This window comes from Nocardioides daeguensis, assembly GCF_019192965.1.
GTDB lineage: Bacteria > Actinomycetota > Actinomycetes > Propionibacteriales > Nocardioidaceae > Nocardioides > Nocardioides daeguensis.
In genome coordinates this window covers 112509-168356 of the sequence record NZ_JAHTKU010000001.1, presented here as the reverse complement: position 1 = coordinate 168356, position 55848 = coordinate 112509, and the positions used below count along the sequence as shown (strand labels likewise).

55 protein-coding genes (2 of these 55 running past the window's edge) are annotated in these 55848 nt (G+C 72.7%); 30 read left to right on the top strand and 25 right to left on the bottom strand.

Annotation, left to right across the window (positions count from 1 at the left end; all coding sequences use genetic code 11):
* From KU893_RS00825 to speB, 3 genes are all read left to right on the top strand, one after another.
* Positions 1–555 carry the 3' portion of a GlxA family transcriptional regulator gene (locus KU893_RS00825; protein ID WP_218232403.1) on the top strand. Its footprint begins 387 nt before the window's first position, so only the last 555 of its 942 coding nucleotides appear in the window; the start codon falls outside the window, past its left edge; its stop codon occupies positions 553–555.
* An 11-nt stretch (positions 556–566) separates the two neighbouring features.
* The gene (locus KU893_RS00820) at positions 567–1919 is read left to right on the top strand and encodes a helix-turn-helix domain-containing protein (RefSeq protein WP_218232402.1); all 1353 of its coding nucleotides are present in this window, start codon (positions 567–569) and stop codon (positions 1917–1919) included.
* 118 nt (positions 1920–2037) lie between these two features.
* The gene (speB, locus tag KU893_RS00815) at positions 2038–2976 is read left to right on the top strand and encodes an agmatinase (protein ID WP_218232401.1); all 939 of its coding nucleotides are present in this window, start codon (positions 2038–2040) and stop codon (positions 2974–2976) included.
* On the opposite strand, the gene KU893_RS00810 is transcribed toward speB, so the two are convergent.
* Both KU893_RS00810 and serA read right to left on the bottom strand, forming a co-directional pair.
* Positions 2973–3368, bottom strand: a complete 396-nt coding sequence (locus KU893_RS00810; RefSeq protein WP_218232400.1) for a hypothetical protein — start codon at positions 3366–3368, stop codon at positions 2973–2975. The genes speB and KU893_RS00810 overlap by 4 nt on opposite strands.
* A gap of 223 nt (positions 3369–3591) precedes the next feature.
* Positions 3592–4785: a phosphoglycerate dehydrogenase gene (serA, locus tag KU893_RS00805; RefSeq protein WP_218232399.1), complete on the bottom strand. Its 1194-nt coding sequence runs from the start codon at positions 4783–4785 to the stop codon at positions 3592–3594.
* Between the two features lie 155 nt (positions 4786–4940).
* Between serA and KU893_RS00800 the strand changes: the two genes are divergently transcribed.
* Complete coding sequence (locus KU893_RS00800; RefSeq protein ID WP_218232398.1) at positions 4941–6320, top strand: pyridine nucleotide-disulfide oxidoreductase; 1380 nt, start codon at positions 4941–4943, stop codon at positions 6318–6320.
* A gap of 28 nt (positions 6321–6348) precedes the next feature.
* Here KU893_RS00800 and KU893_RS00795 read toward each other — a convergent pair whose 3' ends face one another.
* The 4 genes from KU893_RS00795 to gabT all read right to left on the bottom strand — a co-directional run bounded on the left by KU893_RS00795 (position 6349) and on the right by gabT (position 11209).
* Positions 6349–7062: a Mut7-C RNAse domain-containing protein gene (locus tag KU893_RS00795; protein ID WP_218232397.1), complete on the bottom strand. Its 714-nt coding sequence runs from the start codon at positions 7060–7062 to the stop codon at positions 6349–6351.
* Between the two features lie 93 nt (positions 7063–7155).
* Positions 7156–8541 carry an NAD-dependent succinate-semialdehyde dehydrogenase gene (locus KU893_RS00790; RefSeq protein ID WP_218232396.1) on the bottom strand — a complete coding sequence of 462 codons (1386 nt, stop codon included), beginning with the start codon at positions 8539–8541 and terminating at the stop codon, positions 7156–7158.
* 26 nt (positions 8542–8567) lie between these two features.
* Positions 8568–9842 carry a Glu/Leu/Phe/Val family dehydrogenase gene (locus tag KU893_RS00785; RefSeq protein WP_218232395.1) on the bottom strand — a complete coding sequence of 425 codons (1275 nt, stop codon included), beginning with the start codon at positions 9840–9842 and terminating at the stop codon, positions 8568–8570.
* On the bottom strand, positions 9842–11209 hold the full coding sequence (gene gabT, locus KU893_RS00780) for a 4-aminobutyrate--2-oxoglutarate transaminase (RefSeq protein ID WP_218232394.1): 1368 nt from the start codon (positions 11207–11209) through the stop codon (positions 9842–9844). Before gabT ends, KU893_RS00785 begins: the two co-directional genes overlap by 1 nt.
* A 98-nt stretch (positions 11210–11307) precedes the next feature.
* Here gabT and KU893_RS00775 point away from each other — a divergent pair, with 98 nt between their 5' ends.
* Complete coding sequence (locus KU893_RS00775; protein ID WP_218232393.1) at positions 11308–12798, top strand: PucR family transcriptional regulator; 1491 nt, start codon at positions 11308–11310, stop codon at positions 12796–12798.
* Positions 12799–12813: 15 nt separating this feature from the next.
* On the opposite strand, the gene KU893_RS00770 is transcribed toward KU893_RS00775, so the two are convergent.
* Positions 12814–13593 (bottom strand): hypothetical protein, encoded by a 780-nt coding sequence (locus KU893_RS00770; protein ID WP_218232392.1) that lies wholly within the window; start codon positions 13591–13593, stop codon positions 12814–12816.
* Between the two features lie 157 nt (positions 13594–13750).
* Here KU893_RS00770 and KU893_RS00765 point away from each other — a divergent pair, with 157 nt between their 5' ends.
* Positions 13751–15127: a GDSL-type esterase/lipase family protein gene (locus KU893_RS00765; RefSeq protein WP_218232391.1), complete on the top strand. Its 1377-nt coding sequence runs from the start codon at positions 13751–13753 to the stop codon at positions 15125–15127.
* Here KU893_RS00765 and KU893_RS00760 read toward each other — a convergent pair.
* Positions 15087–16334, bottom strand: coding sequence for a class I adenylate-forming enzyme family protein (locus KU893_RS00760; protein ID WP_257441114.1), 1248 nt, complete (start codon positions 16332–16334; stop codon positions 15087–15089). The two genes, KU893_RS00765 and KU893_RS00760, sit on opposite strands and share 41 nt — an antisense overlap.
* 22 nt (positions 16335–16356) lie before the next feature.
* Between KU893_RS00760 and coaE the strand changes: the two genes are divergently transcribed.
* A complete protein-coding gene (coaE, locus tag KU893_RS00755) occupies positions 16357–16944 on the top strand; it encodes a dephospho-CoA kinase (RefSeq protein ID WP_218232389.1) in 588 nt (195 codons plus the stop codon).
* 99 nt (positions 16945–17043) lie between these two features.
* On the opposite strand, the gene KU893_RS00750 is transcribed toward coaE, so the two are convergent.
* The 3 genes from KU893_RS00750 to KU893_RS00740 form a co-directional block, all read right to left on the bottom strand.
* Positions 17044–18006 carry a sigma-70 family RNA polymerase sigma factor gene (locus KU893_RS00750; RefSeq protein ID WP_372449652.1) on the bottom strand — a complete coding sequence of 321 codons (963 nt, stop codon included), beginning with the start codon at positions 18004–18006 and terminating at the stop codon, positions 17044–17046.
* Positions 18007–18177: 171 nt separating this feature from the next.
* A complete protein-coding gene (locus tag KU893_RS00745; protein WP_218232388.1) occupies positions 18178–20331 on the bottom strand; it encodes a S9 family peptidase in 2154 nt (717 codons plus the stop codon).
* 10 nt (positions 20332–20341) lie between these two features.
* Entirely contained in the window at positions 20342–21700 is a 1359-nt protein-coding gene (locus tag KU893_RS00740) for a DNA polymerase IV (protein ID WP_218232387.1), read from the bottom strand.
* A gap of 133 nt (positions 21701–21833) precedes the next feature.
* Between KU893_RS00740 and KU893_RS00735 the strand changes: the two genes are divergently transcribed.
* Both KU893_RS00735 and KU893_RS00730 read left to right on the top strand, forming a co-directional pair.
* On the top strand, positions 21834–22856 hold the full coding sequence (locus KU893_RS00735; protein WP_218232386.1) for a DUF4192 domain-containing protein: 1023 nt from the start codon (positions 21834–21836) through the stop codon (positions 22854–22856).
* A gap of 9 nt (positions 22857–22865) precedes the next feature.
* A complete protein-coding gene (locus KU893_RS00730; RefSeq protein WP_218232385.1) occupies positions 22866–24338 on the top strand; it encodes a glutamate-cysteine ligase family protein in 1473 nt (490 codons plus the stop codon).
* On the opposite strand, the gene KU893_RS00725 is transcribed toward KU893_RS00730, so the two are convergent.
* On the bottom strand, positions 24335–24763 hold the full coding sequence (locus KU893_RS00725; protein WP_218232384.1) for a hypothetical protein: 429 nt from the start codon (positions 24761–24763) through the stop codon (positions 24335–24337). The genes KU893_RS00730 and KU893_RS00725 overlap by 4 nt on opposite strands.
* A gap of 78 nt (positions 24764–24841) precedes the next feature.
* Here KU893_RS00725 and KU893_RS00720 point away from each other — a divergent pair, with 78 nt between their 5' ends.
* A complete protein-coding gene (locus KU893_RS00720; RefSeq protein WP_218232383.1) occupies positions 24842–25666 on the top strand; it encodes a sulfurtransferase in 825 nt (274 codons plus the stop codon).
* Here KU893_RS00720 and KU893_RS00715 read toward each other — a convergent pair.
* From KU893_RS00715 to KU893_RS00695, 5 genes are all read right to left on the bottom strand, one after another.
* Positions 25647–27692: an SDR family oxidoreductase gene (locus tag KU893_RS00715; RefSeq protein ID WP_218232382.1), complete on the bottom strand. Its 2046-nt coding sequence runs from the start codon at positions 27690–27692 to the stop codon at positions 25647–25649. The two genes, KU893_RS00720 and KU893_RS00715, sit on opposite strands and share 20 nt — an antisense overlap.
* Before the next feature lie 79 nt (positions 27693–27771).
* A complete protein-coding gene (sepH, locus tag KU893_RS00710) occupies positions 27772–28797 on the bottom strand; it encodes a septation protein SepH (RefSeq protein ID WP_218232381.1) in 1026 nt (341 codons plus the stop codon).
* A 74-nt stretch (positions 28798–28871) separates the two neighbouring features.
* Positions 28872–29270 (bottom strand): YchJ family protein, encoded by a 399-nt coding sequence (locus KU893_RS00705; RefSeq protein WP_257441119.1) that lies wholly within the window; start codon positions 29268–29270, stop codon positions 28872–28874.
* Complete coding sequence (locus KU893_RS00700) at positions 29263–30588, bottom strand: D-arabinono-1,4-lactone oxidase (RefSeq protein ID WP_218232380.1); 1326 nt, start codon at positions 30586–30588, stop codon at positions 29263–29265. The genes KU893_RS00705 and KU893_RS00700 overlap by 8 nt, the downstream gene beginning before the upstream one ends.
* A complete protein-coding gene (locus KU893_RS00695) occupies positions 30551–31783 on the bottom strand; it encodes an MFS transporter (RefSeq protein WP_218232379.1) in 1233 nt (410 codons plus the stop codon). The genes KU893_RS00700 and KU893_RS00695 overlap by 38 nt, the downstream gene beginning before the upstream one ends.
* 32 nt (positions 31784–31815) lie before the next feature.
* On the opposite strand from KU893_RS00695, the gene KU893_RS00690 reads away from it, so the two are divergent.
* The 3 genes from KU893_RS00690 (at position 31816) to KU893_RS00680 (ending at position 34121) form a co-directional block, all read left to right on the top strand.
* Positions 31816–32895, top strand: a complete 1080-nt coding sequence (locus tag KU893_RS00690; RefSeq protein WP_257441122.1) for a ferrochelatase — start codon at positions 31816–31818, stop codon at positions 32893–32895.
* Positions 32892–33695 (top strand): inositol monophosphatase family protein, encoded by an 804-nt coding sequence (locus KU893_RS00685; protein ID WP_218232378.1) that lies wholly within the window; start codon positions 32892–32894, stop codon positions 33693–33695. Before KU893_RS00690 ends, KU893_RS00685 begins: the two co-directional genes overlap by 4 nt.
* A gap of 135 nt (positions 33696–33830) precedes the next feature.
* Positions 33831–34121, top strand: coding sequence for a DUF4193 domain-containing protein (locus KU893_RS00680; RefSeq protein WP_218232377.1), 291 nt, complete (start codon positions 33831–33833; stop codon positions 34119–34121).
* A gap of 139 nt (positions 34122–34260) precedes the next feature.
* Here KU893_RS00680 and KU893_RS00675 read toward each other — a convergent pair whose 3' ends face one another.
* Both KU893_RS00675 and KU893_RS00670 read right to left on the bottom strand, forming a co-directional pair.
* Positions 34261–34551: a DUF4235 domain-containing protein gene (locus KU893_RS00675; protein ID WP_218232376.1), complete on the bottom strand. Its 291-nt coding sequence runs from the start codon at positions 34549–34551 to the stop codon at positions 34261–34263.
* 26 nt (positions 34552–34577) lie between these two features.
* Positions 34578–35054, bottom strand: coding sequence for a DUF3093 domain-containing protein (locus KU893_RS00670; RefSeq protein WP_218232375.1), 477 nt, complete (start codon positions 35052–35054; stop codon positions 34578–34580).
* Between the two features lie 127 nt (positions 35055–35181).
* Between KU893_RS00670 and dut the strand changes: the two genes are divergently transcribed.
* From dut to KU893_RS00650, 4 genes are read left to right on the top strand one after another with little or no spacing between them, the layout of a single operon-like run.
* Entirely contained in the window at positions 35182–35583 is a 402-nt protein-coding gene (dut, locus tag KU893_RS00665; protein ID WP_246591462.1) for a dUTP diphosphatase, read from the top strand.
* A gap of 13 nt (positions 35584–35596) precedes the next feature.
* The gene (locus tag KU893_RS00660; protein WP_218232373.1) at positions 35597–36271 is read left to right on the top strand and encodes a DUF3710 domain-containing protein; all 675 of its coding nucleotides are present in this window, start codon (positions 35597–35599) and stop codon (positions 36269–36271) included.
* An 8-nt stretch (positions 36272–36279) separates the two neighbouring features.
* Positions 36280–36639: an OB-fold nucleic acid binding domain-containing protein gene (locus KU893_RS00655; RefSeq protein WP_218232372.1), complete on the top strand. Its 360-nt coding sequence runs from the start codon at positions 36280–36282 to the stop codon at positions 36637–36639.
* Entirely contained in the window at positions 36636–37364 is a 729-nt protein-coding gene (locus tag KU893_RS00650; RefSeq protein WP_257440723.1) for a DUF3159 domain-containing protein, read from the top strand. Before KU893_RS00655 ends, KU893_RS00650 begins: the two co-directional genes overlap by 4 nt.
* Positions 37365–37368: 4 nt before the next feature.
* Here KU893_RS00650 and KU893_RS00645 read toward each other — a convergent pair whose 3' ends face one another.
* Together KU893_RS00645 and KU893_RS00640 are read right to left on the bottom strand one after the other, a co-directional pair.
* Complete coding sequence (locus KU893_RS00645) at positions 37369–38043, bottom strand: potassium channel family protein (RefSeq protein WP_218232371.1); 675 nt, start codon at positions 38041–38043, stop codon at positions 37369–37371.
* 14 nt (positions 38044–38057) lie between these two features.
* Entirely contained in the window at positions 38058–38723 is a 666-nt protein-coding gene (locus tag KU893_RS00640; protein ID WP_218232370.1) for a potassium channel family protein, read from the bottom strand.
* 159 nt (positions 38724–38882) lie between these two features.
* On the opposite strand from KU893_RS00640, the gene KU893_RS00635 reads away from it, so the two are divergent.
* The 5 genes from KU893_RS00635 to KU893_RS00615 all read left to right on the top strand — a co-directional run bounded on the left by KU893_RS00635 (position 38883) and on the right by KU893_RS00615 (position 44104).
* Positions 38883–40922, top strand: a complete 2040-nt coding sequence (locus KU893_RS00635; protein WP_218232369.1) for an APC family permease — start codon at positions 38883–38885, stop codon at positions 40920–40922.
* Positions 40923–40990: 68 nt separating this feature from the next.
* Positions 40991–42043, top strand: coding sequence for a class I SAM-dependent RNA methyltransferase (locus tag KU893_RS00630; RefSeq protein ID WP_218232467.1), 1053 nt, complete (start codon positions 40991–40993; stop codon positions 42041–42043).
* Between the two features lie 218 nt (positions 42044–42261).
* Positions 42262–42981: a helix-turn-helix domain-containing protein gene (locus tag KU893_RS00625; RefSeq protein WP_218232368.1), complete on the top strand. Its 720-nt coding sequence runs from the start codon at positions 42262–42264 to the stop codon at positions 42979–42981.
* Positions 42978–43127: a hypothetical protein gene (locus KU893_RS00620; RefSeq protein ID WP_218232367.1), complete on the top strand. Its 150-nt coding sequence runs from the start codon at positions 42978–42980 to the stop codon at positions 43125–43127. Before KU893_RS00625 ends, KU893_RS00620 begins: the two co-directional genes overlap by 4 nt.
* A 2-nt stretch (positions 43128–43129) precedes the next feature.
* A complete protein-coding gene (locus tag KU893_RS00615) occupies positions 43130–44104 on the top strand; it encodes an ERCC4 domain-containing protein (RefSeq protein WP_218232366.1) in 975 nt (324 codons plus the stop codon).
* A 97-nt stretch (positions 44105–44201) separates the two neighbouring features.
* Here KU893_RS00615 and KU893_RS00610 read toward each other — a convergent pair whose 3' ends face one another.
* The 4 genes from KU893_RS00610 to KU893_RS00595 all read right to left on the bottom strand — a co-directional run bounded on the left by KU893_RS00610 (position 44202) and on the right by KU893_RS00595 (position 48076).
* The gene (locus KU893_RS00610) at positions 44202–45455 is read right to left on the bottom strand and encodes a cytochrome P450 (RefSeq protein ID WP_218232365.1); all 1254 of its coding nucleotides are present in this window, start codon (positions 45453–45455) and stop codon (positions 44202–44204) included.
* A 59-nt stretch (positions 45456–45514) separates the two neighbouring features.
* The gene (locus KU893_RS00605; protein ID WP_218232364.1) at positions 45515–46348 is read right to left on the bottom strand and encodes an SDR family oxidoreductase; all 834 of its coding nucleotides are present in this window, start codon (positions 46346–46348) and stop codon (positions 45515–45517) included.
* Positions 46349–46450: 102 nt separating this feature from the next.
* On the bottom strand, positions 46451–47416 hold the full coding sequence (locus KU893_RS00600; protein WP_218232363.1) for a PDR/VanB family oxidoreductase: 966 nt from the start codon (positions 47414–47416) through the stop codon (positions 46451–46453).
* A gap of 108 nt (positions 47417–47524) precedes the next feature.
* Positions 47525–48076 carry a TetR/AcrR family transcriptional regulator gene (locus KU893_RS00595; RefSeq protein ID WP_218232362.1) on the bottom strand — a complete coding sequence of 184 codons (552 nt, stop codon included), beginning with the start codon at positions 48074–48076 and terminating at the stop codon, positions 47525–47527.
* 280 nt (positions 48077–48356) lie between these two features.
* On the opposite strand from KU893_RS00595, the gene KU893_RS00590 reads away from it, so the two are divergent.
* The 8 genes from KU893_RS00590 to KU893_RS00555 form a co-directional block, all read left to right on the top strand.
* Positions 48357–48761 carry an SCP2 sterol-binding domain-containing protein gene (locus KU893_RS00590; protein WP_218232361.1) on the top strand — a complete coding sequence of 135 codons (405 nt, stop codon included), beginning with the start codon at positions 48357–48359 and terminating at the stop codon, positions 48759–48761.
* A gap of 99 nt (positions 48762–48860) precedes the next feature.
* Complete coding sequence (locus tag KU893_RS00585) at positions 48861–50405, top strand: acyl-CoA synthetase (RefSeq protein ID WP_218232360.1); 1545 nt, start codon at positions 48861–48863, stop codon at positions 50403–50405.
* 47 nt (positions 50406–50452) lie between these two features.
* The gene (locus KU893_RS00580; protein WP_218232359.1) at positions 50453–51808 is read left to right on the top strand and encodes an aldehyde dehydrogenase family protein; all 1356 of its coding nucleotides are present in this window, start codon (positions 50453–50455) and stop codon (positions 51806–51808) included.
* A 13-nt stretch (positions 51809–51821) separates the two neighbouring features.
* Entirely contained in the window at positions 51822–52718 is an 897-nt protein-coding gene (locus tag KU893_RS00575; RefSeq protein ID WP_246591396.1) for an MlaE family ABC transporter permease, read from the top strand.
* Between the two features lies 1 nt (position 52719).
* A complete protein-coding gene (locus KU893_RS00570; protein WP_218232358.1) occupies positions 52720–53535 on the top strand; it encodes an MlaE family ABC transporter permease in 816 nt (271 codons plus the stop codon).
* A gap of 41 nt (positions 53536–53576) precedes the next feature.
* Entirely contained in the window at positions 53577–54743 is a 1167-nt protein-coding gene (locus KU893_RS00565; RefSeq protein WP_218232357.1) for an MCE family protein, read from the top strand.
* Positions 54740–55777, top strand: a complete 1038-nt coding sequence (locus KU893_RS00560; RefSeq protein WP_218232356.1) for an MCE family protein — start codon at positions 54740–54742, stop codon at positions 55775–55777. The genes KU893_RS00565 and KU893_RS00560 overlap by 4 nt, the downstream gene beginning before the upstream one ends.
* Positions 55774–55848: the 5' end (the start) of an MCE family protein gene (locus KU893_RS00555; protein WP_218232355.1), read on the top strand. The gene runs 906 nt beyond the window's last position; the window shows 75 of its 981 coding nt (coding positions 1–75); the start codon lies at positions 55774–55776; its stop codon lies off the right edge, out of view. Before KU893_RS00560 ends, KU893_RS00555 begins: the two co-directional genes overlap by 4 nt.

The window sequence follows — 55848 nt, the reverse complement described above, 5'->3', positions numbered from 1 at the left end:
CGGCTGCAGCGGGAGTACCCGCTCGCCAAGGTCGTTCCCGAGGTGCTCTACGTCGACGCCGGCCAGGTCGTCACCGGCGCCGGCAGCGCGGCCGGCCTCGACGCGGCCCTGCACATCTGGCGCCAGGAGTACGGCGCCGCCGTGGCCAACACCATCGCGCGCCGGGCGGTCGTGCCGCCGTACCGCGACGGGGGACAGGCGCAGTACATCGCCCGCGCCGTGCCCGACTGCGACGCCGACACGCTGCGCCCCCTGCTCACCTGGATCCTGGAGAACCTCGCCGAGGACCACTCCGTGGAGGCGCTCGCCAAGCGCGCACTGATGTCGCCGCGCACTTTCGCCCGCCGGTTCCGCGACGAGACCGGGACCACGCCGCACCACTGGGTCACCCGGCAGCGGGTCAACGCCGCCGAGGAGCTGCTCGAGCGCACGGAGCAGCCAATCGAGTGGATCGCCGGCGAGGTCGGGTTCGGCAACGCCGCGACCCTGCGCCACCACTTCGTCCGGGTGCGCGGGGTCAGCCCGCAGAGCTACCGCCGCCAGTTCGCCTGCTGAGCGGGGACGACGTGCTGCTCCACGACCTGCTCGACGAGCCTGCCCTCGGACTCGAGGTGCTGGTCCGCGGCGCGCCCGACCGCCCGGTGCGCTGGGTGCACAGCATCGAGGTCGCCGACCCGGGGGAGTTCCTGCGCGGCGGCGAGGTCGTGCTGACCACCGGTGCCTGGCAGCGCGTCGGCCAGAACCCCGCGGCCTGGGTCGAGGAGGTCGCGGCGGCCGGCGCGATCGCGATCGGCTTCGGCCGGCTGGTCGACGGCGACGAGCCGCCCGCCGACCTCGTCACGGCCGCCGCCGAGCACGCGCTGACCTGTTTCGTGGTCCCCGTCTCCGTGCCCTTCGTCGCGCTCGCGGAGGCCTTCGTCGCCGCCAAGCGGGTCGAGTGGGAGGCGCCGCTGCGCCGTCAGCTCGAGCACCACGGCGCCATCGTGGCCGCCCTGCGGGCCGAGCGGGGCGTCGACTCGGTGCTGCGGGTGCTGCGCCGGCGACTCGGTCTCGAGGTCGCCGTCGTCGCCGGGACGACGACCCACGGTCCGGTCCCCGAGAACGGCTGCCCGGTCACCCTGATCGGCGAGGGCCTCGCCGACGCCTCCCTGGTCCTGCCGCGTCCGCTCGCCGAGCTCGACGTCGACGTGCAGGCCGCGGTCTCCAGCGCGATGCCCTTCCTCGCGCTCGAGCTCGAGCGGGAACGCGCCCTGCGCGCCACCGAGCAGCGCTACGCCCGGGAGGTCGTCGAGTGGATCGCCACCGGCGTGCCGGCCGCGGCGGTGACCGCGCGCCTCGAGCTGCTCGGCGTCCCCGTCGACCGCACGCTGCGCTGCCTGGTGGTCCGCGGCGCGGCTCCCGAGGCGGTCGCGGCCGGGCTGGCGCCGTACCTGGTCGTGGAGCGGGCCGACGACGTGGTCTGCCTCGTGGCGGAGGACGTCGCCCGGGTCCCGGTCACGGGGTACGTCGGCGTCGGGCAGGCTGCCGAGGTCGCCGAGCTGCGGGTGAGCCTGCTGCAGGCCAGGCACGCCGCCGACGCGCTGGTCGCCCGCGGCGTCGAGGGCTGGCTGACCCACGAGGAGCTCGCCAGCCCGGCGGTGCTGCTCGCCGCCCAGGACCCGGCGGTGCTGCAGGCGCTCGCGCGCACCGTGCTCGGCGGCGTGCTCGACAGTGACCGGGACCGGGGGACCGAGCTGGTCGCGAGCCTGCGCGCGTTCCTCGACGGGGGCGGGCGCTGGCAGGAGACGGCCGACGCGCTGCACGTGCACATCAACACGCTGCGACATCGGATGAAGCGGGTCGAGGAGCTGACCGGCCGCTCCCTGGCCTCGACCGCCGACCGCGTCGACCTGTTCCTCGCGCTGCGCGCCCTGCCCTGACCTGGAGGATCCTCCCATCCCCCTCGTCGAGGTTGGAGGATCCGCCCCTCGCTTTCGGGCGGGGCGTCCCTCAGTCTGGGCAGAGTCGGATTCCCCCCACCCGCCCGGGAGGCGCAGCATGACCGTCGGACCCGTCGACGCAACCCAGGTCCCGCGCTACGCGGGCGACACCACCTTCGCCCGCCTGCCGCGGCTGAGCGACGTCGAGGACGCCGACACGCTGGTGTGGGGCGTGCCCTTCGACGGCGGCGTCTCCTACCGGCCCGGCGCCCGCTTCGGCCCGAACCACATCCGCCAGTCCTCGCGCCTGCTGCGCCCGTACAACCCGGCCAACGACACCGAGCCGTTCAACCGTGCCCAGGTCGCCGACGCCGGTGACCTCGGTGTCAACCCGTTCTCCCTCGACGAGGCCATCGCCTCCATCGAGGCGGGCGCCCGCGAGCTGTCCGGCACCTCCCGGACGCTGCTCACCATCGGCGGCGACCACACCGTCGCGCTGCCGCTGCTGCGGGTCCAGGCGGAGCGGCACGGGCCGATCGCGGTCCTCCACTTCGACGCGCACCTCGACACCTGGGACACCTACTTCGGTGCGCCGTACACCCACGGGACGCCGTTCCGCCGCGCGTCCGAGGAGGGCCTGGTCGACTTCACCCACGCGATGCACGTGGGCATCCGCGGGCCGCTCTACAGCAAGCTCGACCTCGACGAGTCCGAGGCCCTCGGCTTCTCCGCCGTCCACGCCCGCGACTTCGTGCGCTCGCCCATCGACGACATCGTCAACCGGATGCGTGAGCGCCTCGGCGACCGCCCCGTCTACGTGTCCTTGGACATCGACGTCCTCGACCCGGCCTTCGCGCCCGGCACCGGCACCCCCGAGGCCGGCGGTCTCTCGAGCGCCCAGCTGCTCGAGGTGCTCCGCGGTCTCGAGGGTCTCAACGTCGTCGGCGCCGACATCGTTGAGGTCTCGCCGGCCTACGACCACGCCGAGATCACCGGCATCGCCGCCGCGCACGTGGCGTACGAGCTGTTGTCGGTGCTGCCGGGCAAGCCCGCCTAGTCAGCCTCGTCGCCACGAACGTCGGGCGGCATCCGGTCCGAGACCGGGATCCCGACCGGCGACGTGCGTCGTGCGCGCATCCGGCGCTGGGCGTCGAGCTCAGCAGGCAGGTCGCTGGTGCTGTTGGCGTCCGCGCCGATCAGCCAGACCAGACCGCGCCCCTCGTCGAGCACCAGGGCGATCGCGTACGTCCTGCTCCCCGACGCCCGGTCCTGCGCCCAGTCGACCACCTGGAGCAGGTCGGCGCCCGTGACGTCGTAGGTGGCGGTCGCGGCCGGGGTGGCGACGTCCTCGGTCGACCCGGCGTCTTGGAGGTAGACCCGGAACACCGGGCTGTCGTACTCCCAGCCAGTGGTGCGCTCGTCCACCTCGGTGATCTGCGGGTCTGCCATCGGACCAGTGTCGCGGCCAGGCTGTGGAGCACGCACGGCATTGGTGTCGGCCCCCTCGATGTCTTGTCGGCATGGTCACCGATCGGGCGGAGGCGGGACTGGAGGGTCTGCCGGCAGCGGGGGTTCTCGACGTCGTCGAGGCCGCCCATGCGCCGAGTGGCAGGCGATGAAGCTCGTGCTCGACCTGGTCGCCTGATCGGCGACCAGGCCGAGCCTCAGCGGTTCACCAGGTGCGGGCCCACACGGCGTACTCGGCGGCCCGGAGCCGGTCGAGCGCGGCCGTGGAGAGCGGCTCGGCGGCGTCGATGACGACGTAGCCGAGGCCGTCCTTGGTGGAGAGCAGCTGGAGGACGACGTTGTCGCCGGCCTCGGCGAAGGTGGCGTTGAGGTCCGCCAGGACGCCGGGGACGTTGTGGTGGAGCAGGCCGAGGCGGTGGCCCGCCGGCAGCTCCGGGGGCTGGACGACGGGCAGGTTGACCGAGAGCGCCGTGCTTCCCTCGAGCGCGAACCGGGCGAGCTTCTCGGCCACGAACCAGCCGATCTCCTCCTGCGCCTCCTGGGTGGAGCCTCCGATGTGGGGGGTCAGGATGACGTTGTCGAGGCCGCGGAGCACCGAGTCGAAGGGGTCGCCCTGCGCCTTGGGCTCGGCGGGGAAGACGTCGACGGCGGCGCCGGCGATGTGGCCGGAGACCAGGTGGTCGCGCAGGGCCTCGTAGTCGACGACCATGCCGCGCGAGGCGTTGATGAACAGCGCCCGCCGCTTCATCTGCGCGAACTCGGCGGCACCGAAGAAGCCCGCGTTCCCGGGGCGTCCGTCGACGTGGAGGCTGACCACGTCGGAGACCTCGAGCAGCTCGCGCAGCGTGCGCAGGCGGCGGGCGGTGCCGTGGGCCGGGCGGTCCGCGGTGTCGTAGAAGACGACGTTGAAGCCGAGGGCCTCGGCGACGGTCGAGAGCTGGGTGCCGATGTTGCCGTACCCGACGATCCCGAGGGTGCGGCCCCGCACCTCGTGGCTGCCCTTGGCCGACTTGTCCCACACGCCCTCGTGCATGCGCTGGGTCTTCTCGGGCAGGCGCCGGGCCAGCGCGATGATCTCGGCGATGACCAGCTCGACGACGCTGCGGGTGTTGGAGTACGGCGCGTTGAAGACGGCGACGCCCTTGGCGGCAGCGGTCTTGAGGTCGACCTGGTTGGTGCCGATGCAGAAGCAGCCGACGGCGACGAGGTCGGACGCGGCGTCGAGGACCTTCGCGGTCACGTTCGTGTTGGACCGGACACCGAGCAGGTGGACGCCCGGCAGCGCCTCGATCAGCTCGTCCTCGGACAGGGAGCCCGAACGCAGCTCCACCTCGTAGCCCCGGGCCTCCAGGGTCTCGACGGCGGCCGGGTGGATGTTCTCGAGCAGCAGAGCCTTCACAGCAGAACCTTACGGCTCCTGGGCGGGCCTTCCCGCACCGGCGGCCAGGCGTGGACACGCCCGGGCGACGCGACCGCGCACGGATGTCTGGAGCGGTCTCGATCTGCTCGTCGGCTCCCGTTACGAAATGCCGCCGGACGTGCTTTCGTTGATCCATGACGCGCACCGTCAAGGTCGACTACCTGGTGGTCGGGGCCGGCGCGATGGGGATGGCGTTCACCGACGCCCTCATCGACCACGCCGACGTGCGGGTGGGCCTGGTCGAGCGCCGTCACGGCGTCAGCGGGCACTGGCTCGAGGCGTACCCGTTCGTGCGTCTGCACCAGGCCTCCGCGTTCTACGGCGTCGCCTCGACCCTCCTCGGTGGCGGTCAGCTCCAGCGGCACGGGCCCGAGGTGGGCCTGCAGGAGCGGGCCACGCAGGCGGAGGTCTGCGCCTACTACGCCCGGGTCCTCGACCGGATGGTCGAGTCCGGCCGGGTCGAGCTCTTCGCGAACAGCCAGTACGTCGGCGAGCGCACGGTGGTCTCGCTGATCTCGGGGGAGCGGTTCGCCGTGCCGGAGCGGTGCCGTGTCGTCGACGCGCGCTACCTCGCGCCCAGCATCCCGGCGGAGAAGCCGCCCCCGTTCGAGGTCTCCGACGGCGTCCGGGTGCTGCCCGTCAACGCCCTCGCCCGTCTGGAGGAGCCGCCGAGCCAGTACGTCGTCGTCGGGTCGGGCAAGACCGCCACCGATGCCTGCATCTGGCTGCTCTCGCGAGGCGTGGATCCCGACGCGATCTGCTGGGTGCGGCCCCGCGATCCCTGGATGATGAACCGGGCGGTGGTCCAGCCGAAGCCCGAGGTCTTCGTGGCCATGGCTGCCGACGTGATGCAGACGGCCGCGCGCGCGTCCTCGGTCGAGGAGCTGTTCCTCGGCCTCGAGGACGCCGGTGTGATGCTGCGCATCGACCGCACCGTGCTGCCGACGATGGCCAAGGCGCCCACCCTCGCCACCTGGGAGCTCGACCAGCTGCGCACCCTCGAGAACGTCGTGCGCCGCGGCCACGTCGCGTCGGTGCGGCCGGGCGTGCTCACGTTCGCCGACGCGACGGTGGGTGTCGCGCCGGACGCCGTCGTCGTGCACTGCGCGGCGGACGGCCTGAAGTACCCGCCGCAGGTGTCGGTCTGGCAGCCAGGGACGATCACCCTGCAGGCGATCCGGGCCGGCTTCCCCTGCTTCGGCGCGGCGTTGACCGGGTACGTCGAGGCCACCCGCCACGACGACGCCGAGAAGAACCGGCTGTGTCCGCCCACGCCCTACGGCAACTCGATGGTGGAGTGGGCCCGGATGAACGTCCTGGGCACCCGCGCCGCGATGACGTTCTCGGCCGAGCCCGACATCAAGGAGTGGGCCGACCGGGCCGCGATCAACCCCGCCCGGATCCCGCCCGGGCACCCCGGCTCCGCCGAGCTGGACGCCGGTCTCGAACGGCTGGCGGCGTCCACCCGGGCCGGCGTGGCGAGGCTCGCGGAGCTGACCGGGGCCTCCGGCTGACTCCGGCGTGCGCCCGAAGCAGGGCCGATCAGGAGCTGGCCGCGTCGACGATGGCCTGGAGACGGCGCAGGTGGGCGCCGGGCCAGTAGATCTTGCCGCACGCCGTGCAGCGGCGGAACGTCGAGTAGCAACGTCGGGTCCCTGGCGGGATCTGTGCCTCCACCTCGCTCTTCGGTGCGTCGCGGAGCTCGCCGTTGCAGGCCGGGCACCTCGTCCACGGGCGCAGCGGAGGCGCGAACCGCGCGAGGAACTCGCGTAGCTGGTCGTCCGGCTCCTGGTGGTTGACGTGGGCACCCCACCGCAGGGCGCGACGGTGGAGCAGGCCGCGGTCCCGGGTGAGCAGGACCCGTTGCTCGCTCGAGGACCTCGCGAGCAGCTCGTCGTCCGAGGCGTCGGTCTCGTAGGCCGTGTCGAGGCCGAGCACGCGGAGCCGTCGCGCCAGGGTGCCCAGGTGGACGTCGAGCACGAACCGGGGTGGTGAGGTCGGCGTGGTCTGCGGCCAGGTCGGCTCGACCACCTCGATCCGGTCGCCGGGCTGCGGCCGGTAGTGCAGGTCGACCGGCTCGCCGCCCACGAACAGTCCGCCGACCTCCGTCTTCGGTACGCCCGCGGCGGCCAGGAGATGTCCGAGTGTCGACGTGCGGTCGGCAGGAAAGGTCGGACCCGCGCCGCGCTTCCCGGCGGGGAGGAAGGAGCGCAGCCCCGGAGGCAGGGCCAGGCTCACCCAGCGATCCGACTCCATGGCCCCATGGTGCCGCGGACGAAGGACATGCGGGACCGCCCCTCGCCATCGGCACGGTGAGGGGCGGTCCCGGAGCTGAACCTCGTGACTGACTCAGCTCCAGTCGACGCTGTAGTAGCGCGTCTCCTGGTACTCGCGGATGCCCTCGTGGGCGCCCTCGCGGCCGATGCCGCTCTGCTTGACCCCGCCGAACGGCGCGGAGGGGTCGGAGACGATGCCGCGGTTGATGCCGACCATGCCGGCGTCGATCCGCTCGGCGAGGCGCAGCGCGTCCTGGAGGCGGCCGGCGTACACGTACGCCGCGAGGCCGAACTCGGTGTCGTTGACCGACGCCAGCATCTGCGCCTCGTCGGTCCAGGTCACGACCGGGGCGACCGGGCCGAAGATCTCCTCGGAGAGGATCGGCGCGTCGGCCGGGACGTCGACCAGGATGGTCGGCGGGAAGAACCAGCCCTCGGCGGGGACGTCGCCCTGCACCGCCACCTTCGCGCCGTCGGCGACGGCGGCGTCGACCAGCTTGGCGATGCCGGTGAGGGCCTTCTCGCTGATGACGGGGCCGATCTGGTTGGTCGCGTCGGCGGACGGACCGACCTTCAGCGCGGCGACGGCGGCGCCGAACTTCTCGACGAACTCGGCCGCGACGTCGGCGTGCACGTAGAACCGGTTGGCGGCGGTGCAGGCCTGGCCGCCACCGCGGAACTTCGCGATCATGGCGCCGGCGACGGCGGCGTCGATGTCGGCGTCGGCGGTGATGACGAACGGCGCGTTGCCGCCGAGCTCCATGCTGGAGTTGAGGACCCGGTCGGCGGCCTGGCGCAGCAGGGTGCGGCCGACGCCGGTGGAGCCGGTGAAGCTGACCTTGCGGACGCGGGGGTCCTCGAGCCAGGTCGTCACGACGGCGGCGGCCTCGGTGGTGGGGACCACGTTGACGACGCCCTCGGGAACGCCGGCCTCGAGCAGGATCTTCGCCACCGCCAGGGCGGTCAGCGGGGTCTCCGCGGCCGGCTTGAGGACGACGGTGCAGCCAGCGGCCAGGGCCGGCGCGATCTTGCGGGTCGCCATCGCGGCCGGGAAGTTCCACGGCGTGACCAGCGCGGCCACCCCGACGGGGGCGTAGGTGACCAGGGTCTTGGCGTTGCCGGCCGGCGCGTCGCCGTACGTCCCCTCGCCGCGGACGGCCTCCTCGCTGAACCAGCGGAAGAACTCGGCGGCGTAGTTGACCTCGGCGCGGGCGTCGGCGACGGACTTGCCGTTCTCCGAGGCGATCAGCCCGGTCAGCAGGTCGGCGTCGCGGATCATCAGGTCGTAGCAGCGACGCAGGATCTCGGCGCGGGCCCGGGCGGGCGTCGCGGCCCAGGCCGGGAACGCGGCGGAGGCGGCGTCGACGGCGGCGGTCGCGTCGGCGACGGTGCCGTTGGCGACGGTGTCGATGACCGCGCCGGTGGCGGGGTCGTGGACCTCGAAGGTGGTCTCGCTCATCGTTGTTCTCCGTCTCAGTTCAAGGATCACGGGTAGAGGCCGCGCAGCTGGTGCGCCTGGGCCACGCGCTCGACGGCGAGGCAGGTCGCCGCGGTGCGCAGGGGGACGTCGAGCCGGGTGGCGGCGGCGTTGACCGAGTCCCACGCGCCGAGCATCCGCTCGGCGAGGCGGGCCTCGACCTCGTTCTCGCTCCACCAGTAGGCCTGGTTGGCCTGCACCCACTCGAAGTAGGACACGATCACGCCGCCGGCGTTGGCCAGGATGTCCGGTACGACGAGCCTGTCGGCCTCGTGCAGGATCCGGTCGGCCTCGGGCGTCGTGGGGCCGTTGGCGCCCTCCACGATGACGGTGGCCCGGACCCGGCCGGCGTTGTCGCCACGCAGCACGCCCTCGACGGCGGCGGGGACGAGCAGGTCGACCTCGGCCTCGAGCACGTCGTCGTTGGTGACCGGGTCGGCACCGGCGAAGCCGACCACCGATCCCGTGGTGTCGACGTGCTTCTCCAGGGCGACGACGTCGAGACCGGCCGATGCGAACACCGCGCCGTACTGGTCGGACACCGCGAGCACCCGGGTGCCGGCCTCGGCGAGGAAGCGGGCGGCGTACCGGCCCACCTTGCCGAAGCCCTGGACCGCCGCGGTCGCGCCGTCCGGTTCGATGCCGCGCGAGCGCAGCGCCGCGAGGGCGACGTGGACGACGCCGCGCGAGGTGGCCGTGGCCCGGCCCCGGGAGCCGCCGAGGCTGATCGGCTTGCCGGTGGTGACGCCGAGGACGGTGTGGCCCTGCTGGACGGAGTAGGTGTCCATCAGCCAGGCCATGGTCTTCTCGTCGGTGCCGATGTCGGGCGCCGGGATGTCGCGCCCGGGCCCGATCAGCGGGCTGATCTCGCTGGTGTAGCGGCGGGTCACGCGCTCCAGCTCGGCCGACGAGTAGTTGCGCGGGTCGATCCGGACGCCACCCTTCGCGCCGCCGTACGGCACGTCGAGCAGGGCGCACTTCCAGGTCATCCACATCGCCAGGGCGCGGACCTCGTCGAGGTCGACGTCGGGGGAGTAGCGCAGGCCGCCCTTGGCCGGGCCGCGGGAGAAGTTGTGCTGGACCCGGTGGCCGACGAAGAGCTCGGTGGTGCCGTTGTCACGGCGCAGCGGGATGCTGACGGTCACCTCGCGGCGCGGCGTGGCGAGCATCTGGTGCAGGCCCTCGTCGTAGCCGAGCAGCGTGATGGCCTCCCGCAGCTGGGTGCGGGCGTCCGCCAGCGGCCCGGTACCGGTGAGGGTCTCGGGCTCGCGGAGCGCGGTCATCAGTTCTCCTGGCCGACTTCGGCGAAGGCCTCGGCGAGCAGGTCGAGGGCCTCGTCGAGGAGGTGGTCGGGCATCGACAGCGGCGGCAGGAAGCGCAGCACGTTGCCGTAGGTGCCGCAGGTCAGCACGACCATGCCCTTGGCCTGGGCGGCGGCGGCGACCTTCTTGGTGAGGTCGGCGTCGGGCTCGGTGGTGCCGGGCTTGACCAGCTCGATGGCGATCATCGCGCCGCGGCCGCGGACCTCGCCGATGCGCGGGTCGTTCTCCTGCAGCGCGGCGAGCCGGTCGGTCATGGTCTTGCCGATGGTGCGGGCGCGGTCGACCAGCCCCTCGGCCTCGAGCGTCTCGAACACGGCGAGCGCGGCGGCGCAGGCGAGCGGGTTGCCGCCGTACGTGCCACCGAGGCCGCCGGCGTGCGCGGCGTCCATGATCTCCGCGCGACCGGTGACGGCCGCCAGCGGCAGGCCGCCGGCGATGCCCTTGGCGGTCACGATGAGGTCGGGGACGACGTCCTCGTGCTCGCAGGCGAACAGCTGGCCGGTGCGGGCGAAGCCGGTCTGTACCTCGTCGGCGACGAAGACGACGCCGTTCTCGCGGCACCAGGCCACCAGGGTCGGGAGGAAGCCCTCGGCCGGGACGATGAAGCCGCCCTCGCCCTGGATGGGCTCGATCACGATCGCGGCCAGGTTGTTGGCGCCGACCTGCTTCTCGATGACGTCGATCGTCTTGCGGGCCGCCGCGACACCGTCGAGGCCGCCGTCGCGGAACGGGTAGGACATCGGGGCGCGGTAGACCTCGGAGGCGAACGGGCCGAAGCCGCTCTTGTACGGCATGCTCTTCGCCGTCATCGCCATGGTGAGGTTGGTGCGGCCGTGGTAGGCGTGGTCGAAGACGACGACGGCCTGCTTGCCGGTGGCCGAGCGTGCGATCTTCACGGCGTTCTCGACGGCCTCGGCGCCGGCGTTGAACAGGGCGGAGCGCTTCTCGTGGGTGCCGGGGGTGAGCTCGTTGAGCTTCTCGGCGACGGCCACGTAGCCCTCGTAGGGGGTGACCATGAAGCAGGTGTGGGTGAACTCGGCGACCTGGCGGGTGACGGCCTCGACGACGCGCGGGGCGCTGTTGCCGACGGTGGTCACGGCGATGCCGGAGCCGAGGTCGATGAGCTGGTTGCCGTCGGCGTCGACGAGGATGCCGCCGCCGGCGGCGACGACCTGGACGGGCAGGCCGACGGCGACGCCGGACGCCACCGCCTTCGCCTTGCGGGCCGCGAGCTCCTGGGAGCGGGGGCCGGGGATCGCGGTGACGAGGCGTCGCTCCTGGGTGATGCCAGGGCCGCCGGAGGTGTGCCCGGAGGTGTGGTCGGTCATGGGACGACGGTAGGTCCGCCGGGCAGCCGGCCACCACGCCAATCCCGCACAATCTGTATTGATCGGTTGTGCAAGAATTCCACTATGGAGGTGGCGGCGTGGTGACGGTGGCCGACCTGGTGGCGATGCCCGGGCTCGGCCTGCGTCCGGCGGAGGGCGCACCCGCCCTCGACGGGTCCGTGCTGCGCTGGGTCGCCACCAGCGAGCTGGCCGACCCCACGCCGTACCTCGAGGGCGGGGAGCTGCTCCTCACCACCGGTCTCGGTACCCGCGGCTGGAGCCAGGAGTGGACGGCGTACGTCGACCGGCTGGCCACGGCGGGTGCGGCCGCCCTCGGGCTGGGGACCGGGCTCACCCACGACCGGCTGCCGCCGGCCCTGGTCGCGGCCTGCCGGGAGCGGGGCCTGGTGCTGCTGGAGGTGCCGCGGGCCACGCCCTTCGTGGCGGTGTCCCGGGCCGCGGCCGAGCTGCTGCAGGACCAGGAGGCCGCGACGACGCGGCTCGCCCTCGACCTCCAGCGCCGGCTCACCCGGGCTGCGCTCGGTCTCGACCTGCGCCCGCTCGTCGAGCGGCTGGCCCAGCTCCTCGACGCGACGGTCGCGCTGGTGCACCGCGACGGCGAGCCCGCGGAGGGCCCGATCGGCGCCCACCCGGAGACGTTGGACCTCGACCTGGTCCGGACCGAGGTGGCGGGGATCAAGGGCCAGGGCCTGGGCGCGGTGTCGACGACCACCCGGGACGGCGACACCACCGTGGTGCGCCCGATCGGCCTGGCCGGCCGGCCCGAGCTCTACCTGGCCGTGTCCGTGCCGGGGACCCTCGGGGACCCGCAGCGCTCGGCGGTGAGCACGGCCGCGGTGCTGCTGAGCCTCGCCGTGGAGCGCCGGGCCGAGCGCCGGGCGGCCGAGCGTCGGCTGCGGGGGCGTGCCCTCGAGCTGCTCTGCGCCGGCGACCTGCGCTCCGCCGAGGTGCTCCTCGCCGCGGCCGAGGGCGGTCGAGCGGTGCCCGAGCGGCTGCGCGTGATCCGGATGAGCGGGCCGCAGGAGGCCCTCGACGACGTGCTCGGACTGCTCGAGGACGCCGCCGACGGCGTCCTGGCCGGCACGGTCGACGGCGAGCTGGTCGCGGTCGCCCCGCCGGCGCGGGTCGTCGGCGTGCTCGCGGCGCTCGCCGACGTCCTGGCGTCCGCTGGGGTGCGCGCGGGCGTCGGCCGGGCGGTCGCGGCCCCCGACGCCCGACGCGGGGCAGAGACAGCCGGCCACGCCCTGGAGCGCACCACCGCGACGAGCCCGGTCCGGCGCTGGGAGGAGGTCGCCGACGCGGGGCCGTTGGCGCTGGTGCCGGAGGCGCTGGGCCGGGAGTACGCCGCCAGCCTCCTCGCCCCGCTCGATGCCGAGCAGCGATCCACGCTGGCCGCGTTCCTGCGCCACCACGGCTCCCGCGGCGCCGTCGCCGACGACCTCGGTGTGCACCGCAACACCGTCCGCAACCGGCTCGCCGAGATCGAGCGGCTGACCGGGCTCGACCTCGACGACCCCGCGGCCCGGGTGGGTGCCTGGCTGGCTCTCGAGATCGCCGCCGAGGGCTGAGCGGCCGGCTCGTCCTCAGCAGGCGATGACGGCGTCGTCCTCGTAGGCGCCGTCGCGCGCCCACACGATGTAGTACTGGTCGAAGACGTCCTGCTGGATGTAGAACGACGCGTCGCCGAGGACGCCGGTGAGGATCTCCTGGCCGTTCCCGATCGGGGCGTAGTCGGCCACCTCGATGGCGTGGTCGTAGTACCAGAAGATGTCGAACATCTTGGTGCCCGGCTCGGTGGCGTAGCAGCCCACCTCCTCGTCGTCGGAGATGCGCAGGATCCGGCACAGCACCGCCTGTGGAGGCGTCCGCGGCCAGCCGGTCGGGCGGACGCGGTGCTCCCGCTCCGGGACGGGGTAGGTGCTGCCGTACTGCGCCACGCAGCGGCGGTCGACCTCGTCCTGGTTCGGCACCGGCTGCTCGTTCGTCGGGTTGGTCCGCGGCCGTACGGCGACGGTGCGCGTCGCGGAGACGTGCCGGCCGGACTTGGCGCGCAGGCGCAGCGAGCCGCCCGTGGCGCCGGCCGGAACCAGGAAGCCGGCGCCGCCGTCGTTGAGCGGGCGGACCAGCAGGGTGCGCCAGCGCTGGCCGCGGCGCACCTGCAGGGCGACCTTGCCGCGCAGGCCGCGCGCCCTCACGCGCACCTCGACGCTGGTGCCGGCGGTGACCGACCCGGGTGCCTTGAGGACCAGCGCCGGCCGAGCGGCACGACGTGCGGCCGACTCGGCGTCCGGCGTCGCGACCAGGCCCAGGGCGCAGGCGACGAGGAGGACGAAGGCCAGGGGGAGGGCGCGCGGGATCGGCATGCCCGTCAGCCTGCGGCGCCCGGCGGCCCGGCCGCCAGGGACAGATGTCCCGAGATCCTCAGACGCGCGCCCCAGGTCCGGCACAGCTCGCCTCGAACCGGCAGCGGAGGGGGCCGAGCTGTCGTAGCCTCCTTCCGGGAGGGACATGCGTCGGTGCGTGCGGGCAGTGCTGTGCACTGCACTCGTGGTGGCGGCCCTGGCGGCCGCGCCGACGCCCGCGCCCGCCCTCGACCCGGTCCGGATCCTGCTGGTCGGCGACTCGGTCACCCAGGGCTCCTCAGGGGACTGGACCTGGCGCTACCGCCTCTGGCGCCACTTCGCCGACGCCGGCGTGCCGGTCGACTTCGTGGGGCCGCGCGACGACCTGTGGAGGCTGCCGGAGGGGGGCGGCGGGGAAGCGACGTACGCCGACCCGGACTTCGACCGCGACCACGCCGCCCGGTGGGGGATGTGGGCCCTGTTCCCCGACGTGCCGTTCGACGCGCTCGTCGCCACCTACCAGCCTGACGTGGTCGTCGAGGCGCTCGGCGTCAACGACCTGCTGTACGGCGTCGACGCCGCCGAGGTGTCGGCCGCGATCGCGGCACGGGTGCTCGAGGCGCGCGCCGCACGACCCGACGTCGCCGTCGTGCTCACCGAGCCGAGCCAGCACTGGTTCCCGGGTGTGCTCGAGCTCAACACGCGGCTGGCCGACATCGCGAGCGACCTCACCACCGCGACGTCTCCCGTGGTCGTGGCCCGTGCGGCCGACGGGTACGACGCCGAGGAGGACACCTGGGACGGCTCGCACCCCAACGCCCGGGGCGAGGTGCGCATCGCCGCCGCCGTCGCCGACGCCCTGCACGCCCTCGGGGTCGGGCCGGCAGCCGCGCGGCCGCTCGTCGTGCCGCCCGTCGGTCCGCAGGTGCCGGCCACCGTGACCGCCACCGCGGGGGACCAGCAGGCCACGGTGAGCTGGACCGGTGGGCCGGGGGCGAGCGCCCAGGTGCTGTGGGGGCGCGACGTCACGCTCGACCAGCCGTGGACGTCGCTCCCGCTGCCCGTCGCCGCGACCGGGACCTGGACCGGCCGCTCGCTCGTCAACGGCCACCTCTACGCCTATCGCCTCCAGCCGATGAAGGGCGACGACCTGCCTGACGGGGAGGTCTACTCGGCGCCGGCGTGGGTCGTCCCGTCCGAACCCCCGTCCGACCCGCCTGACCCGCCTGGGCCGCCCGACCCGCCCGCGCCCCAGCCGGGTGTCGTCACCTCGCCGCCCGACCGGCCGACGCGCCTGCGTGCCTTCGTGGTCGGGGGCCGGTGCGTGGGACTGCGCTGGCGAGCGGTCACCGGGGCGACGTCGTACGTCGTCGAGGTGCGCACCCGCAGCGGATGGTCGCGGCCGGTGCCGACCACGACCACCCGCTGGCAGTCCCCGCGCCTGCGGGCCGCCCGGACCTGGCGGTTCCGGGTCCGCGCGGTGCGCGACGGCACCTCGGGTGCCCCCGCGACGCTCAGCGTCCGGCGAGCTCGGTCCGCAGGACCTTGCCGGTGAGGGTGCGGGGCAGCTCGCGCAGGAACCGGTAGTCCTTGGGCCGCTTCGGCGGCGCCAGCTGCTCCCGGGCGAAGGCGCGCAGGACGTCCGCGGAGGGACCGTCCGCGGACACCACGACCGCGGCGCACACCCGTTGTCCCCAGTCCGGGTCGTCCACGCCGTAGACCGCCACGTCGACGACGCCGGGGCAGGTGCCGAGGACCTGCTCCACCTCGGTGGGGTAGACGTTGACGCCCCCGCTGATGATCAGGTCCTCGCGGCGCCCGTCGAGGTAGAGGTACCCGTCGGCGTCCAGCCGGCCCAGGTCGCCGACGGAGAACGCCGGCCCGGCCGGCGTGGTGCGCCAGGCGGCGGCGGTCTTCTCCGGGGCGCCGAAGTAGGTGAAGCGGGCGAACTCCGGCACGGTGCACCAGATGGTCCCGTCGGGGTCCGTGGACAGGGTGCGGCCCGGTCGGGCGCGGCCGACGGTGCCGGGGTGTTCGAGCCACTCCTCGCTGCGGCAGGCGGTGAACTGGCCCTCGGTCGAGCCGTAGAACTCCCACGTGGAGCCCGGCGGGAAGGCCGCGACCAGGCGGTGCTTGACCTCGGTCGGGCAGGGTGCGCCGGCGTGGGCGACCAGCCGGAAGCACGACAGGTCGGGCGTCCCGTGCTCGTCCCAGTGGGCGAAGAGCCGCTGCAGGTGGGTCGGGACGCAGAACATCGTGGTCGGCCGCTCGGCCTCGATCGCCGCCGTCACCGCCGCCGGGTCGAACGGTCCGGGGACCACGATCCGGCCGCCGGCCAGGATCGTGCCCATCGCGAAGCGCAGCGGCGCGGAGTGGTACAGCGGGCTGAGCACGAGGTTGACGTCGTCGGGCGAGAAGCCCCACAGTGCGCGTTCCTCGGCGACCAGTGCGGCGGCGTCCTCCGGGGCCAGCAGCCCGGACCAGACGCCCTTCGGCACCCCCGTCGTCCCGCTCGTGCAGTGCATCGGCCGCCCCAGCGGCAGACCTGCCGTCGGCAGCTGCTCCGTGAGGGCCGCCAGCTCCTCCGGCGTGCGTACGACGGCCGTCGGCTCCAGCCCCGCGAGGATCCGCTCCTGCTCGGCGGGGGTGAGCCGCGGGTCGAGCGGGATCGGGAAGACCCCCACGGTGAGCATCCGCAGCACCGCGTCGACGTAGGCGTGGGAACCGGGAACCAGCAGCGCCACCCGGTCGAGTTCCTTCACGACCTCACAGTAGGGTCCCCGTGTGCGCGTCGGACTGACCGGGGGGATCGCCTCGGGGAAGAGCACCGTCTCGTCGATCCTGCGGGAGCTGGGCGCCGTCGTCATCGACGCCGACCAGATCGCGCGCGAGGTCGTCGCGAAGGGGACACCGGGCCTTGCGGCGGTCGTCGAGGCCTTCGGGCCCCAGATGCTGACGCCCGAGGGTGAGCTGGACCGCCCCAAGATGGGTGCCCTGGTGTTCGGCGACGAGGCCAAGCGCCGCACCCTCGAGGGGATCGTGCACCCGCTGGTCTTCGAGCGGTACGCCGAGCTCGAGGCCGCCGCGCCCGCCGACGCGATCGTCGTCCACGACATCCCGCTGCTCGTCGAGTCCGGCCGCGCCGAGGAGTTCGACGCCGTCATCGTCGTCGACGCCCCCGAGCAGGTGCAGCTCGAGCGGATGGTGCGCGACCGCGGCTGGACCGAGGAGGACGGCCGTGCCCGGATAGCCGCCCAGGCGACCCGCGAGCAGCGGCGCGCGGTGGCGACCTACCTCATCGAGAACACCGGGACGCGCGAAGACCTCCGTCAGCAGGTGACGGAGGTCTTCGAGGATCTCATCGGTGGTTGAGGTGCGAGCGCCAGCGAGCCCCTCGCCGGTGGTTGAGGTGCGAGCGCCAGCGAGCCCCTCGCCGGTGGTTGAGGTGCGAGCGCCAGCGAGCCTCGAAACCTAGGCCGCCATGTCCGGGTCGCCGAGGCGGCGCAGCTTCTGCAGCGCCTCGCGCTCGAGCTGGCGCACCCGCTCGGCCGAGATGCCGTGCTTGACGCCGATGTCGGCGAGCTTGTGCTGGCGGCCGTCGACCAGGCCGTAGCGCTCGCGGATGATGTCTGCGGCGCGCGCGTCGAGCTGGTCGACCAGGGTGTTGAGCCGCTCGCGGGCCTCGACGTCGAGGACGGTCAGGTCCGGGCCGGGCGCGGTCTCCTGCGCCATCAGGTCGCCGAGCGAGGTGTCGCCGTCCTCGTCGACCGGGGTGTCGAGGCTGACGTGCTCGCGGCCCCACGCCATCAGGTCGAGGACCCGCTCGACCTCGAGGCCGAGCTCGGCGGCGATCTCCGCCGGCTCCGGGTCTCGGCCCAGCTGGCGCTCGAGGGTACGGCGGGCGCCGCCGACCTGGTTGAGCTCCTCGACCACGTGCACGGGCAGCCGGACCACGCGGGCCTGCTGCGCGATGCCGCGGGTGATGGCCTGGCGGACCCACCAGGTGGCGTAGGTGGAGAACTTGTAGCCCTTGGCGTAGTCGAACTTCTCGACCGCGCGGATCAGGCCGGTGTTGCCCTCCTGGATCAGGTCGAGCATCGGCATCTGGGCGCGGCCGTACTTGCGGGCGATGGACACCACCAGGCGCAGGTTGGCGTTGATGAACTCCGTGACGGCCTGGCGGCCCTCCTCGGCGATCCACTCCAGCTCGGCCTCGGTGGCCTGCTTGGGGGCACCGCCCTTGCGGCGGCCGACCCGGCCCTCGGCGAGCAGGTGCTCGGCGTACAGGCCGGCCTCGATCGCCTTGGCGAGCTCGACCTCCCGTGCCGCGTCGAGCAGGGGGGTGCGCGCGATCTCGTCGAGGTACAGCCCGACGCTGTCGCGTCCCTCGATCTCGCGTCCGGTGTTGCGCGTCCTCGTCATCGTCGCTGCCATGGCGTCCCTCCTTGCCCGTGCGGCTGGAGCCCATCCGCACCTGTGGTTCTCAACACCGGAGAGGTACCCGGGATTCCCGGGGCCTTCCGGTGTTGCTCTCACCGGCTTTGACGTCCGGGAAACCCCGGAAGTTGCGCCTGAGGACGAATCTCAGGGACTTCTCAACTTCGCTCAGGAACGGAGGGTGGCCTCGGCCAGGCCGAGGCGGTCCAGGATCCACGCGAGCGAGAACGCCCGGTCCTCCCAGGCGCGGTAGCGACCGGACACGCCGCCGTGTCCGGCCGCCATCTCGGTGCGCAGCAGGACGTCGGCGCGCGGGGCGCGCTCGCGCAGCCGCGCGACCCACTTCGCCGGCTCGACGTAGAGCACCCGGGTGTCGTTGAGCGAGGTCTCGGCCAGGATCGGCGGGTAGGGCAGGTCGGCGACGTTCTCGTACGGCGCGTAGCCGGCGATCCGCTCGTAGGCGACCGGGTCGTCGGTCGGGTTGCCCCACTCGTCGTACTCGGGGACGGTCAGGGGCAGCGTCGCGTCGAGCATCGTGGTCAGGGTGTCCACGAAGGGGACGCCCGCCACGAAGCCGCCGAACGCCTCGGGCGCCTGGTTGGCGACCGCGCCGATGAGCAGGCCGCCCGCGCTCGCGCCCTCGGCGACGATCCGGTCCGCGGTGGTCCAGCCGGCCTCGACGAGGTGGCGGGCCGCGGCGATGAAGTCGTCGAAGGTGTGCTGCTTGTGCTCGAGCTTGCCGTCGTCGTACCAGTGCCGGCCCATCTCGCCGCCGCCACGCACGTGGGCGATCGCGAACGCCGCGCCGCGGTCGAGCAGGGAGAGCCGGCTGACCGCGAAGTACGGGTCGATCGAGGCCTCGTAGGCGCCGTATCCGTAGAGGTGGACGGGGACCCGGTCGGTCCCGTCGGCGCCACGCACGCCCTTGCGCACGACCAGCGAGATCGGCACCTGCACGCCGTCGACGGAGCTCGCCCACAGGCGGTGCTCCTCGTAGTCGTCGGGGTCGTAGCCGCCGAGGACGGGCGCCTGCTTGCGCAGCACCAGCTCGCCGGTGCGCAGGTCGTGGTCGTAGACGGCCGAGGGGCGGGCCAGGCTGGTCATGCCGACCCGGATGGTCGGCTGCTCGAAGGCCGGGTTGCTGCCCGCCCCGACGGTCGCCAGCTCGCCGGGGAACTCCACGAACCGGTCGCCGGTGACCGGGTTCTCGGGGTCCTCGCCGAGGTCGAGGACCCGGACCTGGCTGCTGCCGCCGCTGCGCTGCTGGACGACGAGGTGACCGGCGAACGCGTCGACGTCCTCCAGCCGGACCGCGAGGTCGTGGGGGAGCAGCGGCTTCCAGTCCGCCGGCTTCGTGGGTACGGCGGGCGCGTGACCCAGCTCGAACTCCGGGCCGGTCGCGTTGTGCAGCACGAGGAACCGGTCCTCGCCGCCGACCACCGCGTGCTCGAGGGAGTACTCGACGCCGTCGGTGCGCTCGGCGAAGCAGACCGGCCGCGCGTGCGGGTCGGAGGCGTCGAGGACGTGGAACTCCGAGGTCGTCTTCGAGCTGGCCGCGATCATCACGTAGCGCCGGCTGCGGGTGCGTCCGACGCCGACGAAGTAGCGGCCGTCGGGCTCGTGGAACACCAGCTCGTCGTCGGCCTGCGCGGTGCCGAGGCGGTGTCGCCACACCTTGTCGGGACGCCACGCCTCGTCCACGGTCGTGTAGTAGAAGTGGTCGGGCGAGCCGCCCCAGGTCACGCCGCCGAGCACGTCGGTGAGCACGTCGTCGTGCACCTGCCGGGTGGCCAGGTCGAGCACGCGCACGGTGTAGCGCTCGTCGCCCACCACGTCGACGGCGTACGCCAGCAGCCGGTCGTCGGGGCTGACGGCCGAGCCGCCGAGGCTGAAGAAGTCGTGGCCGTCCGCCAGCGCGTCGAGGTCGAGCAGCACCTCCTCGCCGGGGAGCGCCGGCTGGTCCGGGCTCGCGTCGGCGGCGGGCTGCGGGGGAGTCCAGTCGTCCGGGTCACTCACCGGGACGCGGCAGCTGGCGCCGTACTGGCGGCCCTCGAAGGAGCGCCCGTAGTACCAGTACCCGCGCACCCGGGTCGGGACCGACAGATCGGTCTCGAGGGTGCGGGCCTTGATCTCGTCGAAGATCCGGCCGCGCAGGTCGGCGAGGTGCGCGGTGCGCTCCTGCGTGTAGGCGTTCTCGGCCTCGAGGTGTGCGATGACCGCCGGGTCGTCCTTGTCGCGCAGCCACTCGTACTCGTCGGTGCGGGTGTGACCGTGGTGCGTCGTGGTGACGGGGTGGCGCGCAGCGCTCGGTGGGACGGGCATGCCCGGAACGCTACTGCGCCTCCGGTTGCTCCTCCTCGGGCGGGCGCCAGCGCTCCAGATCGGGGTCGTCGGCGCGGAAGGAGCGGACCGGGCCGGGCGGTGTGTCGGCGGTCTCGAAGCGCACCGTCACCACGCCCCGGCCCGAGCCCCAGACCCAGCCGCGGCCGTGCTCGGCGTGCACCACGTCCATGCCGGGCGCCCAGGTGGCGCTGCGCCAGCGCGCGCCGGCCTGGTCCGGCTCCGCCCGCTGGTCGACCGGGGTCTCCTGGGCGGCCTCCTCGGCCGGTTCGTCGCCGGCCGCGGCGAACAGGTCCTCCTGGATCCAGTCGGCGAGGCCCGAGACGCCGACGCCGAGCAGGCGGACGCCGCCCGAGGTGTCGAGGTCCTCGAGCAGGGTCCGGGCCAGCCGGGCGATCGTGGCCGGGTCGTCGGTGGGGGCGGGCAGCGTCGAGGACCGGCTCAGCGTGGTGAAGTCGTAGAGCCGGACCTTGATCGACACGGTGCGCCCGGACAGGCCGTTCCCCTTCAGTCGCCGGGCGACCTCACCGGCCTGCCGGGTGACGATGGCGCTCATCTGCTGGCGGTCGGTCAGGTCGGTCTCGTAGGTGCCCTCGACGCTGACCGACTTGGTCTCGCGGTCGGGGACCACCGGCCGGTCGTCCTCGGCTCGCGCGAGGTGGAACAGGCTGTGCCCCTGCGCCTTGCCGACCAGGCGGACCAGCTCCTCCTGGCTGATCCGCTCCAGCTCGGCGACGGTGTGCACTCCCGCTCGGCGCAGGCGTTCGACGGTCGCCGGCCCGACGCCGGGGATCACCGAGACGTGCAGGGGCCGGAGCAGGGCCAGCTCGGTGCCGGGCTCGACGACCACCAGCCCGTCCGGCTTGCGCAGGTCGCTGGCGATCTTGGCGAGGAACTTCGACGACGCGACGCCCACCGAGGCGGTGAGCCCGCCGGTCACCTCGTGCACCCGCGCCCGCAGCTCCTCGGCCAGGGCGGTCACCGTCGGCACCTCGAGGTCGGGCAGCCCGGCCTCGGCCAGGTCGACGAAGGCCTCGTCGAGGGACAGCGGCTCCACGAGCGGCGAGCAGTCGCGCAGCACCGCCATCACCGCGGCGCTGGCCGAGCGGTAGGCCTCGAACCGGCCGGAGAGGTAGGCCGCATGCGGGCACCGGGCGCGCGCCTCGCGGGTGGACATGGCCGAGCGGACGCCGTACGCGCGGGCCTCGTAGGACGCCGTCGACACGACACCGCGCCCGCCGGTTCCGCCCACCACGACCGGCTTCCCGCGCAGGGAGGGCTTGTCGCGCTGCTCCACGGCGGCGAAGAACGCGTCGAGGTCCAGGTGGAGGACCGAGGCGTGGGCGCGCACGGCGGTCACGTTAGTGCTCAGGGGCGACAGCCCGATCCCTCGGCTCTCCACAGGCAGGCCCGCGCGGGTCGTTCTCCCCAGCCCTGCGCGGCCCTCGGGGCTCGTGTCGCAGCTCCCGGCGACCGTCGTCGTCATGACCACCACACCTCGTCCCACGCTCTCCCTCACCGTCCGCGGCCCCGACGACCTGCTCGCCGCCGCCCCGGTCCTGCTCGGCTTCTGGCCGGAGGAGTCGGTCGTGCTGATGACCTCCGGCGCGCGGCACCCCTTCCACGCCCGCATGGACCTCCCCTCGCCTGGCGCCCCGTCGTCCTTCGGGTGCCGCGAGGTCGCCGAGGCCCTCCTGGAGCCCGCCGTGCACTACGGCGTCAGCCATGTCGCGCTGCTCTACTACGCCGACGACCCGGCTGCGGCCGACGAGGTGCACCGGTCCCTGCGCCGCGCGTGCCGGCGCCGCGGGCTGGTGGTCGTCAGGGCGCTGCACGCCGACCGGACCCACTACCGCGAGCTCGACCACCCCGATCCGTCCGGCCGGCGCCGACGATGGCGCTACGACGTCAGCGCCCACCCGTTCGTCGTCGAGGCGCTGGTCTCCGGACGGCTGGCGCACCGATCGCGTGCCGACCTGGTGGCCTCCCTCGACCCGGACCCGGCGGCCGTCGGCGCGGTCGGCGCCGCCCTCGTGGCCGGCCGGTTCGCCGACGCGGGCGTGCCGGTGGACGGCCGGGCGATCCGCGCGGCGGGCGACTGGGTGCACCGGGTGGTCCGCGACCTGACGGCGGTCGACGCGCTGCCCGGCGACGCCGACCTGGCTCGCCTGCTCTGGGTGATGCAGGCCGGCCGCGTCCGCGACGCCGCGTGGTCGGCGATCGTGCACCGCACCGCAGCGGCCCACGTCCGGCTGTGGACCGACGCCGTCCGCCGGGCCCCGGACGCCCTGGTCGCCGCTCCGGCCGCCCTGCTCGGCTGGGCCGCCTGGCAGGCCGGGGACGGTGCGCTGGCCTGGGTCGCCGTCGACCGCTGCACCCGCGCCGAGCCGGGCTACCGGATGGCCGCGCAGCTCGGCTCGATCCTACAGGCCGCCGTGCCGCCGCAGAGCTGGCAAGGCGGATTCGCGTGGGACGAGGGGCTCCCGGAGGCGCCGGTGATCTCTTAGCCTCGATGCATGGGAGACGACGTCGCGGCCCAGGAGTTCACCCCCGCCGACCGGACCCGGTACCGGGAGAAGGTCCGGCGCTGCCTCGACGTCTTCGAACGGATGCTGCGCGAGTCGGCCTTCGAGACCGACGACCCGTGGACCGGCATCGAGGTCGAGCTCAACCTGGTCGACGCGGCCGGGGACCCGGCGCTGCGCAACGCCGAGGTACTGGCGGCGATCGAGGACCCCGACTTCCAGACCGAGCTCGGCCAGTTCAACATCGAGCTCAACCTGGCGCCCGGGCCGCTACGGGGCGGCGGGCTGGAGGGCTACGAGAAGCAGCTGCGGGCCAGCCTCAACAACGCCGAGCAGCGCGCCTCCGCGGTCGGTGCCCACCTGGTGATGATCGGGATCCTCCCGACGCTCGCGCCCGAGCACCTGCGGGCCGAGGTGATCAGCGCCAACCCGCGCTACCGCCTGCTCAGCGAGCAGATCCTGCGCGCCCGCGGCGAGGACATCCTGATCGACATCCGGGGCGCCGAGCGGCTCCACGCCACCGTCGACACGATCATGCCGGAGGCGGCGTGCACCAGCACGCAGTTCCACGTGCAGGTCAGCCCGGACCAGTTCGCGTCGTACTGGAACGCGTCGCAGGCGATCGCCGGCATCCAGCTGGCGGTCGGCGCGAACTCGCCGTACCTGCTCGGCAAGCAGCTGTGGTCGGAGACCCGGATCCCGCTGTTCGAGCAGGCCACCGACACCCGCGGCGAGGAGCTGAAGGCGCAGGGCGTGCGGCCCCGCGTGTGGTTCGGTGAGCGCTGGATCACCTCGGTGTTCGACCTGTTCGAGGAGAACGTCCGCTACTTCCCGCCGTTGCTGCCGGTGGTCCACGAGGAGGACCCGCTCACCGTGCTGGAGGCGGGTGGGACGCCGAACCTGTCCGAGCTGCGGCTCCACAACGGCACGATCTACCGCTGGAACCGGCCGGTGTACGACATCGCGACGGGCCTGCCCCACCTGCGGGTCGAGAACCGGCTCCTCGCGGCCGGCCCGACCGTGGTCGACACGGTGGCCAACGCGGCGTTCTACTTCGGCCTGGTCCGGGCGCTGGCCGACAACGACCGGCCGCTGTGGTCGCAGATGTCGTTCAGCGCGGCGGAGGAGAACTTCCGGACCGCCGCTCGTCACGGGATCGAGGCCGAGGTCTACTGGCCCCACCTCGGCCGGGTGCGGGCCACCGAGCTGGTGGTGCGCCGGCTGCTGCCCCTCGCCCACGAGGGCCTGGCCGCGTGGGGGGTGCCCGCGGACGAGGCGCACCGCTACCTCGACGTCATCGAGCAGCGCTGCCTGGCCGGCACCAACGCCGCGGACTGGTTCACCCGGCGGGTGCAGCAGCGCGCCGACGCCGACCGGTACGACGCCCTGCGGGCCGTGCTGGCCGAGTACCGCCACCGGATGCACGACAACGAGCCGGTGCACACCTGGGGGCTGGGAGCCTAGGAGGCCGTGTTCTCGGGACGCCTCAGCCGGGTCCACCGCCGGCCCACGCCTGAGCGCGGGTCGCGCCACGACCGGCGGGTGACCACGACCAGGTCGAGCCGAACGCCGAGCTCCGGGCCGGCGCACCCGACGGCCGCCGCCCAGGCGAGGTCCTCGGCGTCGTGTCCCTCGGGCGTGCGGGTCAGCCAGACGAGCGGGACGACGTCGCGCGCAAGGTGGTCGCGGCACATCGCCTCGAGCACCTCGGTGCGCAGCGCGAGGTCGAGCGACTCGCCGGCGACGATCTCGAACGAGCGGATGTCGGCGCCGGGGATGCCGACGTGCAGCGCGGGCGGCAGCTGGCAGCGACCCTCGGCCGCGGCGTGCTCGCGCACGGCGCGCAGCAGGACGCGCTCGAGCAGCGTCGGGACCGGCTCCTGGATCATGCGGGGAGCCTGCCCGATCCGGGAGCGGCGCGGGAGCGTCCTCCACAGGCCCGAGCGGGTGCCTCCTAGGCTCGCACCATGAGGTCCGGTCTGATCAGCGTCGACGAGCTCCGCACCCGCCTGGGAGAGATGAGCCTGCTCGACGTCCGCTACCGCACGGGCGCGCCCGCCGGGCCGGAGGAGTACGCCGTGGGGCACATTCCCGGGGCGGCGTACGTCGACCTGGACGCCGAGCTCGCCGGCGAGCCGGGGGAGCGCGGTCGCCATCCGCTGCCGGAGGTCGCGGTGTTCGAGGCCGCGATGCGCCGGGCCGGGGTGCGCGCCGACCGGCCGGTCGTGGTCTACGACGACTGGTCGGGGCACGCGGCGGCTCGGTGCTGGTGGCTGCTGCGCTACCACGGTCACACCGACGTCCGGGTGCTCGACGGCGGCTGGACCGCGTGGCGCGAGGCGGGCGGGGCTGCCGAGACGGGGGTGGGCGCTGCCAGGGACGAGCCGGGCGACTTCACCGCGGTCCCGGGCGCGCTGCCGGTCGTCGACGTGAGGACCCTGCAGGACGCCGGCGTCGTCGTGGACGCGCGGGCGGCGGAGCGGTACCGCGGCGAGGCCGAGCCGATCGACCCGGTGGCCGGCCACGTGCCCGGTGCGGTCAACGTGCCGACCAGCCGCAACCTCGACGAGAGCGGCCGGTTCCGCGACCCGGAGAGCCTGGCCGCCACGTACGCCGAGGTCGGCGCGGTCGCGGGCACCGACGTCGCCGTCTACTGCGGGTCCGGCGTGACCGCGGCCCACGACGTGCTCGCGCTGGAGCTCGCCGGGGTGAGCGCCGCTCTCTACCCGGGCAGCTGGAGCGAGTGGGTGGCCGACCCCTCGCGTCCGGTCGCTACCAGTGCACGCCCCTGAAGAGCTGGGCCATCAGCATCTGCTCGGTCTCGCGGTGGTCGGTGGCGGGCGCCTCCTCGGCGGCGGCAGCCGCCTGTGAGGCGGGCTGGTGGCCCTTGGCCGCGGCGGAGTCCGGGAACACCTGGTAGGCCAGGTTGAGCACCCGGAAGGCGGTCCGCGGCGCGATCGTGTGGGCCAGCTCGCCGGCGGTGCCGAGCGCGGTGTTGATCTCGTGGGGCTTGTCGACCAGCGCCTTGAGCACCACGTCCGCGGCCTGGGCGGGGGAGATCGTGGGGAACTTGTCGTAGATCTTGGTCGGCGCGATCATCGGCGTGCGCACCAGCGGCATGTGCACGTTGGTGAAGGTGATCCCGTGCCCGACGACCTCCGAGGACACGACGTTGCTCCAGGCGTCGAGCGCGGCCTTGGAGGCGACGTACGCCGAGAAGCGCGGCGGGTTGGTCTGCACGCCGATCGAGGAGATGTTGACGATGTGCCCGGAGCGCTGGTCGTGCAGCTGGGGCATCAGCCCCATCACGAGCCGGATCGCGCCGAAGTAGTTGAGCTGCATGGTGCGCTCGAAGTCGTGGAAGCGGTCCTGCGAGAGCTTGAGCGAGCGCCGGATCGAGCGGCCGGCGTTGTTGACGACGTAGTCGACGCTCGGCAGCTCGGCGGTGAGCTGCTCGCACAGCCGGTCGATGGCCTCGAGGTCGGACAGGTCGCAGGGGAACACCTCGGCGCGCCCGCCGCGCTGCTCGATGGTCGCCTTGGTGGCCTCCAGCTTCTCCTTGCCGCGCGCGACGAGCACCGGGACGCCGCCGGCCTGGGCGACCTTGAGCGCCACGACCTGGCCGATCCCGGAGGAGGCGCCGGTGATGACGACGTACTTGTCCTTCAGCGCGGCGACGGCCTTCGGGTCGCGGCCGGTGGCGTCGTCGAGGTTCTCCTCCCAGTAGCCCCACAGGTTGCGGGCGTAGGACTCGAGCGGCGGCACGCTGAGGCCGGACCCGGCCAGCGCCTTCTCGGTGATCCGCGCGTCGAAGACCGACGGGAACGAGGTGTGCGCGAGCGCCTCGGCGGGCAGCCCGAGCCGGCCCAGCGTCTGGTCGAGCAGCAGCTGTGCCGGGCCGGTGCGCACGACCGCGGTCATCAGGCTCAGGGGCCGCAGCCGGGCCGGGACCAGGCCCAACGGGCCGGCCGTGGTGATGCCGCGCCCGACCGGGGTGGCGAACCGGGGTGCGCCGGCGGCGGCGCAGAAGGCGTTGATCATGTCGACCACCGGCTGGGGCTCGGGGTTGACCAGGTGGAACGCCTCGCCGTCGCGGCCCGGCAGGTGGGCGAGGTGGTCCATCGCCTTGGCGACGTAGTCGACCGGAACCAGGTTGGTGTCGCCGAGGTCGACGCCGACCAGCGGCAACCAGGCGGGGAGGTTGTCGCGCAGCCGCTTGAGCAGCGGGAACAGGTAGTAGGGGCCGTCGATCTTGTCCATCGCGCCGGTCTCGGAGTGGCCCACCACGATCGCCGGGCGGTAGACGCGCCACGGCACCCGGGCCTCGTCGCGCACCAGCTTCTCCGACTCGTACTTCGTGCGGTGGTACGGCGAGGGCAGCGGCTGGCCCTCCTCGAACATGGTCTCGTCGAACCGGCCGTGGTAGTCGCCGGCCGTGGCGACCGAGGACACCTGGTGGAAGCAGCCGGCCTCCAGCGCCTCGGCGAGGGCGAGCGCGTGGCGGGTGCCCTCGATGTTCATCGCGTCGTTGGTCGCGTCGTCCGCGGTGATGTCGTAGATCGCGGCGAGGTGGAAGAAGTGGTCGATCGTGCCGCGGTGCTCGCTGACCCACGTCTCGTCCACCCCGAGACCGGGCTGGCCCAGGTCGCCGACGACGGGCTGCACCCGCTCGGAGCCCCACTGCCGGACCAGCGCCTCCATCCGGCCGAGCGACGAGGCACGGCACAGGACGTGGATCGGACCTTCGCGGTGGTCGATCAGCTCATCGAGGAGGAAGCGTCCGATGAACCCCGTGGCGCCGGTGACGAAGTAGGCCATGCGCGCACGCTACGCGTTTTTGCACAGCCGCGGCACTGCCGGCTACCGAGAGGTAGGAGGAGGGGTGGACCTCACGGCCTCACTGGTCGCCGCCGCCGAACATGATCTCGTCCCAGCTGGGCACCGAGGCGCGGCCGCGCTTCTTCTGCACCGGACGGCGGTGCTTGGCGCGCTCGGCCTCGGTCTCGGCTGCCGGCTCGGCATCGCGCTCGGCATCGCGCTCGGCATCGCGCTCGGCGGCCGGCTCCTCGGCGGTGGCGCGGATCGGCTCGTCGACCCGCGGCGCGAGCGGCTCGGCCGCCTCGCCGGTGACGAGGTCGAGCGCCTGGTCGGCCGAGTCGCCCAGCGGCAGGGTCGGCGGCGTCGGCAGGGTCGGCTCGGTGTCGTCGCTGCCGAGCGGCAGCTCCTCGGGCACGGCGGCCAGCCGGCGCTCGCGGGCCTGCTGGAGGTCGTCGCGCGCCGGGGGAGCGGCGGGCGCGAGCACCTCGCCGATCAGCCAGCGGGCGTCGTCGTTGTCGGAGAGGACGTAGTTGCCCGGGGCGTCGTAGGTGAACCGGGCGACGCCGCCGCGCTCGGCGGTCTCGAAGGTGCCGGTGAGTACCCACCGGCCGGTGTCGCGCCGGTAGGCGTCCCAGGCCACGGCCTCGGGGTCTGCGCCCCGGCCGCGCAGGTGCGCGGCGACCGCGTCGCCGAGCACCCGGCTCTGGGCCGGGCCGGACTGACCCTCGCCAGGGGTACGCCGGACCGAGGCCCGCTGCGCCCGCCCGGCGATGTGCTCGCGCTCGGCGAGCACGGGCGCGACGTAGGGCATGATCGCCTCGACCGAGGTGCCGGCGGCCTCCGCCACCGTCTCGGCGGACTCGCCGGACCGGATCCGGGTCTGGATCTCGCGGGGCCGGATGCTGCTGCTCATCGGTGTCTCCAATCGACGCGGTGAGTCGCCGCGCACGGCTGCGCGCAGGTCGGGGGTGATGTCGAGCGTGAACTCACCGCCCTGGTCGTCCACGAGCAACACTCGCCGCCGGTCGGTCCCGACGGTCTGGCCAGCGGCGAGGGTCAGGCGCACGGGGCGCTCGGTGCCGCCCTGGTCCGCCGTGTCGCTCATGCTGCCCTCAGGTCGTTGCTGCTGCTGGTGGTGGTGCTGGTGCTGCTGGTGGGTGCTCAGGCTATCGGTCGAGCCTACGCCCTCCACCGGGCCCGCCCGCGGACGTAGAGCCAGGTGTCGCCCTGCCGTCGGAACCGGCTGATCTCGTGCAGCGAGCCGGGCTGCCCGTCGCGGGTGAAGTGGGCGACGAACTCGACCATCCCGCGCCGGTCCCCGGGGCCGCCGGCCTGGGCGGCGAGCACCTCGAGACCGGTCCACTCCACCCGCTCGTCGAGCTGCAGCGACGGCGGCTGCGTGGCGGGGTGCCAGGTGTGCAGCAGGTACGACGCGAGCCCCTTCACGAACGCGGAGTACCGCGAGCGCATCAGCGCCTCCGCGGTCGGCGCCGAACCGGGGTCGCGGTGCAGGGGGCGGCAGCAGTCGTCGTAGGTCTGCCCCGAGCCGCAGGGGCAGGCGGGGCGCGGCTCAGCCACCGAGCACCCGGTGGAGGTAGGCGTTGGTGAAGACCCGGTCGGGGTCGAGCCGGTCGCGCAGCGCGAGGAAGTCGGGCAGCCGTGGGTAGAGCCCGGCGACCTGGTCGGCGTCGAGGGTGTGCAACTTGCCCCAGTGCGGCCGGCCGCCGTGCGCGCGCAGGACCGGCTCCAGCACCGCGAAGTACGCGCGGTGGTCGGCGCGCCGGTGGGTGTGGAAGGCGAGGTAGAAGGACTCGCGACCGTAGGACGTCGAGAGCGGGACGTCGTCGGCGGGCGCGACCCGGATCTCGACCGGGAAGGACACCCGGAGCCCGGAGCGCTCGAACGCGGCGCGGCACTCCCGCAGCACGTCGAGGCCGGCGTCGCGGGGGACGGCGTACTCCATCTCCCGGAACACGACCCGACGCTCGGTGGTGAAGACCCGGTGCGCGATGTCGGTGTAGGTGCGCCCGCCGAGCAGGCGCGAGGCGAACCGGTTGGCGGCCGGGATGACGCCCGGCGCGACGTTGAGGGCGGCGGTCTGGGCGCCGAACACGGTGTTGGACAGCAGGTCGTCGTCGAGCCACCTGCGCCAGCGGGGGAGCGGCTCGACGGCGCTGAGGTCGGTGCCCATCCGGGTGTTGCGCTTGGTGAGCATCCGGTCGGAGTGGGGGAACCAGTACATGTCGACGTGGTCGTGGGCCGCGGTCAGGTCGTCGAAGGCGGCCAGGGCGTCGTTCCACGACATCGGCTGCTCCTCGGCGCGGAGCAGGAACAGCGGCTCCACCGCGAAGGTGATCGTGGTCAGCACGCCGAGCGCGCCGAGGCCGACGCGGGCGAGGTCCAGCACGTCGGGGTTCTCGGTGGCGGTGGCGCGCAGCACCTCGCCGGTGCCGGTGACCAGCTCGAGGCCGACGACCTGGGCGGCGAGGCCGGCCGCGCGGCCGCCGGTGCCGTGGGTGCCGGTCGAGATCGCTCCGGCGAGGGTCTGCTCGGCGATGTCGCCCATGTTGTGCAGGCTCAGGCCGAGGCGGGCGAGCTCGGCGTTGAAGACCTTGAGCTGTGTCCCGGCCAGCGCCGTGACGGTCAGGGCGTCCCGGTCGACGCCGACGATGCCGCGCATCCGCTCCGGGCGCAGGTGGACGTGCTGCGGGGTCGCGATGCCGGTGAAGCTGTGGCCGGTGCCCGCGCTCTTCACCGTCCGACCGGCGCTCCGGGCCCGGCGGACGACCTCGGCGACCTCGGTGGCGTCGGCCGGCTGGACGACCTCGAGGCCGGCGGCGGACTCGAGGCCGGACCAGTTACGCCAGGTCGTCGGCGCTGGCGGGGAAGTGCTCATGGGGAGGCACGCTATCCGGCGCCGGCGCCACTCGGATCAGCAGCGCGCCGACGAGGACGAGGACACCGCCCACCAGGCAGACGAGGTACGCCGGCGAGGCGCCCGCCTCGTCGATGACGAGGCCGGCGACGGCGGCTCCGGGAGCCAGGCCCACGGCCAGCCCGGTCTGCAGGAACGCCATGCCCTCGGTCAGGCGTGCGGGTGGGAGGACCTGCTCGGCCAGGGACATTGTGGCGATGAGGGTCGGTGAGATGGCCAGGCCGCTGAGCAGCAGCACGGGCGCCATCACGGGCAGGTTGGGCACGAACGCCAGCGGCGCCGTCGCCGCGACCATCCCGACCGCCCCGATCCGCAGCCGCGCCAGCGGCCCGCGCTGCCAGGTCACGGCCCCGGACACCACGCCGGAGAGCAGGCTGCCGAGGGCCCACAGGGCGAGCAGCACGCCGGAGAGGGACTGGTGGCCCCGCTCGTCGGCGAACGCGACGGTCACGACCTCCGCCGCGCCGAACACGAGTCCCAGCGCGATGCCGACGAGGGTGAGCGGCGCGATTGCGCCCCACGGCATCGCCGGGCGGGCGGCGTGCGCGTCGACGCGCGGGTGGGCGGGCGGCTCGGTCCCGCGCTGGACCGCGAACGCGAACGTGCCGGCGACACCGACGACCAGCGCCGTCCCCAGGCCGGCGGCCGGGTGCACCGCCGTCGCGAGCAGGGTGACGGCGACCGGTCCGGCGATGAACACGGCCTCGTCGCCCACGGCCTCGAAGGAGAACGCCGTGTGCAGCAGGGCCGGGCGCTCGGCCAGCGTGTGCGACCACCGGGCCCGCACGCAGGTGCCGACCGACGGCAGCGAGGCGCCCGCCAGCACCGCGAACGCGTACGTCGACCAGGTCGGCCAGTCCCAGGACAGCGAGCCCATCGCCAGGGCCAGCCCGATGCCCCACAGGGTGATGACGACCGGCAGCACCCGGCCCTGGCCGAGGCGGTCGATCAGCCGGCCCTGCGGGATCGCGAACATCGCGTTGGCGATGACCGCGACGGCGGACACCGAGCCGGCGAAGGCGTACGAACCGGTCTCGTGCTCGGCGAGCAGGACGATGCCGAGCCCGACCATCGAGATGGGCAGGCGGGCGACCAGTCCGGTCAGGCTGAAGCGGGTCGTCGCGGGCGTGAAGATCTGGCGATAGGTCTGCAACATTGCCCGTCCATGGTCCTCCCTACGATGGGTGCGTGCCCAATCCCCAGCAGGCCGGCCCGGACCCTCTGCCCGCCGACCGGTCCACCGATCCCTACGACGCGCTCCTGCTGCTCTCCTTCGGCGGCCCGGAGAGGCCCGAGGACGTCGTGCCGTTCCTGGAGAACGTCACGCGCGGCCGGGGCATCCCGCGAGAACGGCTCGAGGCGGTGGGGCAGCACTACTTCCTGTTCGGCGGCCGCTCGCCGATCAACGACCAGAACAAGGCGCTGATCGCCGCGGTCGAGGAGGACCTCGCCGCGCACGGCATCGACCTCCCCGTCTACTGGGGCAACCGCAACTGGGACCCCTACCTCGCCGACACGGTCGAGCAGATGGCCCGCGACGGCGTGCGCCGGGTGCTCTGCCTGGCCACCTCGGCGTACTCGTCGTGGTCGGGCTGCCGCCAGTACCGCGACAACCTCGAGGCCGCCCTCGCCGCCGTGCCCGCCGACCTGGTGGCACCCCGGATCGACAAGATCGGCGCGTACTGCGACCACCCGGGCTTCGTCGCCGCCAACGCCGACGGCGTCGTCGCTGCGCTCGACGCCCTGCCTGTCGAGGTGCGCGACGACGCCCGGCTGGTGTTCGTCACCCACTCGATCCCGATCTCGATGAGCGACGCGAGCGGGCCCCAGGGCGGCGCGTACGTCGCCCAGCACCTCGACGTCGCCGCGGCGGTCGCGGCGCAGGTCGCCGCCGTCACCGGCGTCGAGCGACCCCACGAGCTCGTCTACTGCTCGCGCTCCGGCGCCCCGCACATCCCGTGGCTCGAGCCCGACGTCAACGACCGGCTCGAGGAGCTGGCGGCCGAGGGCGCGGCGGCCGTCGTCCTGTCCCCGATCGGCTTCGTGTCCGACCACATGGAGGTCGTCTACGACCTCGACACCGAGGCGCTGGCGACGGCCGAGCGGCTGGGCCTCCCGGCCCGGCGTGCCGCGTCCGCGGGCACACACCCCGCGTTCGTGGCGGCGATCCGGGAGCTGGTCCTCGACCGCGCGTCCCGCGAGCGCACCCTCGCCCCGGCGGCCCGGGACCACTGCCCGCTCGGCTGCTGCACGGGCAGCCGCGGGTGAACGAGCCTGCGGCGCTGCGCGCCCTGGCCGAGGACGTGGCCCGGGCCGCGGCCGTCCTGGTGCGCGAGTACGCCGCCAAGGGCGTGTCCGTCGCCGCCACCAAGTCCAGCGACATCGACGTCGTCACGGCCGCGGACCGGGCCAGCGAGGAGCTGATCCGCCGACTGGTCCTCACCGCCCGACCCGATGACGCCTTCCTCGGAGAGGAGGGCGACGACATCGCCGGCACGACCGGGGTGCGCTGGGTCGTGGACCCGATCGACGGCACCGTGAACTTCCTGTACGGCATCGCGGAGTACGCCGTCTCGATCGCCGCCGAGGTCGACGGCGAGATCGTCGCGGGGGTGGTGATGGACGTCGCCAAGGGCGTTCTCTATGCCGCCCACGCCGGCGGCGTCCCGACCCGCGACGGCGTGCCGCTGGCCGTACGCGGGCCGGCGCCGCTCGCGCACCGCCTGATCGCCACCGGCTTCAACTACACCCGCCCGGTGCGGGAGGTGCAGGCCGCGGCGGCCGCCCGGCTGCTGCCGCACATCCGCGACATCCGGCGTACCGGGTCGTGCGCGCTCGACCTGTGTCGGGTGGCCGAGGGCGCCCTCGACGGCTACGTCGAGGAGGGCGTCCACCTGTGGGACCACGCGGCCGGCGGGTTCATCGCCCGGCTCGCCGGAGCCCGCCTCCTGGTGACCGTCGGGGCCGGTGGCCGGGAGGCCGTCGTGTGTGCCCCGGACCACGGCTTCGACGAGCTCCTGGCAGCGGTGCGCACCGCAGGATTCCTCGCCGTGGACGCAGGGGAATAGGACCGGCTCCTCCTCTGTTCTGGGGACTCGCACTGACCCGGGTGTCGCGAAGGGCCTCCGATGGTGCACAATCTGCCGCGCCCACCCGCACGCTTCAGCGGGTGGCGGCCAGCTGAGGGGAGAGAGCAACCAGTCATGGCGACTGACTACGACGCACCGCGCAAGAACGAGGACGAGCAGTCCGAGGAGAGCATCGAAGAGCTCAAGGCGCGCCGCCACGACAAGAACTCGGGCAAGGTCGACGAGGACGAGACCGAGGCGGCCGAGTCGTTCGAGCTGCCCGGTGCCGACCTGTCCCACGAGGAGCTCGCCGTCGAGGTGAAGCCCAAGCAGGATGACGAGTTCACCTGCATGAGCTGCTTCCTGGTCCACCACCGCAGCCAGCTCGCGGATCCCGCGAAGATGATCTGCAAGGACTGCATCTGACACATGACGAAGCGGGCGGGGGGGGGGGGCCCCCCCCGCCCCGGGGGCCATCTGATTGTTATTATTTCCCCACCCCCCCCGGGGGGGGGGCCGCCCCCCCCCCCCCGCCCGCTTCGTCATGTCACCCGGTCGTCGTCCCTCAGGCGTTGCCGTGGCGCAGCCCCGGGGGCAGGTGCCCGGTCGAGCGCAGGTAGTAGTTGGCCGCCCGGCGCTGGGCCAGCATCTTGGCGAGGGCGACGAAGGTGCCGCTCGCGGCGGCCCACGCCACGGCCTCCCAGACGTCGACGTCGGGATCGGCGGGGTTCTCCGGCGGCTGCTTGCCGGTGGCGGCCCGCCAGCCGGTGTCCAGCCCCTTCTTCGCCACGGCCGCGGCGCCGAGCGCCGCGACGAGGGAGAACGCCGACCAGACCTTGGAGCTGTCCTTTGCCATGGGGCCGAGCCTAGTGGTCGGCTGCGTCACCGGGGCGCGGCAGGTGTGCGGGTGTTGAGCGCGGTCGCGAGCGCGCGCGGGTGGCGCGAGCTGATCAGCCAGTACGGAACCGGGTCGGCCGGGTCGGTGATCTCCACCTTGACCGACTGGCGCAGGTAGGGACGCAGCAGGAGGTACGCGCGCGCGTCGGCCTCGGGACCCGACACCCGCCGGGTGGCCTCCGCGTCGAGCGCCTCGGCCGTGCCGACGTACGCCATCTCGATCCGGGCCCGGCCGGCACGGAACCAGCCGTCGGACACCACGACCCGGGCACCGCCGTAGGACCGCAGCCAGGCGGCCATGCCGGCCAGCACCAGCCCGGTCACGACCCACGCGAGCCACGCGGCGTGGCCGATCAGCGCGACGATCAGGGTCAGCCAGAGGGTCGCGACGAGCATCGTGCCCTGGGCCCACCAGCGCAGCGGGACCCGCAGTCGCTCCTGGTACCTCGCACTCTCGCTCACGGGGAGGATGATCCCATCCGGGTGGTCGGCCCTCGTCGCGAGGGGTCGCTAGGGTCTCCCCGTGCCCGACCACGCCACCCCCCACGACCTGGTGATCGCCGTCCAGCAGCTCGACCCCGGCCTGCCGCTGCCGGCGTACGCCCACCCGGGGGACGCGGGGGCCGACCTGGTGGCTGGTGTCGACGTGGAGCTGGCGCCCGGCGAGCGTGCGCTGATCCCGACCGGGATCGCCATCGCGCTGCCGCCGGGGTACGTCGCGCTGATCCACCCGCGCTCGGGCCTGGCCGCGAAGCACGGCCTCTCCATCGTCAACACCCCGGGAACCGTGGACGCGGGCTACCGTGGAGAGATCAAGGTGCTGCTGATCAACCACGACCCGGTGGAGGCGATCACGCTGCGCAGGGGGGACCGCGTCGCCCAGCTGGTCGTCCAGCGGGTGGAGCGGGCCCGGTTCGAGCCGGTGACCGCCCTTCCGGACAGCGTGCGTGGCAGTGGCGGCTACGGTTCGACCGGAGGATTCCAGGCGTGACGAGGAGGACACAGTGAGGCTTCGGCGCAAGGCTGCCGACCCGACGGTCGAGGACGCGGGGGACGAGGCCACCGGCACCGAGGCCCCCGAGGCCACCGGGAACCCGGTGACCGACCCGACCACCGGCCCGACCGCCGGTCCGTTCGACGCCGACGACATCCCCGACGACGGTGTGGCCCGTCTCGACCTCGGCTCGCTCCTGGTCGCCCCCGCGGACGACCGCGAGCTGCGCGTCCAGGTCGACGAGCAGTCCGGTGAGGTCCGCGCCGTGCTGCTGGCCGACGACGCCGGCGCCCTCGAGCTGCGGGCTTTCGCGGCGCCGCGCAACGGCGACCTGTGGAGCGAGATCCGCCCGCAGATCGCCGCCGACGCCGCTCGGCGCGGCGGTACGGCGACCGAGCGCGAGGGCCGGTTCGGCACCGAGCTGGTGTGCGAGGTGCAGCTGACCCGCGCCGACGGCGTCACCGGCACCCAGACCTCTCGGGTCATCGGCATCAACGGCCCGCGCTGGCTGCTGCGCGCCACCCTGCTCGGCGACCCGGCCCGTGACCCCGAGGCCGCGGAGGCCTGGGAGTCCGCGATCGCCCAGGTCGCGGTCCGGCGGGGCGCCCACGCCATGCCCGTCGGTGAGCAGCTCCCGCTCTCGCTGCCCGAGGGTGCGACGCCCCGGGCCGTCTCGACCAGCTGAGCTGTCCCATGCGCACCAAGAGCCGCCTGCGGCGCACCATCAGCAAGTGGGCGAACCCCGACGAGGCCGAGGCCCGTGACCTTCGCAAGACGTTCAGCGGCGACGGTGTGGTCTGCATCGGCGACGCCCCCGACCGGTTGCCGGTCCGGCTGCGTGGCACCCTGCGCACGGTGACGCTGCGCCCGCGCGGCGGCGTACCCGCCCTCGAGGCCGAGCTGTACGACGGCACCGGCGTCGTCACGGTGATCTGGCTGGGCCGGCGGCGCATCGCCGGCATCGACCCGGGCCGCGCGCTCGAGGTCCGCGGCCGGATCGGCGCCCAGGACGGGCACCGGATCCTCTTCAACCCCCGTTACGAGCTGCTGTGAACGCCCCCATCGGGATCGACACCGTCGAGGCGCTGGTCCGCAAGCAGCTCGCCTCGGCCCTCGGTGGCCGGCGGGGGATGGCGGAGGCCGCCATCCCGGGCGTCGCGTTCACCGCTGTCTGGCTCAGCACCAAGGAGCTCCAGTGGGCGCTGGTCGGCAGTCTCGTGATCGCCGGCCTGGCCCTGGTGGCCCGCGTGGTTCAGCGCTCGAGCACCCAGTACGTGCTCAACGCCGTCTTCGGCATCGGCATCGGCTGGGTCTTCGTCCGCTGGGCGCAGAGCTCGGGCGGCTCCGAGTCCGACCAGGCACTGGCGTTCTTCCTCCCCGGCATCCTGATCAGCCTCGGCTACACCGTCGTGATCGGGCTCACCTGCCTCATCGGCTGGCCGATGCTCGGCTTCATGCTCGGCAGCGTCACCGGCGACCCGACCGCGTGGCACGACGACCCGCAGGTCGTGCGGCTGTGCAGCCGGTTGACCTGGGTGATGCTGCTGCCCGGCGCGATCGGTGTCCTGCTCCAGGGGCCGGTCTGGTTGCTCGGGCACAGCGGACGCATCGACGCCGACCAGGCCGTGGTGCTCATCCTGATCCTGCGCACCGGCCTGGGCTGGGTGCTCCGGATCGGCTCGTGGTCGGTGATGATCTGGTTGCTCGCTCGCAACGCCACGCCGCTGACCCCGTCCGCCGAGGTCGAGGCGGCGAGCACGGACGCCGAGCCCGCCTGAGCGGCTACTTCCCCGGGTGCGAACCCGGGGCGAGCAGGCGCTCCAGCTCGTCCTCGGCCTCGGCCGGGACCACGAACAGCAGCTCGTCGCCCGACTCGACCGGCTGCTCCGGCGTCGGCACGTAGACCTGGCCGTCGCGCAGGATCGAGACCAGCGCGCAGTTCTCCGGCAGCGGGATCAGGCCCGACGCCTTGCCGACGTACGGCGAGTCGGCCGGCAGCACCATCTCGACCAGGTTGGCGTTGCCCTTGCGGAAGGTGAACAGCCGGACCAGGTCGCCGACGCTCACGGCCTCCTCGACCAGCGCCGACATGATCCGCGGGGTCGAGACGTTGACGTCGACGCCCCAGGCCTCGGTGAACAGCCACTCGTTGTTGGGGTGGTTGACCCGGCCCACGGTGCGGGGGACGCCGAACTCGGTCTTGGCGAGCAGCGAGGTGACCAGGTTGGCCTTGTCGTCGCCGGTGGCCGCGATCACCACGTCGCACTTGTCGAGGCGGGCCTCCTCCAGCGAGGAGAGCTCGCAGGAGTCGGCGAGGAGCCACTCGGCGTCCGGGACCCGCTCGGGGCGGATCGAGGACGGGGACTTGTCGATGAGGAGCACCTCGTGGCCGTTCTCGATCAGCTCGCGGGCGATCGAGCGGCCGACGGCCCCTGCTCCGGCGATGGCGACGCGCATCTGTCTGCTCTCCCTCAGCCCTCGTGCTCGGGCCCGCGGCCCAGCACCTCGTACGCCTGGTCCGCGGACTCCTCGCGGGTGACCAGGTGCAGCCTGTCGCCCTCCTGGATCACGCTGTCGCGGTCGGGCAGCACGCCCTCGCCGAGCCGGTCGATCCAGGCCACCCGGCAGCGGGCCTGCTCCTGGAGCTGGCCGACGCGGGCGCCCACCCAGACCTCGGGGGCCGGGATGTGGTCGACGCGGATCGTGCCCGACGGGTCGCGGAAGTCCGGCTCGGCACCGGCCGGCAGGATCCGGCGCAGCACCTGGTCGGCGGTCCACTTCACCGTCGCGACGGTGGTGATGCCGAGCCGCTGGTAGACCTCGGCGCGGCCGGGGTCGTAGATGCGGGCGACGACCTGCTGGATGCCGAACGTCTCCCGGGCGACGCGCGCCGCGATGATGTTGGAGTTGTCACCGCTCGACACGGCCGCGAACGCGTCCGCCCGGCGGATGCCCGCCTTCTCCAGGACCTCCTGGTCGAAGCCGATCCCGGGGATCTTGTCGCCGTTGAACCCCGGGCCGAGCCGGCGGAAGGCGTCGGGCTCGCTGTCGATGATCGACACCGTGTGGTTGCGGTCCTCGAGGCTGCGGGCCAGCGTGGAGCCGACCCGGCCACATCCCATGATCACGACGTGCACGATGAGCACGCTATAGCAGTGCTGGCTCAGGCTCCGAGTCCCCTCGCGGGCAGCACCCGTCACGTGGGCGTCGGCGGCGCGCCCCGCCGGCCGGTCGTCCCCGACCTGGTGGCGCAGCGAACGTTGGGTTGGGCCCTCGATGCCCTACCGTTGTCGCTCGTGGGTGTCGGAGACGTATCGAAGCGCATCCTCCTCGGACGCAAGCTGCGCAGCGCCCAGCTGGGGGAGACACTGCTCCCGAAGCGGATCGCGCTCCCGGTGTTCGCGAGTGACGCACTGTCGTCGGTCGCGTACGCGCCCGACGAGATCTTCATCATGCTGGCCATCGCCGGTGCCTCCCAGTACATCTGGTCGTGGAAGATCGGCATCGCGGTCGCCATCGTGATGGCGGCCGTGATCGCGTCGTACCGCCAGACCGTGCACGCCTACCCGTCGGGTGGCGGCGACTACGAGGTGGCGACCGTCAACCTCGGCCGCACGGCGGGCATCACGGTCGCGAGCGCGCTGCTGGTCGACTACGTGCTCACGGTCGCGGTGTCGATCTCGTCGGGTGCCAACTACGCCTCGGCGGCGATACCCGCCTTCCAGGACCACGAGGCGTTGATCGCGGTCGTCCTGGTGCTGCTGCTGATGGCGATGAACCTGCGCGGCATCCGCGAGTCGGGCACCTTCTTCGCGATCCCCACCTACCTGTTCATGTTCGCGATCCTCGGCATGTGCGCCTACGGCCTGGTCCAGGCGCTCGGTGGTTCGCTGCCGATGGCCGAGAGCGCGGGCCTCGAGATCGCTCCCCGCGAGGGCTGGGAGGAGCCGCTGACGACCTTCGGGCTGGTCGTGCTGCTCGCCCGCGCGTTCTCGTCCGGGTGTGCGGCGCTGACCGGTGTCGAGGCGATCTCCAACGGGGTCCCGGCGTTCCGGCGACCGAAGAGCAAGAACGCCGCCTCCACCTTGCTCCTGCTCGGCCTGATCGCGATCACGATGATGATCAGCGTCATCGTGCTGGCCAAGCAGATCGGGCTGAAGTACGTCGACCCGCACGAGCTGGAGCGGCTGACCCGCGACGGCGTGCCGGTCCCCGACGGCTACGACCAGCACGCGGTGATCGCGCAGATCGCCGACGCGGTCTTCCACGACTTCAGCCCCGGCTTCTACTTCGTCGTCACGGTCACCGGGATCATCCTGGTGCTCGCCGCCAACACCGCGTTCAACGGCTTCCCGGTGCTCGGCTCCATCCTGGCCAAGGACGGTCTGGCGCCCCGCGCCCTCGGCGCCCGCGGCGACCGGCTCGCCTACAGCAACGGCATCGTGTTCCTCGCCCTGATGGCGATCGTGCTCATCGTCGCGTTCGACGCGGAGACCACGAAGCTGATCCAGCTCTACATCGTGGGTGTCTTCGTCTCCTTCAACCTCAGCCAGCTCGGCATGATCCGGCACTGGACCCGCCACCTCGCGACCGAGCGCGACCCCGGCGAGCGCCGCCGGATGATCCGCTCGCGCACCATCAACGCCGTCGGCCTGTCCTTCACCGCGGTCGTGCTGGTCGTCGTGCTGCTCACCAAGTTCCTCGCCGGCGCCTGGATCACGATCCTGGCCATGACCTTCTTCTTCGCGGTGATGAAGGGCATCAAGCGGCACTACGACAACGTCGAGCGTGAGCTCGCGGCCGACGAGACGGACAAGGCGCTGCCGACCCGCGTGCACGCCATGGTGCTGGTCTCCAAGCTGCACAAGCCGACGCTGCGGGCGCTGGCATTCGCGAAGGCGACCCGGCCGAACTCGCTCGAGGGCGTCTACGTCTCGGTCGACCAGCAGGACACGGCGCGCCTGCTGGAGGAGTGGGACGAGCGCAACACCGGGATCCCGCTCAAGGTGCTGCACTCGCCGTACCGCGAGGTGGCCAAGCCGATCGTCGAGTACGCCTCCGCGATCCGGCGCGCGAACCCGCGAGGGGTCGTGGCCGTCTTCATCCCCGAGTACGTCGTGGGCCGCTGGTGGGAGCAGTTCCTGCACAACCAGACGGCGCTGCGCCTCAAGGGCCGGCTGCTGTTCACGCCCGGCGTCATGGTCATCTCGGTGCCCTACCAGCTGCGGTCCTCCGAGATCGCCCTCGAGCGCGAGGAGCGCGAGGAGCACCGGGTCCACGCCGGCGACCTGCGCCGTGGCCGCGTGCGCGGCAGCGACCGGCAGGCCCCGCGGTGAGCCGCCCCGCCCCTCGCCGGGCCCAGCAGGCGCGACGGCCGCGGGCCCGCACCGCCCGCGGAGCCTCGATGGCCGGGCGGCGGTTCGAGGTCGAGGTCGGTCCCGTCGCCCACGGCGGCCACTGCGTGGCGCGGGTCGAGGACCGGGTGGTCTTCGTCCGGCACGCCCTGCCCGGTGAGCGGGTGGTCCTCGAGATCACCGAGGGCACTGAGGGCGACAAGTTCTGGCGGGGCGACGCCGTCGAGGTGCTCGCGCCCTCGCCCGACCGGGTCGCCGCGCCCTGCCCGTACGCCGGACCCGGGCTCTGTGGGGGCTGCGACTTCCAGCACGTGGGCGTCCCGGCCCAGCGTGCGCTCAAGGCCGACGTCGTCCGCGAGCAGCTGCGCCGCCTCGCCCGCCTCGACGTCACCGTCGAGGCGGTGCCGGGCGACCAGGACGGGCTGCGCTGGCGCACCCGGCAGCGCTACGTCCCGCTGCCCGACGGTGGTCGCGGGATGCGCAAGCACCGCTCCCACGACGTCATCCCGGTCGAGGAGTGCTTGCTCGAGGCGCCCGGCGGTCCGTCGTACGAGGTCCGGGGGAGGTCCTTCGAGGTCGCCGACGGCGGCTTCTGGCAGGTCCACCCGGGTGCTCCGGAAGCCCTGGTCGGCGCGGTGCTCGACGCCCTGGACCCGAAGCCGGGGGAGAGCGCCCTGGACCTGTACGCCGGCGTGGGGCTGTTCAGCCGCTTCCTGTCCGAGGCCGTCGGCCCGACCGGCCGGGTCCTCGCGGTCGAGGGCGACGCCGCCGCATCGGCCCTGGCCGAGCGCAACTGCCCCGGCATCACCGCCGTACCCGGTGACGTCGGGTCCGTGCTCGCCGCCGGACTCCCCGGCGCGTGGGGCCACGCCGACCTGGTCGTGCTCGACCCGCCGCGGGTCGGTGCGAAGCGCGCCGTCGTCGAGCAGGTGGTGGCCCGCGGTCCCCGGGCCGTCGCCTACGTCGCCTGCGACCCCTCGGCGCTGGCCCGTGACGTCGCGATCTTCGCCGAGCACGGATATCGGCTCGCGTCGCTGCGCGCCTTCGACCTGTTCCCGATGACGCACCACGTCGAGTGCGTCGCGAAGTTCGAGCGAAGCTGATCTGACCGGCGGTGATGAAAGTCGGGCTCTCGACGGAGGCCCACCCCGCCGGCGTACCCACCGCCCGCATCTCCGCCCAGACCCGCCACAAGGGCCCCTCGGTCCTGTTCAACCGCTACTCCGACCGGTCGATGCCCTCGAATCCAGTTCGAGCAAGGACCCCGGGCTGTGATCCGGAGGCATTTCACAATCCTTGAAACTCTTCTATGATTATGCGCATGGCATCGGTGAGCGTCGCTCAGGCTGCACAACGGCTCGGCGTCAGCGTGCCCCGAATCCACCAGCGCATCGCGGACGGCTCACTGGCCGCCGAACGCATCGGATCACAGTGGGTGGTCGACGAGCGTTCCTTGGTGCGCATCCAGGAGCGCAGCAAGGCCGGTCGCCCGATTTCCCTGCGATCCGCCTGGGCGGTCATTGCTGCCTCCGAGAATGACCGCGACAGGCTGAAGGAAGGGGGTTCAGTCACCAGCGCACGGGCTCGCGTGCACCTCGACCGCCTGCTCGCTCCGTACCTCGTGCGCGCCGACGACGAGGAGTCGGTGGGTGAACTCGCGGTCTCGCTTCGATCGATGTTCCGCAATCGCGCCGAGCGGCGACTCCTCCGCGCGGCGCCCGCCGACCTGGCCGATCTGCGGGCCGATTCTCGGTGGGCTTCCTTGGTCGACCTGGGCGCAAGCGGTATCGCCTCCGGGGACGTCGAGGGCTACCTCGAAGAGTCGAAGGTCGAGGGCGTCGCGAAGGACTATCTCCTGGTCGAATCCGACCGCGGGGCCAATGTTGTACTCCATGTGATCCCGGACGGGCAGTATCCGTTCCCGAACTCGCGGCTCCGGCTCGCGGCCGACCTTGCCGAGCACCGCGGGCCGCGCGAGGAAGCACGCGCCGCTGAACTGGTGCACGAGCTCGCCCCGGAGTGGAAGGAGGTTGAGCGTTGATCGTCCTTCCCTCCATGCCGCCCGAGCAGACCTCATCTTGGCTGGGGCTGCTGGACCTCCATGAGCGGCTCGCGGACGCGCTGCTGCTTGAGATTCCCGACGCCGAGGACTCACTCGCTCGGCTCACCATGGCGGGGGACCTGTAGCCATGCCGGAAGACTTCGTGATCGCCCGCAACACCGAGCCCGGGTCGACGCTGCCCTATCTCCTGCGGATCCCGCTCGGGGACGGGATCATCCTCAAGGCGAAGGACACCTGGCCGCGCACCGGAAAGGTCTACTGCCACCGCGTCGAGGGGTGGCCAGCGGAGGCCGAGATCATCGAGCGAGTGCCCGTGCGGTCGTGCGTGAGGCGCGGCGCTGCGATCGACCTTGTGCTCGACCGGGGCCGGGAGAACCGCTCGCAGATCGTCGTGACCAACGCCCGCGGCAGGCAGATGATCTTCTGGCAGACCGCCCGCACGTCCAAGCAAGCGCGGCCTGCGGTGACGCTTCCTGGCGCCCGCGCGAGCGGGCTCGCCGATCTGGAGATCGCGATCGATCACCGCGAGCGCTATCCGTTCACGTTCGCAGACCGGCAGGCGACGACCCGACGCGAGCCGCTCAACGCCGGCGACTACGGACTCGTCGTCGACGGGCTGCTGCAGGCCACGGTCGAGCGCAAGTCCCTGGCGGATCTCGTGACCTCGCTGACAACGGGCAGGCTGAAGTTCCAGCTCACCGAGCTGGCGGCGATCCCACGCGCCGCGGTGGTCGTCGAGGAGCGGTACTCCCAGGTCTTCAAGCTCGACCACGTCCGGCCGAGTGTCGTGGCAGACGGGATCGCCGAGTGCCAGATCCGGTTCCCGACCGTCCCGATCGTCTTCTGCGAGACCCGCAAGCTCGCCCAGGAGTGGACCTACCGCTTCCTCGCGGCTGCGCGCGTAGGGCTCGCCGAGGAAGCGGTCGGCGACCTCGTCGTGCGAGCCCTCGAAGTGGCTCCGCCGCTCGCGCCCCCACCGGCGACGCCGGCCGACGTCCGTCGCTGGGCGTCCGCACACGGCATCGTCGTCTCCGACCGCGGCCGGATCCCGGCGGCGGTGACGGACCGGTATCTGGAGGCCCGCGCTCGCGGCGAGATCTGACGCTGCGAGCGCGGGCGACCGTGGGTGCCACCCCGAGTGCGTCGGGTTGCTGACGAAGGCCGGGCCCGACCTGCGCTGAGGTGCCTGCGTGGGCCGCTCAGACCCGGAAGTCCAGGTGGTTGACGGCGTAGACGAAGTTCCCGACGACGTGCCGCGGCTCGCCCAGGTCGAGGTCCGGGACCCGGGTCAGCAGCTGGTGGAAGATGTGCCGCAGCTGCATCTTCGCCAGGAAGTGGCCCATGCAGTAGTGCGGGCCGCCGCCGCCGAAGCCGACGTGGCCGTTCGGCTCGCGGGAGAGGTCGAAGGTCCAGGGGTCCTCGAACGCCTGCTCGTCCCGGTTGCCCGAGGCGTAGAACATCACGACCCACTCACCGGCCTTGATCTCCTGCCCGCCGAGCACCGTGTCCCGGGTCGCCGTCCGACGGAAGGTCATCACCGGGCTGACCCAGCGCACGATCTCCTCGATCGAGCGGTTGATCCGACCCGAGTAGTCCTCCATCAGCCACGCACGCTGGTCGGCGTGCTCGAGCAGCGCCTTGGTGCCCAGCGTGATCGTGTTGCGGGTGGTGTCGTTGCCGGCGACCGAGAGGAGCACGAAGAACGACGCGATGTCCTCGTCGCTGAGCTGCTCGCCGTCGACCTCGGCGCGGGTGAGCTCGGTCCAGATGTCGTCGCGGGGGTTGGCCCGGGTCTCGGCGGTGAACTCGAGCGCCATGGTGAGCAGCCCGATCAGGCTGTCGGAGACCATGTCAGCGGGGCTGCGGCCGGCGGCGAGCTCGGGGTCGTTCCAGCCGACGAGCATGTCGGCGAGGTGCGCCGCCTCCTTGCGCAGCTCGTCAGGCAGGCCGAGCATGTCGTAGATGGTGTCCATCGGGAGCCGGGCGGCCAGCTGCGCGACGAAGTTGCCGCTGCCGGCCTCGATGAGCTCGTCGACCAGCTTGGCCGCGCGCGCCTCGACCTGGGCCTCGATCTTGCGGACCTGGCGCGGGGTGAACGCCGCGTGCACGAGCCGGCGGTAGTTGAGGTGACGCTCGCCGTCCATGCCGAGGAACGACAGGGCCGCGTCCTGGAACTCCTGGGGGACCTCCTCGAACTGGATGCCCTCGCCGGAGCAGAAGATCTCGGGGTTGTTGCTGACCTCGGCGATCAGCTCGTTGGTGGTCACCGCCCAGTAGCCGTCGTTCTCCGGCGTCATCAGCTTCCCGGCGACGGGAGGGTGCCAGCTGACGGGCGCCTCGGCGCGGAGCTGGGCGAAGACGGGATCGCGCTGCTCGGTGGTGAGGGCCCAGAAGTCCATGTCGGACAGGCTGAGCGGGTGGTAGGGGCGCTTGGTCTCGGGCGCGGTGGTCATCTCGGTGGTCTCCTTCGGGACGGGGTCCGGTGGTCCGGGCGGGGGCAGGCGTTGCGGGGTCAGGACCGGCCGACGCGCTCGCTGTAGTGGGCGCGCTGGGACTGGTCTATGTCGAGGAAGGCGTCGTAGGCGCCCATCCGGCGGTTGAAGAAGTCGCGCAGCCGCCGGCCGAGGAACGGCTGGGTGCGGATGATCGGTCCCATCACCCAGGGCACGAAGACGTCCTTGCGGCGGGTGCGCAGCGCCTCGGCGATCGCGGTCGCGACGTCCTCGGGCTCGAGGTTGGGGATCATCCGCAGGCCCTTCGTGCCGGCGACCAGGTCGGTGTTGACGAAGCCGGGCATGACCACGGTGAAGTCGACGCCGGTGTGGCCCAGCTCGACGCGCATCGCCTCCGTGCCGTGCACGATGGCGGCCTTGGCCGCGCAGTAGGCCACGCCGCCCGGGATGGCCGCTCGCCCGGCGGTGGAGGCCACGTTGACGACGTGTCCGCCGCCGCGGGCCACCATCTCCGGGAGGACCAGGCGCATCCCGGTGAGCGGGCCGAGCACGTTGATCTCGATCGAACGCCGCTCGACCTCCGCGGAGCTGTCCAGGTACGCGCCGATCGGCATCACCCCGGCGTTGTTGACCAGGACGTCGACGCCGCCGTGGGCGGCACGTGCCTCGTCGAGGAAGGTGGCGAACGACGAGGGGTCGGTGACATCGACGTGCAGGCCGACGGCACGCTCGCCGAGCTCGGCGGCGGTCCTGGCGGCGGCCTCCCGGTCGATGTCACCGATGCTCACCCGGGCGCCGCGGCCGAGCAGTTCGGCGGCGGTGGCGCGACCGATGCCGCGGGCGGCACCGGTGATGACGACGTGACGACCGGTCAGGTGCTGGGGCTGGGACATGTGCTCTCCTTCGAGCGGCAGGGCGGAGGTGCCGGGACAGCGGGCAGGGGCGCACGCGGGGATCGGCAGGGTCGGGATCGGGGGGCGCGAGGGCGCCGGGCGTCAGCGGTCGAGCACCAGCCGCGGTCCGAGGGCACGCGAGACGCAGGGCATGAAGTAGCCCTCCTCGCGGTCCTCGTCGGTGAGCACGTGGTCGCGGTGGTCGGGCTCGCCCTCGAGCAACAGGGACTCGCAGGTGCCGCACACGCCCGAGGAGCACGACCTCTCGATGTCGACACCCACCGCGGCTGCTGCGTCGAGCACGCTGGTCCCCGCGGGGACGGAGACCGTGACGCCGCTGGCCCGGAACTCGACCTCGAATGCGCCATCCGCGCTGGTGTCGACCTCCGCGGCGGTGAAGTGCTCGACGTGCAGGCTGCCCGACGGCCAGGTGGCGCAGTGCTCCTCGACCGCGCTCAGCAGGGGCGCGGGGCCGCAGCAGTAGACCGCGGTGTCCTCCAGCGGCGTGCCGAGCAGCCCGGCCAGGTCCAGCAGGCCGTGCTCGTCCTGCGGACGCAGCTGCACGCGGTCGCCGTACGCCGCGAGCTCGTCGCGGAAGGCCATGGTCGCCAGGGAGCGGCCGCCGTAGACCAGGCGCCAGTCGGCGCCTGCGGCGTCGGCGGCTCGCACCATCGTCAGGATCGGGGTGATGCCGATGCCGCCGGCCAGGAACAGGTAGCGGGGTGAGGGCCGCAGCTCGAAGTGGTTGCGCGGGGTCGAGACTGTCAGCGTGTCGCCGACGGACAGCTGCTCGTGCACGTATGCCGACCCGCCACGGCTCGCGGGCTCCCGGAGCACCGCCACCTGGTATCCGGGCTCGTCGGGGACTCCGCACAGCGAGTACTGCCGGACGACGTCGCCGAGGTGGAGGTCGATGTGGGCGCCGGGGGACCAGGTCGGTAGCGGCGCGCCGTCGACGCCGGTCAGGCGGAGGGAGACGATGCCGTCGGCGACGGGGATGACGTGCTCAACCCGCACGGCGAGGGTGGCGGACGGCGCTGCGGCGGGACTTGCTTCCAGGATGCTCATCGGTCCTCCGGGAGTGGCTTGGGACACCACGGAACATAAGCCGTCTTATGTTCCGTGGCAAGCACTCTCTCGAAAAAAGGTCCGGGCGGGCCGAAGAGGAGCGGCGTTTCAGTGGTCGCGTTCGGCCTGGATCTGCTCGAGCATCTTGTTCAGCGCCCAGGTCAGCCGCCGCGTGTTGTGCGGGTGGGTCTCGAACTGCTCGAAGCCGATCAGCAGGTAGATCGCGCTGCGCGCCCACATCTCCGCCACGGCGGGGTCGGTGAACATCGCGTCCATCGCCCGCTGGACGGTGTCGAGCCGCTCCCGGTCGACCTGGGCCTGGATGCGGGCGACCAGGGGGTCGGTCAGGGACCAGGCTCGGATCGCCGCCTCGGAGCGATAGGGCAGGGTGCAGGCCATGTCGCGCAGGCGCTCCAGGGCGTCGACCGGGTCCGTCGCCTGGGCGGCGGCCTCGGCGATCTGGAGCGTGCGCTCTTCGCGCCACTGGTTCAGCAGCTGGTCGGTGAATCCTTGCCAGTTGCCGAAGTGGTTGTAGAAGGAGCCGGTGGTCACGCCCAGCGCCTTGCACAAGGTGGCCTGCTTCAGGGCCGGGTAGCCGTCGTCGGCCAGCAGCTGCATCGCGCGGGCGAAGTAGTGCTCCGGGGTGACGCGTCGAGCCATCAGGGCTCCTCTCGGGAAGGGTCGGGGCGAGGCTAGCGGGCGCCGGCCGCTCGCTGGGCGGATTGCTGGCGAGGTGGGCGTGGACAAGACTATGTTGATCTTTCCTCTTCCCAACATAAGTCCACTTTTGTTACGGTCGGTGCGCGACGTGGCTAGCGTCACCTCACCGGGCACGTTCCAGCCGGCGTCGCGCCCCACGTTCTCGCGCGTCGGTCCCGCTGCGTCCGCCCGTCCCGGGCCGCGGTGGGCCTCGACGCGCACCCACTCGAAAGGCACTTCCATGGGATTCAGCGACCAGGCCGAGGTCCTCGACTACCTCGGCGGCGTGTTCCGCCTCGGTCTCGATGACGACGAGCTCGGCCCGAAGCTCGCCGCCGCGGCCCTCGTCCTGCAGTTCGACTACACCGAGCCCGACACCACCGTCACCGTCAACACCGCCACCGGCGAGATCGTCGCCGGAACGATCGACGGGGTCGAGCCCGACGCCACGATGACCATGACGGCCGAGACCGCCAACAAGTTCTGGCAGGGCAAGGTCAACCTGGCCATGGCGATGGCCCGTGGCCTGGTGAAGGTCAACGGAAACAAGACGGCGCTGCTCAAGCTGGTGCCGCTGAGCAAGAAGCTGTACCCGATGTACGCGGACCGCCTGCGCGCGGACGGTCGCGACGACCTCGTCGCCTGACCCGCAGCCCCGTCCACCGTCCCGCCGAGCTCGCGGCCGCCGGGTCGGACTGCGCTGCCCTCCCGACCTGCCCCGAGACCTGCTAGGAGCTGTCCCCAGATGTTCCCCGGCGTCCACGCTGCCACCACGCCCGACAAGATCGCCGTCGTCATGGCCGGCTCCGGCCGGTCCCTGACCTACCGCGAGCTCGACGACGCCTCGGCCGCCCTCGCGAAGGCCTGGCACGACCTGGGCCTTCGCCCGGGCGACGTCGTCGCGATGTTCAGCGACAACGCGCTGGAGTGCCTGACCGTCTACTGGGCGGCGCTGCGCTCCGGGCTCTACATCACCGCGATCAACCGGCACCTGGCGCCGGCAGAGTCGGCGTACATCGTCACCGACAGCGGCGCCAAGGTGCTGATGGCCTCCGCCGGCATCGCCGCGCAGGCCGAGGCGATCCGGGCGCTGCTGCCCGAGGTGTCGCACGCCTTCGCCTTCGGTGGCGAGATCGCGGGGTACGGGTCGATGGAAGAGCTGATCGCCGCCGCCGGCAGCGAGCGGCTCGCTGACCAGCCGCGCGGTGCGGACATGCTCTACTCCTCGGGCACCACCGGCCGCCCCAAGGGCATCAAGCCGCCGCTGCTCGGCATCCAGGTCGACCAGCCGGGTGACCCGATCACCGGTCTGGCCGGCATGGCGTTCAAGCTCGGTCCCGAGGACGTCTACCTCTCGCCGGCGCCGGTCTACCACGCCGCACCGCTGAAGTGGTGCAGCGCCGTGCACGCCTACGGCGGCACCGTGGTGATGATGGAGAAGTTCGGCGCCGCCGAGCTCCTGTCGGCGGTCGAGCGGTTCGGGGTCACCGTCACCCAGGTCGTGCCGACGATGTTCGTCCGCATGCTCCAGCTGCCGGAGGACCAGCGCCGCTCCTACGACGTCTCGAGCCTGCGCCTGGCGATCCACGCCGCCGCGCCGTGCCCGCCCGAGGTCAAGGACGCCATGATCGACTGGCTCGGTCCGATCCTCGTGGAGTACTACTCCTCGACCGAGGCGAACGGACTGACGCTGATCACGACGCCGGAGTGGCAGGCCCACCGTGGCTCCGTCGGACGCAGCATGCTCGGTCCGGCCCACATCTGCGACGACGACGGCAACGAGCTGGAGGTCGGCGAGGTCGGCACCGTCTACTTCGAGCGGGAGGTCCGTCCCTTCGAGTACCACAACGACCCGGAGAAGACGAAGGAGGCCGAGCACCCCGTCCACAGCAGCTGGACCACTGTCGGCGACCTCGGCCGGCTCGACGAGGACGGCTACCTCTACCTGACCGACCGCAAGGCCTTCATGATCATCTCCGGCGGGGTGAACATCTACCCGCAGGAGGTCGAGGACGTCCTGATCATGCACCCGGCGGTGCACGACGTCGCTGTCGTCGGCCTGCCGGACCCCGAGATGGGGGAGCAGGTCAAGGCCGTCGTCCAGGTCCGCCCGGGCGTGGAGACCTCCGACGCGTTGGCCGCCGAGCTGATCGAGTACGTCCGCGAGCGCGTCGCCCACTACAAGGCACCGCGCACGCTGGACTTCGTCGACGACCTGCCGCGCACGCCCACGGGCAAGCTGCTCAAGCGCACCATCGTCGACACCTACCTGAGCGCGGCAGCCCGATGAGCGCGCAGGTCGAGAGCTCCGCCGGCACGGGGGCGGAGGGAGCCCCCGTGCCGACGGTCGTAGCGCAGCTGCGCCGAGTCTTCAGGACCGGGCGCACCCAGTCGCTGGCCTGGCGTAGGCAGCAGCTCGAGGGCATCGAGCGGTTCTGCGACGAGCGCGAGGCCGAGATCGTCGCCGCCGTCGCCGCGGACCTGGGCCGTGGACCGGTCGAGGCGTGGCTCGGCGAGATCGCCGGTAGCCGCGCCGAGGCCAGCCACGCCAAGCGCCACCTGCGCCGCTGGATGCTGCCCACGCCCCGCCCGCTGCCGGCCACGCAGCTGCCTGGCTGGGCGATGACCCGTCCCGAGCCCAAGGGCACGGTGCTGATCATCAGCCCCTGGAACTACCCCGTCTTCCTCACCCTCGGCCCGCTGGTCGCCGCGGTCGCGGCGGGCAACACCGTGGTGGTCAAGCCGTCGGAGATCGCGCCGGCCACCTCGCGGATGCTCGCCGAGTGGCTGCCGAGGTACCTCGACCCCGAGGCGGTCGCCGTCGTCGAGGGCGACGCCTCGGTCACCCAGGAGCTGCTCGCCCAGGGCTTCGACCACGCGCTCTTCACCGGCGGCACGGAGATCGGCCGCAAGATCATGGCCGGTGCCGCGCCGCACCTGACCCCCGTGACCCTCGAGCTGGGCGGCAAGAGCCCGGTCATCGTCGACGCCACGGCGGACCTCGAGGTGACGGCCAAGCGACTGGCCTGGGTCAAGCTGCTCAACTCCGGCCAGACCTGCATCGCTCCCGACTACGTGCTCGCGCACAGCGACGTGCACGACGAGCTCGTCGACCGGATCGGCACCCACCTGGCCGCGTTCCGCAGCGGTGAGCCGGCCGGCCAGCCGATCGTCAACGAGCGCCAGTTCGACCGTCTGGTCTCAGCGATCGCCGCGACCCAGGGCCGTGTCGCGCACGGCGGCGGGAGCGACCCCGACACCCTCCGGATCGAGCCCACCGTCGTCGTGGGCCCGGCGCTCGACGAGCCGCTGATGAGCGAGGAGATCTTCGGTCCGGTGCTGCCCGTGCTTCGGGTCGGCTCGCTCGACGAGGCGATCGACTTCGTCAACGACCGGCCCAAGCCGCTGGCGACGTACCTCTTCTCCCGCTCGCGGGTCGCCCGGCGACGGATCGTCGCCGAGGTCCCGGCCGGCGGCACGGTGGTCAACCACGTCGCCATGCACTGCCTGGTGCCCAGCCTGCCGTTCGGCGGCGTCGGCCCCAGCGGGATGGGGGCCTACCACGGGCACGCCGGCTTCGCCGAGTTCAGCCACCGCAAGTCGGTGCTGGTCAAGAGCTTCCGACCCGACCCGTCGATCATCTACCCGCCCTACAGCGACCGGGCGGTCAAGATCATCCGTCGTCTCTTCTGATCGGCTGCGGCAAATGACCAACGACACCGCGGTCCGTCCGCCCCGGACCGGACCGGATGCCGGACCGGCCGATCGCCTGGCCGGCAGCACCGAGCAGACCGATCAGATCGCGCAGGAGGCGCTGCGCTCGAGCATGCTGCTCGCCCTGGTCAGCACGCCCACGCAGTTCCTCGGCGTGATCGGCGACTTCTACCGGTTCTGCGCCAAGACCTTCCGGACGATGTTCACCCGGAAGTTCCGGCTGGTCGAGTTCATGACCCAGGCCTGGTTCATCACCTCGGTCTCCCTGGGGCCGGCGATCCTGGTCTCGATCCCGCTGTGCGTGATCGTCATCTTCCAGGTCAACGAGCTGCTGATCCAGATCGGTGCGGTCGACCTGGCCGGTGCGGGTGCGGCGCTCGCGGTGATCCGCGAGATCGGTCCGGTGGTCAGCGTGCTGGTCGTCGCCGGCGCGGGGGCGACGGCGATGTGCGCGGACCTGGGGGCGCGGAAGATCCGCGAGGAGATCGACGCGATGGTCACCCTCGGCATCGACCCGGTCGAGCGGCTGGTGGTGCCGCGGGTGCTCGCCTCCGCGCTCGTGGCGATCTGTCTCAACGGTGTCGTCTCGCTGGTCGGCCTGGTCGGCGGCTACGTGTTCTCGGTCATGCTGCAGGGCGCCACCCCGGGGCTCTACGTCACCGACCTCACCCTGCTGGTCGGTGTCAGCGACTTCATCACCTCCGAGATCAAGGCGGCCGTCTTCGGTCTGCTCGCCGGCCTGACCGCCTGCTACCTCGGCCTCAACGCGAAGGGTGGTCCGAAGGGCGTCGGCGACGCCGTCAACCAGACGGTCGTCTTCTCCTTCATGCTCCTCTTCGCTGCGAACACCGTGATCACGATGATCTTCCTCAGCCTGAAGGGCGCTTGAGATGGCACTGGGTGATTCGGGTCCGGCCAGGACCCTGGTCGACCTCGGCGAGCAGGTGGCCTTCCACGGCCGCGCCTACGCCGAGTTCCCGCGGGCGATCCGCCGCTACCGCCGCGAGATCGTGCGGCTGCTCGCCGAGGTCTCGCTCGGCTCCGGCGCGCTCGCGCTGATCGGCGGCACCGTGCTGGTGATCGGCTTCCTGTCCGCGGCCGCCGGCTTCGAGGTCGGCCTGCAGGCCTACACCTCGATGGGCGACATCAACGCCTCCTCGATGGCCGGGTTCTTCTCCGCCTACTTCAACACCCGCGAGGTGGCCCCGATCATCGCGGGCATCGCGCTGACCGCCACCGTCGGCGCCGGCTTCACCGCGCAGATCGGGGCCATGCGCGTCAGCGAGGAGATCGACGCGCTCGAGGTGATGGCGGTGCCACCGGTGCCCTACCTGGTGAGCACCCGGATCATCGCCGGCCTGGTCGCCGTCGTACCGCTGTTCGCCTGCGCGGTGATCATGACCTACCTGGCGACCAAGGTCGTGGTGACCGTGGGCTACGGCCAGGCCCCCGGCACCTACTCGCACTACTTCGACACCTTCCTGGTGCCTTCCGACCTGGTGCTGGCGCTGCTCAAGACCGTGCTCATGGCCCTCGTCATCGTCTCGGTCTGCTGCTACCACGGCTTCCGGGCCGGCGGCGGCCCGGCCGGTGTGGGACGTGCGGTCGGCGTCGCGGTCCGGACCTCGCTGATCGGGATCATGCTCGTCGACCTCGCCTTCGGGCTGGCCCTGTGGGGCCAGGCCTCGGTGCACGTCGCCGGCTGAGCGCGCCCAACCGCCGGACAAGTCCCAAGACAAGGAGAGACATGCGTTCTGCCAGGACCAAGCACATGGCGCTCGGCGCCGGCCTGCTCGGCGTCCTCGCCGGCCTTGCGGTCGGCACCGCGGCGCTCTACCAGAACGCCTTCGCCGACGTCCGCGAGGTGACGGTGCTCAGCGACCGCGCCGGCCTGACCATGGACTCCGGTGCGGTGGTCAAGGTGCGCGGCGTCGAGATCGGCTCCGTCGCCGACGTGCGTGCCACCAAGGACGGCGCCGAGATCGAGCTGAGGATCGACGCCGACCGGATGGGCCTGCTTCCCGCCGAGGTCACCGCCCAGATCGTGCCGCCGACCGCGTTCGGCCAGAAGTACGTCCAGCTCACGCCGGCGGGCGAGACGGGCACCCTCGCCGCGGGGACCGTGATCCAGGCCGACTACGTCACCACCGAGGTCGACGAGGCGTTCAGCAGCCTCTCCCGGGTGCTGGCGGTGGCCCGACCCCGCGAGGTCGCCGGGGCGCTCACCGCCGTCGCCGACACCGTGGACACCCGCGGCGAACGGATCAACCGCCTGGTCGAGGACACCGACGAGCTGCTGGCCCGGTTCAACCCGGCGCTGCCGGCGCTGGCCGAGGACATCCAGCGGATCAACGACGTGCTCCGGACCTACGACGGGGCCAGCGCAGACCTGGTGACCATGCTCGACTCCGGCACCACCACCGCACGGACGCTGAGCACCCGGCAGCGCGACCTCCGCGCGCTGCTGGACGGCCTCGAGTCCTTCTCCGCGCAGGCCGACGCGACCTCCAGCCGGCACGGCGCCGCACTGGCGGCCGCGCTGCGTGAGCTCGACCCCACCACGCGCCTGCTCGCGAGGTACTCGCCGATGCTGCCGTGCACCATCGAGGGCGTCGCGAAGATCAACCGCGACCTCGAGGTCGCGGTCGGGGGCACCAAGCCCGGCGTCAACTCCTTCACCCGCCTGCAGCCCGCGGACCCGCCGTACCGTGCGCCGGACAGCCTCGCTGTGGTGGCCGACAAGGGCGGCCCGAACTGCTTCGGCCTGCCCGACGTGACCGCCGAGGTGGGCAAGAGGAACTTCCGGAAGTTCGACATCGGCATCGCGCCGTACCACCAGCCGGAAGGCAGCGCCGTGGAGGACCTCGCCCAGACCCTGCTCGGTCTCGTCGGAGGGGTGGTGACGAGCCCGTGAGCTCGATCCGCGCGCAGAACCGCAAGGACCAGGCCAAGCTCGTCGTCTTCGTCGGGATCGCTGCCGTCATCACCGCCTACCTGGTCATCGTCACCGGCCAGATCCGGCCCGGGGAGCGGGACGAGTACCACGCCGTCTTCGACAACGTCTCCGGGCTGACCACCGGCTCACAGGTCCGCGTGGCCAGCGTCGAGGTCGGCAAGGTGACCTCGGTGCAGGTGCAGGAGGACGCCACCGTCAAGGTCGGGTTCACCGTTGCCGACGACATCACGCTCGACGAGACGACCACGGCGACCGTGCGCTACCGGAACCTGATCGGCGACCGCTACATCGCCCTGGAGCGGGGTGACGACCCCGGTGCCGCGCTGGAGCCGGGGGCGACCCTTCCGGCGTCGCGCACCGAGTCCGCCCTCGACATCGACACCCTGCTCAACGGGTTCAAGCCGCTCTTCGCCGGACTCAACGCCCAGCAGATCAACCAGCTCTCGGCGCAGCTGATCGAGGTGCTGCAGGGTCAGGAGAGCGCCGTGGGTGACCTGATCGCCACGGTGGGCTCGTTCACGACGACGATCGGCTCGCAGCAGGAGCTGGTCACCTCGGTGCTCGGCAACCTCAACGCCGTGATGGGCACCCTCGACGACCGGAGCGGGGACCTCGACGCCCTGATCACCCAGCTGAGCAGGCTCGCCGCGGGGTACGACGGCGACGCCGAGAGCATCCTCGACTCCGCCGCCGCGATCGGTGACGGCGCCGGCGAGGTCGACCGGCTGCTGGACCGTGCGCGGGGGGACCTGACCCCCGTCCTGAAGGAGCTGGCCACCACCACCGGGAAGGTCAACGAGCAGGCCGACGTCCTGGACGACGTCCTCAACGCGCTGCCCGCGCACTACGCCCGGATGGTCGGTCCCGCCTCCTACGGCAACTTCTTCAACTTCTTCCTGTGCGGGGTCCGCGTGCAGCTGGCGGACCTCGGTGGCGGGAAGCCGCTGCAGACCCCCTGGATCGAGAGCGACGTGGCGAGGTGCAAGCGATGAGCAAGGCCAAGGACGTCCGGCTCGGACTGCTGGGCACGCTCGTCGTGGCTGCCCTGGTCGTGGCCGCGCTG

Bases quoted from the DNA above. Each gene is read 5' to 3' on its own strand.
- speB (WP_218232401.1), top strand. From the start codon at position 2,038: ATGACCGTCGGACCCGTCGACGCAACCCAGGTCCCGCGCTACGCGGGC.
- KU893_RS00810 (WP_218232400.1), bottom strand. From the start codon at position 3,368: ATGGCAGACCCGCAGATCACCGAGGTGGACGAGCGCACCACTGGCTGG.
- KU893_RS00800 (WP_218232398.1), top strand. From the start codon at position 4,941: ATGACGCGCACCGTCAAGGTCGACTACCTGGTGGTCGGGGCCGGCGCG.
- KU893_RS00795 (WP_218232397.1), bottom strand. From the start codon at position 7,062: ATGGAGTCGGATCGCTGGGTGAGCCTGGCCCTGCCTCCGGGGCTGCGC.
- KU893_RS00790 (WP_218232396.1), bottom strand. From the start codon at position 8,541: ATGAGCGAGACCACCTTCGAGGTCCACGACCCCGCCACCGGCGCGGTC.
- KU893_RS00785 (WP_218232395.1), bottom strand. From the start codon at position 9,842: ATGACCGCGCTCCGCGAGCCCGAGACCCTCACCGGTACCGGGCCGCTG.
- gabT (WP_218232394.1), bottom strand. From the start codon at position 11,209: ATGACCGACCACACCTCCGGGCACACCTCCGGCGGCCCTGGCATCACC.
- KU893_RS00770 (WP_218232392.1), bottom strand. From the start codon at position 13,593: ATGCCGATCCCGCGCGCCCTCCCCCTGGCCTTCGTCCTCCTCGTCGCC.
- KU893_RS00750 (WP_372449652.1), bottom strand. From the start codon at position 18,006: ATGGCAGCGACGATGACGAGGACGCGCAACACCGGACGCGAGATCGAG.
- KU893_RS00745 (WP_218232388.1), bottom strand. From the start codon at position 20,331: ATGCCCGTCCCACCGAGCGCTGCGCGCCACCCCGTCACCACGACGCAC.
- KU893_RS00735 (WP_218232386.1), top strand. From the start codon at position 21,834: ATGACCACCACACCTCGTCCCACGCTCTCCCTCACCGTCCGCGGCCCC.
- KU893_RS00730 (WP_218232385.1), top strand. From the start codon at position 22,866: ATGGGAGACGACGTCGCGGCCCAGGAGTTCACCCCCGCCGACCGGACC.
- KU893_RS00725 (WP_218232384.1), bottom strand. From the start codon at position 24,763: ATGATCCAGGAGCCGGTCCCGACGCTGCTCGAGCGCGTCCTGCTGCGC.
- KU893_RS00720 (WP_218232383.1), top strand. From the start codon at position 24,842: ATGAGGTCCGGTCTGATCAGCGTCGACGAGCTCCGCACCCGCCTGGGA.
- KU893_RS00715 (WP_218232382.1), bottom strand. From the start codon at position 27,692: ATGGCCTACTTCGTCACCGGCGCCACGGGGTTCATCGGACGCTTCCTC.
- sepH (WP_218232381.1), bottom strand. From the start codon at position 28,797: ATGAGCGACACGGCGGACCAGGGCGGCACCGAGCGCCCCGTGCGCCTG.
- KU893_RS00700 (WP_218232380.1), bottom strand. From the start codon at position 30,588: ATGAGCACTTCCCCGCCAGCGCCGACGACCTGGCGTAACTGGTCCGGC.
- KU893_RS00695 (WP_218232379.1), bottom strand. From the start codon at position 31,783: ATGTTGCAGACCTATCGCCAGATCTTCACGCCCGCGACGACCCGCTTC.
- KU893_RS00680 (WP_218232377.1), top strand. From the start codon at position 33,831: ATGGCGACTGACTACGACGCACCGCGCAAGAACGAGGACGAGCAGTCC.
- KU893_RS00675 (WP_218232376.1), bottom strand. From the start codon at position 34,551: ATGGCAAAGGACAGCTCCAAGGTCTGGTCGGCGTTCTCCCTCGTCGCG.
- KU893_RS00655 (WP_218232372.1), top strand. From the start codon at position 36,280: ATGCGCACCAAGAGCCGCCTGCGGCGCACCATCAGCAAGTGGGCGAAC.
- KU893_RS00645 (WP_218232371.1), bottom strand. From the start codon at position 38,043: ATGCGCGTCGCCATCGCCGGAGCAGGGGCCGTCGGCCGCTCGATCGCC.
- KU893_RS00630 (WP_218232467.1), top strand. From the start codon at position 40,991: ATGGCCGGGCGGCGGTTCGAGGTCGAGGTCGGTCCCGTCGCCCACGGC.
- KU893_RS00625 (WP_218232368.1), top strand. From the start codon at position 42,262: ATGGCATCGGTGAGCGTCGCTCAGGCTGCACAACGGCTCGGCGTCAGC.
- KU893_RS00615 (WP_218232366.1), top strand. From the start codon at position 43,130: ATGCCGGAAGACTTCGTGATCGCCCGCAACACCGAGCCCGGGTCGACG.
- KU893_RS00610 (WP_218232365.1), bottom strand. From the start codon at position 45,455: ATGACCACCGCGCCCGAGACCAAGCGCCCCTACCACCCGCTCAGCCTG.
- KU893_RS00605 (WP_218232364.1), bottom strand. From the start codon at position 46,348: ATGTCCCAGCCCCAGCACCTGACCGGTCGTCACGTCGTCATCACCGGT.
- KU893_RS00600 (WP_218232363.1), bottom strand. From the start codon at position 47,416: ATGAGCATCCTGGAAGCAAGTCCCGCCGCAGCGCCGTCCGCCACCCTC.
- KU893_RS00595 (WP_218232362.1), bottom strand. From the start codon at position 48,076: ATGGCTCGACGCGTCACCCCGGAGCACTACTTCGCCCGCGCGATGCAG.
- KU893_RS00590 (WP_218232361.1), top strand. From the start codon at position 48,357: ATGGGATTCAGCGACCAGGCCGAGGTCCTCGACTACCTCGGCGGCGTG.
- KU893_RS00585 (WP_218232360.1), top strand. From the start codon at position 48,861: ATGTTCCCCGGCGTCCACGCTGCCACCACGCCCGACAAGATCGCCGTC.
- KU893_RS00575 (WP_246591396.1), top strand. From the start codon at position 51,822: ATGACCAACGACACCGCGGTCCGTCCGCCCCGGACCGGACCGGATGCC.
- KU893_RS00570 (WP_218232358.1), top strand. From the start codon at position 52,720: ATGGCACTGGGTGATTCGGGTCCGGCCAGGACCCTGGTCGACCTCGGC.
- KU893_RS00565 (WP_218232357.1), top strand. From the start codon at position 53,577: ATGCGTTCTGCCAGGACCAAGCACATGGCGCTCGGCGCCGGCCTGCTC.